Source organism: Streptomyces rubradiris (genome assembly GCF_016860525.1).
Taxonomy (GTDB): domain Bacteria; phylum Actinomycetota; class Actinomycetes; order Streptomycetales; family Streptomycetaceae; genus Streptomyces; species Streptomyces rubradiris.
The window spans coordinates 4671942-4728340 of record NZ_BNEA01000015.1 but is presented as its reverse complement, the minus strand read 5'-3'; the positions used below and the strand labels follow the sequence as shown (position 1 = coordinate 4728340).

General features: G+C 72.5%; 50 protein-coding genes, 1 tRNA gene and 3 pseudogenes (2 of these 54 cut by a window edge). 24 read left to right on the top strand and 30 right to left on the bottom strand.

Annotated elements, in window-relative coordinates; all coding sequences use genetic code 11:
• From Srubr_RS34305 to mscL, 4 genes are all read left to right on the top strand, one after another.
• A protein-coding gene (locus Srubr_RS34305; protein ID WP_189992168.1) for an FmdB family zinc ribbon protein crosses the window boundary here: on the top strand, positions 1 to 232 show its 3' portion. It extends 74 nt beyond the left edge of the window; 232 of the gene's 306 nt are visible here — the last part of the coding sequence; its start codon lies off the left edge, out of view; the stop codon is at positions 230 to 232.
• Positions 233 to 350: 118 nt separating this feature from the next.
• The gene (locus Srubr_RS34300; RefSeq protein WP_189992170.1) at positions 351 to 1184 is read left to right on the top strand and encodes an S-methyl-5'-thioadenosine phosphorylase; all 834 of its coding nucleotides are present in this window, start codon (positions 351 to 353) and stop codon (positions 1182 to 1184) included.
• Positions 1185 to 1459: 275 nt separating this feature from the next.
• A complete protein-coding gene (locus Srubr_RS34295) occupies positions 1460 to 2086 on the top strand; it encodes a CpaB family protein (RefSeq protein ID WP_229926555.1) in 627 nt (208 codons plus the stop codon).
• A gap of 138 nt (positions 2087 to 2224) precedes the next feature.
• Positions 2225 to 2704 (top strand): large conductance mechanosensitive channel protein MscL, encoded by a 480-nt coding sequence (gene mscL, locus Srubr_RS34290; protein WP_189992172.1) that lies wholly within the window; start codon positions 2225 to 2227, stop codon positions 2702 to 2704.
• 127 nt (positions 2705 to 2831) lie between these two features.
• Here the strand turns inward: mscL and Srubr_RS34285 are convergent, their stop codons facing one another.
• Positions 2832 to 3014, bottom strand: a complete 183-nt coding sequence (locus Srubr_RS34285; protein WP_189992174.1) for a hypothetical protein — start codon at positions 3012 to 3014, stop codon at positions 2832 to 2834.
• Between the two features lie 133 nt (positions 3015 to 3147).
• Here Srubr_RS34285 and Srubr_RS34280 point away from each other — a divergent pair, with 133 nt between their 5' ends.
• From Srubr_RS34280 to Srubr_RS34265, 4 genes are all read left to right on the top strand, one after another.
• Positions 3148 to 4386, top strand: coding sequence for a low temperature requirement protein A (locus Srubr_RS34280; RefSeq protein WP_189992176.1), 1239 nt, complete (start codon positions 3148 to 3150; stop codon positions 4384 to 4386).
• A 36-nt stretch (positions 4387 to 4422) separates the two neighbouring features.
• On the top strand, positions 4423 to 5448 hold the full coding sequence (locus Srubr_RS34275; protein ID WP_189992178.1) for a P1 family peptidase: 1026 nt from the start codon (positions 4423 to 4425) through the stop codon (positions 5446 to 5448).
• Between the two features lie 136 nt (positions 5449 to 5584).
• The gene (locus tag Srubr_RS34270; RefSeq protein WP_189992180.1) at positions 5585 to 6799 is read left to right on the top strand and encodes a L,D-transpeptidase; all 1215 of its coding nucleotides are present in this window, start codon (positions 5585 to 5587) and stop codon (positions 6797 to 6799) included.
• A gap of 157 nt (positions 6800 to 6956) precedes the next feature.
• Positions 6957 to 7703 (top strand): DUF6227 family protein, encoded by a 747-nt coding sequence (locus Srubr_RS34265; RefSeq protein WP_189992182.1) that lies wholly within the window; start codon positions 6957 to 6959, stop codon positions 7701 to 7703.
• 54 nt (positions 7704 to 7757) lie between these two features.
• Here Srubr_RS34265 and Srubr_RS34260 read toward each other — a convergent pair whose 3' ends face one another.
• The 5 genes from Srubr_RS34260 to Srubr_RS34240 all read right to left on the bottom strand — a co-directional run bounded on the left by Srubr_RS34260 (position 7758) and on the right by Srubr_RS34240 (position 14193).
• On the bottom strand, positions 7758 to 8018 hold the full coding sequence (locus Srubr_RS34260; protein WP_189992184.1) for a hypothetical protein: 261 nt from the start codon (positions 8016 to 8018) through the stop codon (positions 7758 to 7760).
• Between the two features lie 129 nt (positions 8019 to 8147).
• Complete coding sequence (locus Srubr_RS34255) at positions 8148 to 10505, bottom strand: PTS fructose transporter subunit IIABC (protein WP_189992186.1); 2358 nt, start codon at positions 10503 to 10505, stop codon at positions 8148 to 8150.
• A 268-nt stretch (positions 10506 to 10773) separates the two neighbouring features.
• On the bottom strand, positions 10774 to 11721 hold the full coding sequence (gene pfkB / locus Srubr_RS34250) for a 1-phosphofructokinase (RefSeq protein WP_189992188.1): 948 nt from the start codon (positions 11719 to 11721) through the stop codon (positions 10774 to 10776).
• A complete protein-coding gene (locus Srubr_RS34245; RefSeq protein ID WP_189992190.1) occupies positions 11718 to 12479 on the bottom strand; it encodes a DeoR/GlpR family DNA-binding transcription regulator in 762 nt (253 codons plus the stop codon). Before Srubr_RS34245 ends, pfkB begins: the two co-directional genes overlap by 4 nt.
• A 187-nt stretch (positions 12480 to 12666) precedes the next feature.
• Positions 12667 to 14193 (bottom strand): MFS transporter, encoded by a 1527-nt coding sequence (locus tag Srubr_RS34240; protein ID WP_189992191.1) that lies wholly within the window; start codon positions 14191 to 14193, stop codon positions 12667 to 12669.
• 63 nt (positions 14194 to 14256) lie between these two features.
• Here Srubr_RS34240 and Srubr_RS34235 point away from each other — a divergent pair, with 63 nt between their 5' ends.
• Entirely contained in the window at positions 14257 to 15246 is a 990-nt protein-coding gene (locus Srubr_RS34235; protein ID WP_189992193.1) for a helix-turn-helix transcriptional regulator, read from the top strand.
• A 5-nt stretch (positions 15247 to 15251) separates the two neighbouring features.
• Here Srubr_RS34235 and Srubr_RS34230 read toward each other — a convergent pair whose 3' ends face one another.
• Together Srubr_RS34230 and Srubr_RS34225 are read right to left on the bottom strand one after the other, a co-directional pair.
• Positions 15252 to 15959 (bottom strand): TetR/AcrR family transcriptional regulator, encoded by a 708-nt coding sequence (locus Srubr_RS34230; RefSeq protein ID WP_189992751.1) that lies wholly within the window; start codon positions 15957 to 15959, stop codon positions 15252 to 15254.
• Between the two features lie 606 nt (positions 15960 to 16565).
• Positions 16566 to 17564 (bottom strand): sigma-70 family RNA polymerase sigma factor, encoded by a 999-nt coding sequence (locus Srubr_RS34225; RefSeq protein ID WP_189992195.1) that lies wholly within the window; start codon positions 17562 to 17564, stop codon positions 16566 to 16568.
• 191 nt (positions 17565 to 17755) lie between these two features.
• Between Srubr_RS34225 and Srubr_RS34220 the strand changes: the two genes are divergently transcribed.
• Positions 17756 to 18274 (top strand): GNAT family N-acetyltransferase, encoded by a 519-nt coding sequence (locus Srubr_RS34220; protein WP_189992197.1) that lies wholly within the window; start codon positions 17756 to 17758, stop codon positions 18272 to 18274.
• Between the two features lie 27 nt (positions 18275 to 18301).
• Here Srubr_RS34220 and Srubr_RS34215 read toward each other — a convergent pair whose 3' ends face one another.
• The gene (locus Srubr_RS34215; protein WP_189992199.1) at positions 18302 to 19093 is read right to left on the bottom strand and encodes a dioxygenase family protein; all 792 of its coding nucleotides are present in this window, start codon (positions 19091 to 19093) and stop codon (positions 18302 to 18304) included.
• A gap of 108 nt (positions 19094 to 19201) precedes the next feature.
• Here Srubr_RS34215 and Srubr_RS34210 point away from each other — a divergent pair, with 108 nt between their 5' ends.
• The gene (locus tag Srubr_RS34210; RefSeq protein WP_189992201.1) at positions 19202 to 19711 is read left to right on the top strand and encodes a MarR family winged helix-turn-helix transcriptional regulator; all 510 of its coding nucleotides are present in this window, start codon (positions 19202 to 19204) and stop codon (positions 19709 to 19711) included.
• Positions 19712 to 19725: 14 nt separating this feature from the next.
• Here Srubr_RS34210 and Srubr_RS34205 read toward each other — a convergent pair whose 3' ends face one another.
• On the bottom strand, positions 19726 to 21264 hold the full coding sequence (locus Srubr_RS34205) for an MFS transporter (RefSeq protein ID WP_189992203.1): 1539 nt from the start codon (positions 21262 to 21264) through the stop codon (positions 19726 to 19728).
• Between the two features lie 185 nt (positions 21265 to 21449).
• Entirely contained in the window at positions 21450 to 22097 is a 648-nt protein-coding gene (locus tag Srubr_RS34200) for a TetR/AcrR family transcriptional regulator (protein WP_189992205.1), read from the bottom strand.
• A gap of 278 nt (positions 22098 to 22375) precedes the next feature.
• Between Srubr_RS34200 and Srubr_RS34195 the strand changes: the two genes are divergently transcribed.
• Both Srubr_RS34195 and Srubr_RS34190 read left to right on the top strand, forming a co-directional pair.
• Entirely contained in the window at positions 22376 to 23686 is a 1311-nt protein-coding gene (locus Srubr_RS34195; protein WP_189992207.1) for a M6 family metalloprotease domain-containing protein, read from the top strand.
• Between the two features lie 64 nt (positions 23687 to 23750).
• On the top strand, positions 23751 to 25406 hold the full coding sequence (locus Srubr_RS34190; RefSeq protein WP_189992209.1) for an IclR family transcriptional regulator domain-containing protein: 1656 nt from the start codon (positions 23751 to 23753) through the stop codon (positions 25404 to 25406).
• Positions 25407 to 25413: 7 nt separating this feature from the next.
• On the opposite strand, the gene Srubr_RS34185 is transcribed toward Srubr_RS34190, so the two are convergent.
• Complete coding sequence (locus Srubr_RS34185; RefSeq protein ID WP_189992211.1) at positions 25414 to 26337, bottom strand: phytoene/squalene synthase family protein; 924 nt, start codon at positions 26335 to 26337, stop codon at positions 25414 to 25416.
• A 126-nt stretch (positions 26338 to 26463) separates the two neighbouring features.
• Here Srubr_RS34185 and Srubr_RS34180 point away from each other — a divergent pair.
• Positions 26464 to 26536: transfer RNA gene (locus tag Srubr_RS34180), tRNA-Arg, on the top strand.
• Between the two features lie 157 nt (positions 26537 to 26693).
• On the opposite strand, the gene Srubr_RS34175 is transcribed toward Srubr_RS34180, so the two are convergent.
• The 3 genes and pseudogenes from Srubr_RS34175 to Srubr_RS42150 all read right to left on the bottom strand — a co-directional run.
• Entirely contained in the window at positions 26694 to 26888 is a 195-nt protein-coding gene (locus Srubr_RS34175; RefSeq protein ID WP_189992213.1) for a hypothetical protein, read from the bottom strand.
• A 98-nt stretch (positions 26889 to 26986) separates the two neighbouring features.
• Positions 26987 to 27627, bottom strand: a pseudogene (locus Srubr_RS34170) (tyrosine-type recombinase/integrase); the annotation flags it as partial.
• Between the two features lie 41 nt (positions 27628 to 27668).
• Positions 27669 to 27965: pseudogene (locus Srubr_RS42150) on the bottom strand (site-specific integrase); the annotation flags it as partial.
• A 107-nt stretch (positions 27966 to 28072) separates the two neighbouring features.
• On the opposite strand from Srubr_RS42150, the gene Srubr_RS42145 reads away from it, so the two are divergent.
• The 3 genes from Srubr_RS42145 to Srubr_RS34155 are packed head-to-tail and all read left to right on the top strand — an operon-like array spanning position 28073 to position 29807.
• Complete coding sequence (locus Srubr_RS42145) at positions 28073 to 28777, top strand: dual OB domain-containing protein (RefSeq protein ID WP_189992215.1); 705 nt, start codon at positions 28073 to 28075, stop codon at positions 28775 to 28777.
• A complete protein-coding gene (locus Srubr_RS34160) occupies positions 28777 to 29373 on the top strand; it encodes a DUF488 domain-containing protein (RefSeq protein WP_189992217.1) in 597 nt (198 codons plus the stop codon). The genes Srubr_RS42145 and Srubr_RS34160 overlap by 1 nt, the downstream gene beginning before the upstream one ends.
• Positions 29370 to 29807 (top strand): DUF488 domain-containing protein, encoded by a 438-nt coding sequence (locus Srubr_RS34155; RefSeq protein ID WP_189992219.1) that lies wholly within the window; start codon positions 29370 to 29372, stop codon positions 29805 to 29807. The genes Srubr_RS34160 and Srubr_RS34155 overlap by 4 nt, the downstream gene beginning before the upstream one ends.
• Before the next feature lie 34 nt (positions 29808 to 29841).
• On the opposite strand, the gene Srubr_RS34150 is transcribed toward Srubr_RS34155, so the two are convergent.
• Positions 29842 to 31035 (bottom strand): MFS transporter, encoded by a 1194-nt coding sequence (locus tag Srubr_RS34150; RefSeq protein WP_189992221.1) that lies wholly within the window; start codon positions 31033 to 31035, stop codon positions 29842 to 29844.
• A gap of 96 nt (positions 31036 to 31131) precedes the next feature.
• On the opposite strand from Srubr_RS34150, the pseudogene Srubr_RS34145 reads away from it, so the two are divergent.
• Positions 31132 to 32260 (top strand): annotated as a pseudogene (locus Srubr_RS34145) (ArsR/SmtB family transcription factor).
• Between the two features lie 98 nt (positions 32261 to 32358).
• Positions 32359 to 32865 (top strand): glutathione peroxidase, encoded by a 507-nt coding sequence (locus tag Srubr_RS34140; RefSeq protein WP_229926557.1) that lies wholly within the window; start codon positions 32359 to 32361, stop codon positions 32863 to 32865.
• A 175-nt stretch (positions 32866 to 33040) separates the two neighbouring features.
• Here Srubr_RS34140 and Srubr_RS34135 read toward each other — a convergent pair whose 3' ends face one another.
• The 3 genes from Srubr_RS34135 to Srubr_RS34125 form a co-directional block, all read right to left on the bottom strand.
• Positions 33041 to 33232: a DUF397 domain-containing protein gene (locus Srubr_RS34135; protein WP_030615831.1), complete on the bottom strand. Its 192-nt coding sequence runs from the start codon at positions 33230 to 33232 to the stop codon at positions 33041 to 33043.
• Positions 33233 to 33420: 188 nt separating this feature from the next.
• On the bottom strand, positions 33421 to 34278 hold the full coding sequence (locus Srubr_RS34130; RefSeq protein WP_189992223.1) for a helix-turn-helix domain-containing protein: 858 nt from the start codon (positions 34276 to 34278) through the stop codon (positions 33421 to 33423).
• A 276-nt stretch (positions 34279 to 34554) separates the two neighbouring features.
• Positions 34555 to 35310, bottom strand: a complete 756-nt coding sequence (locus tag Srubr_RS34125) for a GOLPH3/VPS74 family protein (protein WP_189992224.1) — start codon at positions 35308 to 35310, stop codon at positions 34555 to 34557.
• A 181-nt stretch (positions 35311 to 35491) separates the two neighbouring features.
• On the opposite strand from Srubr_RS34125, the gene Srubr_RS34120 reads away from it, so the two are divergent.
• The 3 genes from Srubr_RS34120 to Srubr_RS34110 all read left to right on the top strand — a co-directional run bounded on the left by Srubr_RS34120 (position 35492) and on the right by Srubr_RS34110 (position 41924).
• Entirely contained in the window at positions 35492 to 38122 is a 2631-nt protein-coding gene (locus Srubr_RS34120; RefSeq protein WP_189992226.1) for a D-alanyl-D-alanine carboxypeptidase, read from the top strand.
• A gap of 201 nt (positions 38123 to 38323) precedes the next feature.
• Entirely contained in the window at positions 38324 to 40159 is a 1836-nt protein-coding gene (locus tag Srubr_RS34115; RefSeq protein WP_189992228.1) for an MFS transporter, read from the top strand.
• A gap of 208 nt (positions 40160 to 40367) precedes the next feature.
• A complete protein-coding gene (locus Srubr_RS34110) occupies positions 40368 to 41924 on the top strand; it encodes a sodium:solute symporter family protein (protein WP_189992230.1) in 1557 nt (518 codons plus the stop codon).
• A 6-nt stretch (positions 41925 to 41930) separates the two neighbouring features.
• Here Srubr_RS34110 and Srubr_RS34105 read toward each other — a convergent pair whose 3' ends face one another.
• Positions 41931 to 43046 carry an ADP-ribosylglycohydrolase family protein gene (locus Srubr_RS34105; protein ID WP_189992232.1) on the bottom strand — a complete coding sequence of 372 codons (1116 nt, stop codon included), beginning with the start codon at positions 43044 to 43046 and terminating at the stop codon, positions 41931 to 41933.
• Positions 43047 to 43249: 203 nt separating this feature from the next.
• Between Srubr_RS34105 and Srubr_RS34100 the strand changes: the two genes are divergently transcribed.
• Positions 43250 to 43780 carry a DUF2165 domain-containing protein gene (locus tag Srubr_RS34100; RefSeq protein WP_189992234.1) on the top strand — a complete coding sequence of 177 codons (531 nt, stop codon included), beginning with the start codon at positions 43250 to 43252 and terminating at the stop codon, positions 43778 to 43780.
• Here the strand turns inward: Srubr_RS34100 and Srubr_RS34095 are convergent.
• Positions 43773 to 44339 carry a hypothetical protein gene (locus tag Srubr_RS34095; protein WP_373313417.1) on the bottom strand — a complete coding sequence of 189 codons (567 nt, stop codon included), beginning with the start codon at positions 44337 to 44339 and terminating at the stop codon, positions 43773 to 43775. The two genes, Srubr_RS34100 and Srubr_RS34095, sit on opposite strands and share 8 nt — an antisense overlap.
• Positions 44340 to 44397: 58 nt before the next feature.
• Positions 44398 to 46983, bottom strand: coding sequence for a bifunctional FO biosynthesis protein CofGH (locus Srubr_RS34090; RefSeq protein ID WP_189992238.1), 2586 nt, complete (start codon positions 46981 to 46983; stop codon positions 44398 to 44400).
• A gap of 39 nt (positions 46984 to 47022) precedes the next feature.
• On the opposite strand from Srubr_RS34090, the gene Srubr_RS34085 reads away from it, so the two are divergent.
• Entirely contained in the window at positions 47023 to 48564 is a 1542-nt protein-coding gene (locus Srubr_RS34085; protein WP_373313418.1) for a CehA/McbA family metallohydrolase, read from the top strand.
• Here the strand turns inward: Srubr_RS34085 and Srubr_RS34080 are convergent.
• The 8 genes from Srubr_RS34080 to Srubr_RS34045 all read right to left on the bottom strand — a co-directional run.
• Positions 48533 to 48919, bottom strand: coding sequence for a hypothetical protein (locus Srubr_RS34080; protein ID WP_189992242.1), 387 nt, complete (start codon positions 48917 to 48919; stop codon positions 48533 to 48535). The two genes, Srubr_RS34085 and Srubr_RS34080, sit on opposite strands and share 32 nt — an antisense overlap.
• A gap of 23 nt (positions 48920 to 48942) precedes the next feature.
• A complete protein-coding gene (locus Srubr_RS34075; RefSeq protein ID WP_189992244.1) occupies positions 48943 to 49551 on the bottom strand; it encodes a protease inhibitor I42 family protein in 609 nt (202 codons plus the stop codon).
• A 10-nt stretch (positions 49552 to 49561) separates the two neighbouring features.
• A complete protein-coding gene (locus tag Srubr_RS34070; RefSeq protein ID WP_189992246.1) occupies positions 49562 to 51175 on the bottom strand; it encodes a peptidoglycan-binding protein in 1614 nt (537 codons plus the stop codon).
• Positions 51176 to 51186: 11 nt separating this feature from the next.
• Positions 51187 to 51627, bottom strand: coding sequence for a hypothetical protein (locus tag Srubr_RS34065; RefSeq protein ID WP_189992248.1), 441 nt, complete (start codon positions 51625 to 51627; stop codon positions 51187 to 51189).
• A gap of 118 nt (positions 51628 to 51745) precedes the next feature.
• Positions 51746 to 53200 (bottom strand): aldehyde dehydrogenase family protein, encoded by a 1455-nt coding sequence (locus tag Srubr_RS34060; RefSeq protein ID WP_229926558.1) that lies wholly within the window; start codon positions 53198 to 53200, stop codon positions 51746 to 51748.
• Positions 53197 to 54927: an N-acyl-D-amino-acid deacylase family protein gene (locus Srubr_RS34055; protein ID WP_229926559.1), complete on the bottom strand. Its 1731-nt coding sequence runs from the start codon at positions 54925 to 54927 to the stop codon at positions 53197 to 53199. Before Srubr_RS34055 ends, Srubr_RS34060 begins: the two co-directional genes overlap by 4 nt.
• Before the next feature lie 118 nt (positions 54928 to 55045).
• The gene (locus tag Srubr_RS34050; protein WP_189992250.1) at positions 55046 to 56164 is read right to left on the bottom strand and encodes an LLM class flavin-dependent oxidoreductase; all 1119 of its coding nucleotides are present in this window, start codon (positions 56162 to 56164) and stop codon (positions 55046 to 55048) included.
• Positions 56165 to 56262: 98 nt separating this feature from the next.
• A protein-coding gene (locus tag Srubr_RS34045; protein ID WP_189992252.1) for an SDR family NAD(P)-dependent oxidoreductase crosses the window boundary here: on the bottom strand, positions 56263 to 56399 show its end. Its footprint extends 634 nt past the window's final position; the window shows 137 of its 771 coding nt (coding positions 635–771); the start codon falls outside the window, past its right edge; its stop codon occupies positions 56263 to 56265.

Genomic DNA, 56399 nt, shown 5'->3' with positions numbered 1-56399 from the left:
CCTGACCGAGTGCCCCAGCTGCAACGGGCGCCTGAAGAAGGTGTTCTCCGCGGTCGGCATCGTCTTCAAGGGCTCCGGGTTCTACCGCAACGACTCCCGCGGCTCCACGTCGAGCAGCAGCCCGGCCTCGAAGCCGGCCGCCTCGTCGTCGGACACGAAGTCGGCCTCGACGTCGTCGGCCTCGTCTTCGTCGTCTTCGTCGTCGAGCTCCACCAGCAGCTCCGCCGCCTGAGACCTCTCACCCGGGACCCTGCCGTCGCCCGACGGCGGGGTCTTCGGCGTCCCGGCACCGGACCGGCTGTCCGCGCACCGGCTCCCCCGCCCTTCCGCGGGCCGCTAGTGTGCTGGTCATGGCGAACGCAGAGATCGGCGTAATCGGCGGCTCGGGGTTCTACTCCTTCCTGGACGACGTGACCGAAGTCCAGGTGGACACCCCCTACGGAGCGCCCAGCGACTCCCTCTTCCTCGGCGAGGTCGCCGGGCGGCGGGTCGCCTTCCTGCCCCGCCACGGCCGCGGCCACCATCTGCCGCCGCACCGCATCAACTACCGCGCCAACCTCTGGGCACTGCGCTCGGTCGGCGTCCGGCAGGTGCTCGGCCCGTGCGCGGTGGGCGGGCTGCGCCCCGAGCACGGACCGGGCACCCTGCTGATCCCGGACCAGCTGGTGGACCGTACGAAGTCCAGGGCGCAGACCTACTTCGACGGGCTGCCGCTGCCCGACGGCACCGTGCCGAACGTGGTCCACGTGTCCATGGCCGACCCCTACTGCCCCACCGGCCGGGCCGTCGCGCTGAAGGCGGCGCGCGGCCGGGACTGGGAGCCGGTGGACGGCGGCACGCTGGTCGTGGTGGAGGGCCCGCGCTTCTCGACGCGCGCCGAGTCGCTGTGGCACCAGGCCCAGGGCTGGTCGGTGGTGGGCATGACCGGCCACCCGGAAGCGGCGCTCGCCCGGGAACTGGAGCTGTGCTACACGTCGCTGACCCTGGCCACCGACCTGGACGCGGGCGCCGAGACCGGCGAGGGCGTCTCGCACGATGAGGTCCTGCGGGTCTTCTCGGCCAACGTCGACCGCCTGCGCGGCGTCCTGTTCGACGCGGTGGCGGCCCTGCCGGCCCCCGACGCCCGGGACTGCCTGTGCGTGAACGCCCTCGGCGGGATGGAGCCGGGGTTCGCGCTGCCGTAGGGCGGACGGACCCAGGGTTCGCGCTGCCGTACGGGAGACGGACCCAGGGTTCGCGCTGCCGTAGGGCGGGGTGGGCAAGGGGTTGCTGACGGGGCTTGCTCGGGGGTGCCGGCACAGGCTTGGCTGCCGGGCCCAGCCGGGTAATGGGCGGAATCTCTCGTTCGGGTGAGCGAGTTATCCACAAGCCGTTCGTCGTCCACCGGTCCCGGCGCGATCCGGCGGGAGCCGTCATCGTGGCACCGCAAGCCGAAATCCTCGTCGCAGGCGGTGACCCCATGACCTCGCCCGTACCTCCCCTCTCCCTCCGCCCGGCCCCGTCCCCGTACCCGCCGTTCCCCCACCCGCGCTCACCCGCCCGCTCCTCCTTCCCAGCCCCCTTCCGGCCGCCGCGCCCGCTGGGTACGGACGCCCCGGCGATCCGCGAGGTACCCCCCTTCGATCCGGTACGGGTGCGCGGCGGGCGGTATCAGCTGCAACGGCTGGTGCGACACCGCAGGCGCGCCCTGGCCGTCGGTCTCGCGGTGACCGCGGCGGCGCTGGTGGCCGCGGGTCCGGGGACGGCGCCGGAGCCGCACGGACCGCAGCGGCCCCGCGGGCACCCCGTCGGCCCGGTACGGCCGCGCCCGGCGGCGGAGCTGGTGACGGCCCCGGTGCGGATCGCGGACGCCGCCACGGTGCGGCTGCTCCGGCCCGGCGATCGCGTCGACGTCATCGCGGCGCAGGAACCGCCCGCCGACGGCGCCCGGGTGCTCGCGCGCGGTGTCAGGGTGACGAAGGTGCCGGAACCGCCGGGCGGCACCGCCGAGAGCGGGGCCCTGATCGTGCTGTCGGTGCCCCGGGCCACGGCCGCCCGGCTGGTCGGCGCGAGTGCCACCGCGCGCCTGGCGGTGACGCTGTGCTGAACCAGCGTGCACACCCCGTCAACGGATTGCTGTCAAGTCGCTCGATCGAGTTACCGAAGTGGGCACCGGGGCCGCACCCTGCCGTAGGTTGCGGAGCGTTTCGTTCCACACCCTGTGCATACGAGGAGAGTCCCCGAGGTGAGCGCGAAGAAGGAACCGAGCGTCTGGCAGGGCTTCAAGGCCTTCCTGATGCGCGGCAACGTCGTCGATCTGGCAGTCGCGGTGGTCATCGGCGCGGCCTTCACCAACATCGTCAACTCGGTGGTGAAGGGAGTCATCAACCCGCTGGTCGGGGCGATCGGCACGCAGAACCTCGACCACTACAGCTCCTGCCTGAAGTCCCCGTGCAAGGTGGCCGCCGACGGCACGGTGCAGAGCGGTGTGCCGATCATGTGGGGCTCCGTCCTGGGCGCCACACTCTCCTTCGTGATCACCGCGGCGGTGGTCTACTTCCTGATGGTCCTGCCGATGTCCAAGTACCTGGCCCGGCAGGCGGACCGGAAGGCGGCGCGCGAGGGCACCAAGGAGATCGTGGAGGTGAGCGAGCTGGAGGTGCTCAAGGAGATCCGGGACGCCCTGGTCGCACAGCGCGGCCCGGGACGGACCGGCGAGCGCTAGCGACGCTCCGGGAGACCGTTCACCGGCGGTCGCCCGCGCACAAGAGGAGGCCCGCCCACAAGAGGACGCCAGCCCGCAGACGGCTGCCCGTGCGGAGGGAGCGGTCCGCTCAGCGGCGGTGGTCCGTTCAGAGGTGGTGCGGCGGCTTCTCGTCCAGGAAGCGCTTGAGGTCGGCGGCGCTGTCGCCGTCGGTCCGCTCGCCCCACCCGCGGTCGGTGTCGTCCGAGGATTGCTGGTCCAGCGGATCGTCGAAGACCAGCGCGGGCTTCGGGGCGCGCGGCTCGGGAGCGGATTCGGGAGCGGTGCTCATGCCACCAGGGTACGGCTCCCGTGCCGGCGGCCCGGCGGGCTGCCCGCCCCCGGCGCCGGACGGCCGGCCCGCCCTTCGCGCGCACGAGGGCGTGAACAGGATTTCGCGGCCGGTTTCTGCTGTCCTGGGAATCATGACGCCGAGTTCCGCGCCCCCGCCCGCCCCCTCCGGCGCACCGCGGCCCCCGGGCCCCCTGCGACGGCTCACCGCACGCGGCCGGGAGGAGGCGCACCGCGTCGCCTCCCCGCTGGAGCTGTTCTTCGACCTGTGCTTCGTCGTGGCGGTCGCGCAGGCGGGCGTGCAGCTGGTGCACGCCGTCGCGGAAGGACACGCGGGCACCGGAATCCTGGACTACGCGATGGTGTTCTACGCGATCTGGTGGGCCTGGATGAACTTCACCTGGTTCGCCTCCGCGTACGACAACGACGACGCGCTCTACCGGGTCGTCACCCTCGTGCAGATCGCCGGCGTGCTGGTCCTGGCGGCCGGTGTCTCCCGGGCCTTCACGGACCGCGACTTCCTGCTGGTCTGGCTCGGTTACGCGATCATGCGGCTGGCGATGGTCTGGCAGTGGCTGAGAGCCGCGAGATCGGCCGGCGGCACGGAGCGGACCACGGCACTGCGGTACGCGGGCGGGGTGCTGCTGTGCCAGGCGGGCTGGCTCGGCCTGGTGCTGCTGCCGGAGCCCGCGCGGCCCTGGGTGTTCCTGGTGATGGCGCTCGTGGAACTGTGCGTGCCGCTGTACGCCGAGCGGCAGCGGATGACCCCCTGGCACCCGCATCACATCGCCGAACGCTACGGACTGTTCACGATCATCGTGCTCGGCGAGACGATCGCCGCGGCCACGGTCGCGGTGAAGTCCGCCCTGGCCGAGCGCAGCACACCGGCCGAGCTGCTGCCCATCGCGGCGGGCGGGTTGCTGATCGTCTTCGCCGCGTGGTGGATCTACTTCGCGGTCCCCATCCACGGACATCTGCGCTCCAGCAGGCGGGCGTTCGTCTGGGGTTACGGCCACTACGTGGTGTTCGCCTCGGCGGCGGCCGTCGGCGCGGGGCTGGAGGTGGCCGTGGAGCAGGCGACCGGCAAAGCGCACATCTCCACCCTCGCCGCGTCGGCCGCCGTCACCCTGCCGACGGCGCTGTATCTGCTGACGGTGTGGGCGCTGCACTCCCGGCACTTCAAGGTGGGCCTCGCCCAGCAGCTGGTGCTTCCGGTCACGGCCCTGCTGGTGATCTGCTGCACGTTCCTCGGCGACTGGGCGGTGTTCGCGGCGGGACTGGTGTCCGCGGCCTCGGTGGTGACCGGGGTGGCGCTGACGGCACGCACGGCCGCCGGGGAGGGCCGTCCGGGCACCGCCGCCCCGGCCGGCTGAGCCCTCCGGGGAGGGCACTCGGTCACACTGGCGTCCATGACAGCTGACGCTTTGACGGATGTCGCCGGGCTGCGGGTGGGTCACGCCACCCGGGTCGGTGACGGCTGGCTCACCGGGACCACGGTGGTCCTCGCGCCGGAGGGCGGCGCCGTCGCCGCCGTGGACGTGCGCGGCGGCGGCCCCGGCACCAAGGAGACCGACGCGCTCGACCCGCGCGACGTGGTCCAGAGGGTCGACGCGGTGGTGCTGACCGGCGGGAGCGCCTACGGGCTCGACGCGGCGTCCGGGGTGATGGCCTGGCTGGAGGAACGGGGCCGCGGGGTGCCCGTGGGGCCGGACCCGGCGCATGTGGTGCCGGTGGTGCCCGCGGCGTGCGTCTTCGACCTGGGGCGCGGCGGGGATTTCCGGGCCCGGCCGGACGCGGCGACGGGCCGGGCGGCGGTGGAGGCCGCGGCGGCGAGCGCGCCGGGGGCGCCGGTGCCCGAGGGGTGCGTGGGCGCCGGCACGGGCGCGGTCGCCGGGCAGCTGAAGGGCGGAGTGGGCACCGCGAGCACGGTGCTCGGCCCGGGGATCACGGTGGCCGCGCTGGTGGTCGTCAACGCGGCGGGAGCGGTGCTGGATCCGGAGACGGGGGTGCTGTACGGGGAGTTGTTCCAGGGCCGGGTGGCCTACCCGGAGGAGCGGGTGCACGAGGCCGCGCGGGAGCGGCTGGCGAAGGCCGCCGCCGGCAACGCGCCGCCGCCGCTCAACACGACGCTGGCGGTGGTCGCGACGGACGCAGCCCTGACCAAGGCGCAGGCACAGAAGCTGGCGGGCACCGCGCACGACGGGATCGCCCGGGCGGTGCGGCCGGTACACCTCCTGCACGACGGGGACACGGTGTTCGCGCTGGCGACCGGCGACCGCCCGCTCGACGCGCACCCGTTGGCGCTGAACGACATCCTGGCGGCCGGCGCGGACCTGGTGACGCGGGCGATCGTACGGGCGGTGCGGGCCGCCGGGCCGGTCGACGGGCCGGGCGGAGTCTGGCCGTCGTACGCGCAGTTGTACGGGGAGGGGTAGCGCCGGGGGCCGGATTGTCGCGGTTCTGTCACGTGATGGCGTCAACGGGGACCGCCGGGAACCTTCCCCGGCGCCCGCGCCCTCTTCCCTCACGACGGAACGGATTCCCGCACATCACACGAACCTGGAGCAGCCCGTGACAACGCCGGACATTGCAGCGCGGCGCGCACTGGTGGCCTGTGCCGCCCTGATGGTCGGCGCCCTCACCCTGACCGCCTGCGGCGGCGACGCCGGCGCCGGGAACGACGGCAAGGGCGGCGATTCCCCCAAGACGTCGACGGCGAAGATCGCGATATCGGCCAAGGACGGTTCGACGGGGGCGTCCATCAACGCCACCGGGGTGAAGGTCAGCGACGGCAAGCTGACCGAGGTGAAGATGACCGTGGCGGGCTCGGGGCAGGCCGTGCCCGGGGCGATATCGGCGGACGGTCACACCTGGAAGCCCGAGCGGCAGCTGGAGCGCGGGACGAAGTACGAGATAAACGCGACCGCGAAGGACCCCGAGGGGCGCACGGCGGCGGCGAACTCCATCTTCACCACCGTCAGCTCGGCGAACAGCTTCATCGGCACCTACACGCCGGACAACGGCGCGACGGTCGGGGTGGGCATGCCCGTGTCGTTCACCTTCGACAAGTCGATCACGGACAAGAAGGCCGTGCAGTCGCACATCACGGTCAACACCAGCAGCGGCCAGCAGGTGGTCGGGCACTGGTTCGGCGACCGGCGGCTGGACTTCCGGCCGCAGGAGTACTGGAAGGCCGGCTCCAAGGTCACGATGAACATCGACCTGGACGGCGTGCAGGGCGCGCAGGGCGTCTACGGCGTGCAGAAGAAGACCGTCTCCTTCACCGTCGGGCGGTCGCAGGTCTCCACGGTCGACGCCAACACGCAGACGATGACGGTCGTGCGGGACGGGCAGACCATCAAGTCGGTGCCGATCTCGGCGGGCAGCCCGGAGCACACCACGTACAACGGGCAGATGGTGATCTCCGAGAAGTTCACGCAGACCCGCATGAACGGCTCGACGGTCGGCTTCGGCGGGGAGTACGACATACCGGACGTGCCGCACGCGATGCGGCTGACGACGTCGGGGACGTTCATCCACGGCAACTACTGGTACAACAAGGGCAACCCGCCGTTCGGCCGATCGGGTACCAGCCACGGCTGCGTCGGCCTCGCGGACGTCCAGGGGGCGCAGGGCGCCACGTCGGCCAAGTGGTTCTACGACAACACGCTCATCGGGGACGTCGTGATCGTGAAGAACTCCCCGGACACCACGGTCGCTCCCGACAACGGCCTCAACGGCTGGAACATGCAGTGGAGCGCCTGGACTGCGGGAAGTGCCGTCTGACCGGCGGTTTTTGACTCAGTGACGGGCCGCGCGGGAACTCTTCGCGCGGCCCGCGCGTTTTCCCGGCGTACGTTTTCTCGGTTCCCGGGCACGATGTCCGGCCGAGGGGCTACGGTATGCACCCACAAGGTGACATGCAGCGACGCCGGGAGAAACCTTGAGCGTTCCGTACGAGACCGAAGCGTACGAACCAGCCGAGTCGCCCGAGTCTCCGGAGGAGCATCTCGCGCGACTCCTCGGCCGTGCCCTGAACTCCTTCGAGCTGCCGGACGAGGTGATACGGCAGCTGGACTGCGCGCTGGCGCACGACAGTTCGCTGCACTCGGCCTACCACAGCTCGGGGCTGCGCCGGGAGACGTACCGGCACACCTGGCTGCTCGCCGACGGCTCGGCGGTCACGCTGTGGGAGCTGGTGCACAACTCCGCTCCGGGCAGCGCGCCGGAGCACGAGGTGTATCTGGACGAGGAGGAGCTGCGGACCGCCGCGGACCGGCTCGGGATGCCGACGGACACCCCGGAGGCGGAACTGCCCGCGCTGATGCGGCTGTGGGCGATCCCCGAGCCCCGGCACGTGTTCGCCTCGGACGACTCGGCGGACCACGCGCGCCGGCTGCTGCGCCGCGCGGAGAACCCCGACCGCCCCGGCGCCGAGACGGCGGCGCTGCTGGCGACGGCGACCGCGCACGAGATCACCCAGGCGTTCGGCAGGCCGGGACGGGCCGGCCGGGCGGGGCTGAGCTACGCGCTGTACGAGCACGCCTTCCTGCTGCCGGACGGCTCCGAGATCTCCCTGTGGGAGGTGGAGCACACCGCCACGCCCGACGGGCGGCACATGTGCGAGGTGTACATGTCGGAGGAGGCGGCCCGGGAGGCGATGGAGCGGCGCGCGGCGCGGCAGGGGTGACGCGGGCGGCCCCGGAGTCCGCCGGGCGCGGGGCCGGCCGGGTGGTGCCGCGGGTCAGCCGTTGGCGAGGTGGCGTACCAGGCCCGCGAAGGCGTCCTGTTCGGCGGGGGTCAGCTCGACGGACTCCCGGGGCGGGCCGACCGGGGACTGGCGCGGCACGGCCGGGAGCGGCACGGTGCGGCGCCGGGCGCCGGCCGCCCCGGCGGCGAGACCCGCGCGGCGCAGCAGGCGCAGCAGGACGCCGGCCCACACGACGGCCGCCACCGCGAGGACGGTCACACCGATCAGCTGGAGAGTCGGGGCGTGCTCAGGCATGCACCCCAGTACACACCACGGTCCGGGACTTCCGCCCCGGACCGTGACGTATCTCGCAGGTGCCGTGAACAACTCACAGCGGTGCAAAGGGACAAGACGCCGTGAAGGGTCGCGGCCGGCGCCGCGCGGTCAGGCGGCCACCGGCTGCCCGGTGTCCTTCCGGGCACCGGCCTGCTCCGCGGCCGGGCCGGTGGTCCCGGACTCGGGGGCCTGCCCGCGCATTCCCTTGAGGAGGACCACCAAGGCCGCAGTGACGCACACCCCGGCCGCGATGGCCACCAGGTACAGCAGCGGGCTGCCGATCAGCGGGACCACGAAGACACCGCCGTGCGGGGCGCGCAGGGTGGCGCCGAAGGCCATCGACAGGGCGCCGGTGAGCGCGCCGCCCGCCATGGCGGACGGGATGACCCGCAGCGGGTCGGCCGCCGCGAACGGGATCGCGCCCTCGGAGATGAAGGACGCGCCCAGCACCCAGGCGGCCTTGCCGTTCTCGCGCTCGGCCGGGGTGAACAGCCGGCCGCGCACGGTGGTGGCCAGGGCCATCGCCAGCGGCGGGACCATGCCGGCCGCCATCACCGCCGCCATGATCCGCATCGCCGAGTCGCTGGGGTCGGTGACGGCGATGCCGGCGGTGGCGAAGGCGTAGGCGACCTTGTTGACCGGGCCGCCCAGGTCGAAGCACATCATCAGGCCGAGCAGGGCGCCGAGCAGGACGGCGTTGCTGCCGGTGAGCCCGCTCAGCCAGTCGGTGAGGCCCTTCTGCGCGGAGGCGATCGGCTTGCCGATGACGACGAGCATCAGGAAGCCGGTGACCGCCGAGGAGAGCAGCGGGATCACCACCACCGGCATGATGCCGCGCAGCACCGCCGGGATACGCACCCGCTGGATCGCCAGCACCACGCCACCGGCGATCAGACCGGCCGCCAGGCCGCCGAGGAAGCCCGCGTCCGCGTCCAGCGCTATCGCGCCGCCCACGAAGCCGGGGACGAGGCCGGGCCGGTCGGCCATGCCGTAGGCGATGTAGCCGGCCAGGACCGGGACGAGGAACTTGAAAGCGACGCCCCCGATCTGGAAGAGCAGCGCGCCCCAGCTGTCGGTCTGCGTCCACACGAAGTGGTCCATGACCGAGGGTGCCTTGTCGACCTGCCAGCCGCCGATCGCGAAGCCGAGGGCGATGAGGAGACCGCCTGCGGCGACGAACGGGACCATGTAGCTGACGCCGGACATCAGCCAGGTGCGGAGCTTGGTGCCGTAGCCCTCCGTGGCGTCGCCCGCGCGTTCGACCGGCGTGCCCGCCGGTGCGTGCGCCGGAGCGCTCGCCTCGCCGCGCGCCGCCTTCTCGCGGACCTCCGCGATGAGTTCGGCGGGGCGGTTGATGCCGGCCTTCACGCCCACGTCGACGGTCGGCTTGCCCGCGAAACGGTCCTTGTCGCGTACGGGGACGTCGTGCGCGAGGATCACGCCGTCCGCCGCCGCGATCACCGCCGGGTCCAGCCGGGCGAAACCGGCCGAGCCCTGCGTCTCGACGACCAGCTCGACCCCCGCCTCCCGGCCCGCGTTCTCCAGGGACTCGGCCGCCATGTAGGTGTGGGCGATGCCGGTGGGGCAGGAGGTGACGGCCACGATCCGGAAGGGCCGGGGCTGGTCCGTGCCGGGGGCGGGGACGGCACCCCCGGCGGCTCCGGCGGCTCCGGCGGCTCCGGCGGCTCCGGCGGCGGGAACACCGGGGGCGCCGGGTGCACCCGGCTCACCGCTCGTACCGGGCTCGTCGGGCGCACCGGGCCCAGCAGACGTACCGGTCCTGGTGGACGTACCCGCCGCGCTCGCCGCGGCCGTCTCCGCCGTGCTGCCCGCTGTGGCTCCGGCGGAGGCCGCCGCCGGAGCCACAGCGGTGTCTTCAGGGGCGTCCGGGACGACACCCGGAGCTTCCTCAGGGGCGCCCGGGACGCCCGCGGCCCGCGCTCCCTCCCCCGCCGGCGGCTCACCGTCCCGGACCAGGGCCCCCGTCGGCGGCTCACCGTCCCGGACCAGGGCCCCCGTCGGCGGCTCGTCGCCCCGGATCAGGGCCGCCGCCGTCTGCGCGGAGTCCGCCGCCCGCAGCGCGGCCGTGAACTCGGCGTTCATCAGCTTGCGGGCGAGGGAGGAGAGGATCGTGAGGTGGGCGTCGTCGGCGCCGGCGGGTGCCGCGATCAGGAAGACGAGGTCGGCCGGGCCGTCCGGGGCGCCGAAGTCGATACCGGCGGCGCTGCGGCCGAAGGCGAGGGTCGGCTCGGTGACATGGGCGCTGCGGCAGTGCGGGATGCCGATGCCGCCGTCGAGCCCGGTCGGCATCTGGGCCTCGCGGGCGGCCACGTCGGCGAGGAAACCCTCCAGGTCGGTCACCCGGCCCCGGGCCACCATGCGTTCGGCGAGGGCGCGGGCCGCCGCCTCCTTGGTGCCGGCGGACAGGTCGAGGTCGACCAGGTCCGCGCCGATCATGTCGCTCATCGCGGGCTCCTTCGCGCGCGTGCCGCCCAGGGGCAGGGGTCGGCGGGTGTGGGGACGGGGGTGCGGTGAGGGGGCGGGGTGGTACGGGGGACGGGACCGGCCCGTCCGCCCGGCGGGCGGGCGCCCGGGCGGGTGCCGTGGCGGCCGAGCGGGATCATCCGACCGGCTCCCTCAGTTCACGGCCGAGCGGGATCATCCGACCGGCTCCCTCAGTTCACGGCCGAGCGGGATCATCCGACCGGCTCCCTCAGTTCACGGCCGAGCGCGGTCATCCGACCGGCTCCGTCAGTTCGCGGCCGAGCGGTATGTCCGCCGTGACGGTCACCGCCGCCGGGTCCAGGTCGGCGGGCGCCGGCATCAGGCTGCCGGGGAGCCGGACCGCGGCGGCGCCGTGGGCGACGGCGGAGGCCAGGGCCTCGGGACCGGTGCCGCCGGCGATGAGGAAGCCGGCCAGGGAGGCGTCCCCGGCGCCGACGTTGCTGCGGACGGCGAACACCCGGGCGCTGCCGAACCAGGCACCGGCGTCCGCCACCAGGAGCTGTCCGTCGGCGCCCAGGCTCGCCAGGACGGCGCGGGCGCCCAGCGCGCGCAGTTCCTCGGCCGCCTTGAGCGCGTCGCCCACGGTGGCCAGTGGGCTGCCGACGGCTTCCGCCAGTTCCCCGGCGTTCGGCTTCACCACGTCGGGCCGGGCGCGCAGCGCCTCCAGGAGGGCGCGCCCCGAGGTGTCCAGCGCGATCCGCGCGCCGGCGGCGTGCGCCCGGGTGACTAGGTCGGCGTACCAGGACGGCGCGAGCCCCCGGGGCAGGCTGCCGCAGCAGGCGATCCAGTCGGCGGCACGGGAGTGCGACCGTACGGTGTCCAGCAGGAGTTCCTGCTCGGCCGCCGACAGTTCCGGTCCGGGCGCGTTGATCTTCGTGAGCACCCCGTCGGCTTCCGCGAGCGCGATGTTGGAGCGGGTGGCGCCGGCGACCGGGACCGGCGCGACCTCGATGCCCTGCGCGTCCAGCAGGCCGGCGACGAGCGCGCCCGGCGCACCGCCCAGGGGCAGTACGGCGAGGGTGCGCCGGCCGGCGGCGGCGACGGCCCGGGAGACGTTCACGCCCTTGCCGCCGGGGTCCACGCGCTCACCGGCGGCGCGGATGACCTCGCCGCGCTCCAGTGCGGGCACCTCGTAGGTGCGGTCGAGGGACGGGTTGGGGGTGACGGTGAGGATCATGCGCGCACTACTTCCGTGCCGCCGCGCTCGATGGCGGCGGCGTCGTCCGGGCTCAGCCCGCTGTCGGTGATCAGCAGGTCCACATCGCCCAGGCCGCCGAAGCGGGCGAAGTGCTCCTGGCCGTGCTTGCCGGAGTCGGCCAGCAGCACCACCCGCCGCGCGGCGCCGACCGCGGCCCGTTTGACCGCCGCCTCGGCGAGGTCGGGGGTGGTCAGCCCGTGCTCGGCGGAGAAGCCGTTGGCGGCGACGAACAGCACGTCGGCGCGGATCTCGCCGTACGCGCGCAGCGCCCAGGCGTCCACGGCGGCGCGCGTGCGGTGCCGTACCCGGCCGCCGACCAGGTGGAGCTGGATGCCCGGGTGGTCGGCGAGCCGGGCGGCGATGGGCAGGCTGTGCGTGACGACGGTGAGGGACGCCTCCAGCGGGACGGTGGCGGCGAGGCGGGCCACCGTCGTACCGGCGTCGAGGATCACCGTGCCCTCGGCGGGCAGTTCGGCGAGGGCCGCCCTGGCGATGCGGTCCTTCTCGTCGGCGGCGGTGGACTCGCGCTCGGCGAGGTCCGGCTCGAAGTCGAAGCGGCCGGCCGGGATGGCACCGCCGTGCACCCGGCGGACCAGACCGGCGCGGTCGAGGGCCTTCAGGTCGCGGCGGATCGTCTCCGCGGTGACCTGGAACGCCTCGGCCAGCGACAGCACGTCCACCCGGCCGCCGTCCCGGGCGAGCCGGAGGATCTCCTGCTGCCGCTCCGGTGCGTACATGTCCGTTCGCCTCCGCCTCGTGCCCGAACGTGTGGTTTCTCAGGGAGGCTACGTCTGGATATCCGGAAAGTAAACAGGCTCGGACTTCAATCGGGCATGAACGGACTTCCGGCCGGACCCGGTCGCGTGCGGGCGTACGACGAGGGGCCCGGCACCTCTCCGGTGCCGGGCCCCTCGTCGTACGCGGTCAGCCCGCCGGCTGCGGCTCGGGCTCCCGTTCCGGCGCCGGCGTCTCCTCCGCCGGCGTCTCCTCCCCCGCGCCCTCCACGTGCTGGGCCGGGCGCTTCGGCAGGGCGCACATCAGCAGGAAGATCGCGCCCATGATCCCGGCGACGTACCACAGCGCGTGCTGGAAGGCGTGCACGAAGGCCGGGCCGACCTGGGCGGCGGCGAGCCGGTCGCCGATCTGCCCGTAGAAGACCACCGACACCAGCCCCAGCCCGAGCGCGTTGCCCATCTGCTGCACGGTGTTGATCAGCCCGGACGCGGAACCGGCGTGCTCGCGCGGCACCTCGGAGAGCACCGCGTCGGTCAGCGGGGCGACGATCAGGCCCATGCCGAGACCCATCACGACCAGCGGCAGGGCCATCTGCCAGGAGGCGATGGCGAGGCCGTAGTGGTCGGCCTCCCACAGGTAGAGCAGCACGCCCGCGCCCATCACCAGCGCGCCCGTCTGGAGCACCTTGCGGCCGAACCGCGGAACCAGTCGCTGCACCGACAGCCCGGCCGCCGTGGACACCGCGAGCGAGAACGGCACCCCGGTCAGCCCGGCCCGCAGCGGGCTCCAGCCCAGGCCGATCTGCATGTACAGCGTCCAGACCAGGAAGAAGATGCCGAGCGCGACCCCGAACACGGTCTGTACGGCGATACCGGCGGCGAAGCTCTTCACCCGGAACAGCGACAGCTCGACCAGCGGGGAGCCGTCCCGCGCCGCCTTGCGCCGCTCGTACGCCACCAGGGCCGCGAAGACGAGGAGGGCGCCGGCCATCGAGAGGTACCCCCACAGCGGCCAGCCCAGCTCGCGCCCGCGGGTCAGCGGGTAGAGCAGCATGAGCAGGCCCAGCGTGACCAGGGCGACCCCGACGAGGTCCAGCTTCAGCGCCTTCGGGGCACGGGACTCGGTGATGAACCGGCGGCCCAGCAGCCAGGCGAGCACGCCGACGGGCAGGTTGATGAGGAAGATGGGCCGCCATTCGAGGCCGAACAGGTTCCACTCCGTCAGCAGCGCGCCGAGCAGCGGGCCGGACACCGCACCGAGGCCGACGATCGCGCCGAACAGGCCGAAGACCTTGCCGCGTTCGTGGGCGGGGAAGGTGGCGTGCACGATCGACAGCACCTGCGGCACCATCAGCGCGGCCATGCCGCCCTGGAGGAAGCGGGAGGCGACGAGCATCTCCGGGTTCGCCGCGAAGCCGCACAGGGCGGAGGCGAGGGTGAAGCCGCCGATGCCGGCGAGGAACACCCGCTTGCGGCCGTGGATGTCGCCGAGCCGGCCGCCGGTGATCAGGCCGGCGGCGAAGGCGAGGGCGTAGCCGGCGGTTATCCACTGGATCTGGCCCACCGAGGCGTGTTCGTTCCGCTGGATGGACGGGATGGCGATGTTGACGATCGTCACGTCCACGAGGTCCATGAAGGCCGCGGTCATGACGATGGCCAGGGCCAGCCAGCGGGTTCGGTCGTGAGGTGGGGCGGAGAGCGCCGTCGGAGTGGTCATGAGGGGAAACCTAGGGCACCTATAGGTCAGCTCTTGACCTATAGGTGCGGCATGCTCACAGCCATGACGACCGACACGCCCGCCCGGCTGCTTCAGCTGCTGTCCCTGCTCCAGACGCCCCGGGAGTGGCCCGGGGGTGAGCTGGCCGACCGGCTGGGGGTGTCCCGGCGGACCGTGCGGCGGGATGTGGACCGGCTGCGGGAGCTCGGGTATCCGGTGCAGGCGACGCGGGGCGCGGACGGCGGGTACCGGCTGGTCGCGGGCAAGGCGATGCCACCGCTGGTGCTGGACGACGAGGAGGCCGTGGCGATCGCGGTGGGGCTGCGGGCCGGTGCCGGGCACGCCATCGAGGGGGTGGACGAGGCGGCCGTACGGGCGCTGGCCAAGCTGGAGCAGGTGCTGCCGTCCCGGCTGCGCCACCGGGTGTCCACGCTCCAGGCCGCGACGACACCGCTGACCCTCGGCGACGGGCCGGGCATCGCGCCGGAGACGCTGACCGTGATGGCGTCCACGGTGGCGGGGCACGAACGGCTGCGGTTCGCCTACCGCGACAAGGACGGCAGCGCCTCCCGCCGGCTGACCGAGCCGCACCGGCTGGTGTCGACGGGACGGCGCTGGTACCTGGTGGCCTACGACGTCGACCGGGCGGACTGGCGCACCTTCCGGGTGGACCGGGTGAGCGAACCGCTCGCGACCGGCGTCCGGTTCGCGCCGCGGGAACCGCCGACGGGGAGCGCCGCCGAGTACCTGCGGCAGTCCATCCACGGGCGCCAGGAGACGTACGCCTTCGAGGTGCGGTTCGCCGCGCCCGCGGAACAGGTCTCCGCGCGCCTTCCCGCCTGGCTCGGGGTGCCCGAGGACGACGGCACGGGCGGCTGCGTCCTGCGGGGCACCACGGGCGACCCCATGGAGTGGCTGGCGGTCCGGCTGGCGATGACGGAGGTGGAGTTCGCGGTGCGCGGGCCGGGCGGACTGGCGGAGTGCGTACGACGGTTGGGCGACCGCCTGACCAGGGCGGCGAACGCCGGGCCGGAAGGGCCGTACGGAACCTAGGAGACCTAGGGGATCTCAGGGGCGCAAGGCGGGTTCCCGAGCCACTCGAAGTCCCGTAGCGCGCGCAGGTTGCGTACGGCCAGGCTCGCCGGGCCCTCGGGGCCGGTGGGGCGGGCCGCCGTTCCGGCCCAGGACTCCACGGCGACGCGTACGGCGGCCCCGGCCACGGCCGCCGCGAACCGGAGCCGCGGGGTGAGCGCCGGGCCCTGGGTGCCGCGCTCCGCGCCGGACCCTGCCGGTTCCGGGCTGCCGCACTCCACGCCGCCGGGCCGCGCCGGAGCCGGGGCGCCCTGGGGCGCCGGTGCCGTCGGGCCGCTCTCCCGGGCCGCGAGGATCTCCGCCAGCGCGCCCTCCGACGACAGGCACACCTCCGCCCAGACCTTGCGCAGGGCCGGACTGGTGTCGGCCAGGCGGACCAGGGTGCGCAGCCACTCCCAGGACGCGGCGGAGACGCCGAGGCCGGGGGTGAGGGTGTGGCGGACGGCGTGTTCCAGGGCCTGCGGGACGGGCAGGCCGGCCGGGGCCGTGCGGACCGCCTCGATCCAGCGCCGGGCTCCGGCGGCGTAGAGGGGGGCGACCGCCTCCTCCTTGGTGGCGAAATAGCGGTAGAACGTGCGCGGGGCGATGCCCGCGGCCTGGGCGATGTCCTCGGCGCGGGTCGCCCGCAGGCCCTGCCGGACGAAGAGGGCCGCCGCCGCCCGGGCGATCTCCATCCGTGTCTCGGCCTTCCGGCGTTCGGTGAGGGACACCGGCGCGGAGACGGAAAACGGCTGGTGGGCGGGGGTTTGGGTGGTGCTCATGCCCGGCAGGCTATGCCCGTGTGGCAGAATCTGCCATCCGGCGGTCCACCCCGGGGTTCAGGTACGGGGTGGGCCGCCGTTCCAGTACCCGGGGCCCTCGCGGGACGCGGAAGCTCCCAGGCACGGACAGCACCTCGTCGGACGAACCGGAAAACGGACAGACCCGGAAAACAGACCCCGGAAAAGAGGGAGGCCGGGCTCCGACGCCCGGGGGGGGATAGGCGCCGAAGCCCGGCTCGGGAGGTCCCGGCGCCGGGGGGGTTCGCGTCGGGACGTGGCTTCTCGTGGGGCGGCCGGCGTCGTCGTCGGCCAGGGATCGCGATGTGGGGGTGTGGGGAGTGCGGCCCCGGACCCGCTTGCGGGCCCGGAAGGGTTGTTCCCTCGGGCCCGGCCGTTGAAGCGACGGGACCGCGCCATGTTTGCGCCGTCTTTCGCCACCCGCACCACCCGGCGCGCGCACCGCGTCACGCGGTGCGCCCCGGAACGCTTCCCCTACGGGGCGGGCCCCGGGGCCCGCCGTCACGCCGCCGCGTCGAACCCCGTGTCGCGGGCCAGCTTCTTCAGCTCCAGCAGCGCGTGCTTCTCGATCTGCCGGATCCGCTCACGGGTCAGTCCGTGCTCCTTGCCGACCTCGGTCAGGGTGCGCTCGCGGCCGTCCTCGATGCCGTACCGCATCTTGATGATGGAGGCCGTGCGCTGGTCCAGGCGGCCGATCAGGTCGTCCAGTTCCTCACTGCGCAGCAGGGTGAGGACCGACTGCTCCGGGGAGACCGCCGAGGTGTCCTCCAGCAGGTCGCCGAACTGGGTCTCGCCCTCGTCGTCCACCGACATGTTCAGCGAGACCGGGTCGCGGGCCCAGTCCAGGACATCGACGACGCGCTCCGGCGTCGAGCCCAGCTCGGCGGCGACCTCCGCGGGCTCCGGGTCACGGCCGTGCTCGCGGTTGAACTCGCGCTGGACCCGGCGGATGCGGCCCAGCTCCTCCACCAGGTGGACGGGGAGCCGGATCGTGCGGGACTGGTCGGCGATGGAGCGGGTGATGGCCTGACGGATCCACCAGGTGGCGTACGTCGAGAACTTGAAGCCCTTGCGGTAGTCGAACTTCTCCACGGCGCGCACCAGGCCGGCGTTGCCCTCCTGGATCAGGTCCAGCAGGGGCAGGCCGCTGCGCGGGTAGCGCCGGGCGACCGCGACGACCAGGCGGAGGTTGGAGCGGATGAAGACATCCTTGGCGCGCTCACCGGCGGCCACCAGGGCCTCAAGCTCCTCGCGGGTGGCGTCCGTGCGGGACTCCTCCTCGCCGTCGAGCACCTGCTGCGCGAAGACACCCGCCTCGATGGTCTGGGACAGCTCGACTTCCTTGGCGGCGTCGAGCAGCGGCGTACGCGCGATCTCGTCCAGGTACATGCCGACCAGGTCGCGGTCTGCGATCTCGCCGCCATGAGCGCGAACACTGCTTGCCGAGTCGGCCGTCTCGCCGGTGGCGGACTGACGACGGGCGACGGCACGGGTTGCCATGCGTGCTCCCTTGCGATGGTGGTCGGGCGGGTGGTCCTGCGAACGCGCGGCACTGAAGGGGCTGTCTCTGGGACTCTCTCCGAGTGCCCTGCATCCGAGGGAAACAACGACTGGAATCAGGACAGAATTCCCAACCCGGCCCGCGATTTTTCTGATCATGCAGTACCCTGTCCGCCACACGGGGAGGCGAGATGCCGCCGGAAGATGCCGAAGTCCAGGTCAGGCCGGGAATCGAGGGGGACCTCGACGCCCTGACGGCGATCTACAACCACTACGTCCGTGAGACGGCCATCACATTCGACACCGCGGTGTTCACTCCCGCGGAGCGCCGCCCCTGGCTGCTCTCCCACCCTGAAGACGGCCCGCACCGGCTGATGGTTGCCGAGGACGCCCGCTCACGGCGGATCCTGGGCTACGCCACCTCCAGCCCCTACCGGCCGAAGCCGGCGTACGGCACGTCCGTGGAGACCTCGGTGTACGTCGCCCCCGAAGCGGGCCGGCGCGGCATCGGCACGCTGCTCTACGACGCCCTGTTCAAGGCCCTGGCCGGACAGGACGTCCACCGCGCCTACGCGGGGATCGCCCAGCCCAACGAGCCCTCCGAGCGGCTGCACGCCCGCTTCGGCTTCCGGCACGTGGGCACGTTCCACGAGGTCGGCCGCAAGTTCGGCCGCTACTGGGACGTGGCCTGGTACGAGAAGGAACTCTGAGCGGGGCGCTCCACCCGGGGCCGCTTCTCATCCGAACTGCACGGACCGCTTCGCCATTCCCATCCAGAACCCGTCGATCACCGACTTCTGTTCATCCAGTTCGCCGCCGGCCTCCGCCGCGCCCATGGTGACGAAGAGCGGGGCGAAGTGTTCGGTGCGCGGATGGGCGTAGCGGCCGGCCGGGGCCTTGTCCTGGAAGTCGAGCAGGGCGTCCCAGTCGCGGGCTTCCAGGGCGCGCCGGCCCCAGTCGTCGAACTCCGCCGACCAGCTCGGCACGCCCGGTCCGGTGTGCCGCAGGGCGGCGAGGTTGTGGGTGAAGAAGCCGGAGCCGACGATCAGCACGCCCTCGTCGCGCAGCGTGGCGAGCCTGCGGCCGAGGTCCATCAGGCGGACCGGGTCGAGGGTGGGCAGGGAGATCTGCAGGACGGGGATGTCGGCGTCCGGGTACATCTCGACGAGCGGGACGTAGGCGCCGTGGTCGAGGCCCCGGTCGGGGATGTCCTGTACGGGGAGCCCGGGGGCGCGCAACAGCTTGCGGACGGAGTCGGCGAGCGCGGGGGCGCCCGGAGCGGCGTAGCGGACCGTGTAGTAACGCTCGGGGAAGCCCCAGAAGTCGTAGACGAGCGGGACGGTCTCGACCGCACCGAGGGCGAGCGGGGCCTCCTCCCAGTGGGCGGAGACCATGAGGACGGCGCGGGGACGGGGCAGGGCGGCGGCCCAGGCGGCGAGCTGGCCGGGCCAGACCGGGTCGTCGGCGAGCGGCGGGGCGCCGTGGCTGAGGTACAGGGCGGGCATGCGCTCGTGGGCGGTGGCGGACATCGAGGCGGCTCCCGGGGATCTGAACCCTGCTTGAACTCTAAAGTTTCAGCCCGGAACCCTACCCGTCGCTTGTTCAAGTTTCAAGAAGCCGCCTCGTAGAGTGGATACATGAACAAGGCACCGGACTCCGCCGCAGGGCCCCGCTGGCTGACCGCCGAGGAACAGTACGTCTGGCGCGCCTACCTGCACGCCACCACCCTCCTGGAGGACCACCTCGACCGGCAGCTCCAGCGCGACGCGGGGATGCCGCACGTCTACTACGGCCTGCTCGTCGTCCTCGCCGAGGCACCGCGCCGCCGGCTGCGGATGACCGAGCTGGCGATGCACGCGAAGATCACCCGGTCCCGGCTCTCGCACGCCATCGCCCGGCTGGAGAAGAACGGCTGGGTCCGCCGGGAGGACTGCCCCGCCGACAAGCGCGGCCAGTTCGCCGTGCTCACCGACGAGGGCGCCGAGGTGCTGCGGCGCACCGCGCCCGGCCATGTGGCCGCCGTGCGCCAGGCGCTGTTCGACCGGCTGAGCCCGGAACAGCAGAAGGCCCTCGGCGAGATCATGGAGATCGTCGCCGAGGGCCTCCAGCCCAAGGAAGCGGGTGCGGACCTGCCCTGGCTCCGCTAGCTAGCTCCGGGCGGTCAGTGGGCCACCACCGGCACCGGGACCTCGTCCTCCGCGCCCTCGCCGGTCATCACGGCGGTCGCGTTCGGACGGCCGGCGTTGACGAAGGTGAAGGCGATCAGCGAGGCCAGCGCGAGGATGCCGACGGCGACCCAGATCGCGGCCGTGTAGCCGTGGACCATGCCCTGGAGCCCCACCAGCTGCTGCTGGGGCTTGCCGGTGGCGCCGGCGAGGTGGTCCTTGACGTACGAGGTGGTCGCCGAGGAGGCGATCGTGTTCAGCAGGGCGGTGCCGATCGCGCCGCCCACCTGCTGCGAGGTGTTGACCATCGCGGAGGCGACACCGGCGTCCCGGGGCTGGACGCCCTGCGTGGCCAGGGACATCGCCGGCATGAACGCCGTACCCATGCCGAGGCCGAGCAGCAGCATGGCGGGCAGCAGCAGCGCCGGGTACGAGGAGTCGATCTCCAGCTGGGTCAGCAGCAGCATGCCGACGCCGGCGACCAGGAAGCCCGGGCCCATCAGCAGCCGGGCCGGCAGCCGGGTCATCAGCCGGGTGCCGATCTGGGTGGAGCCGGTGATCATGCCGACCACCATCGGCAGGAAGGCGAAACCGGTCTTGACCGGCGAGTAGCCCTTCACGATCTGCAGGTAGTAGGTCAGGAAGAGGAACAGGCCGAACATGCCGATGATCGCGAGACCCAGCGAGAGGTAGATACCGCCGCGGTTGCGGTCGGTCACCACGCGCAGCGGCAGCAGCGGGGCCTTGACCTTGGCCTCGACCAGCACGAACGCGAGCAGCAGCACGACGGACGCGACGAACATCGCCACGGTCACCGTGTCGCTCCAGCCGTCGGACTCGGCGCGGGTGAAGCCGTAGACGAGCGCCACCAGGCCGAGGGTGGAGAGCAGGACGCCCGGGATGTCGAGCGGGTTGCGGTTGCGGCCGCCCTCCGGCTCACGGACGACGAAGTAGGCGCCGGCCGCGGCGACCACGGCGAACGGGACGTTCACGAAGAAGGTCCAGCGCCAGTTCAGGTACTCGGTGAGGAAGCCGCCGAGGATCAGGCCGACGGCACCGCCGCCGCCCGCGATGGCGCCGTAGATGCCGAACGCCTTGGCGCGCTCCCTGGCGTCGGTGAACATCACGGCGAGCAGGGACAGCGCGGCCGGGGCGAGCAGCGCGCCGAAGACACCCTGCAGGGCGCGGGCGCCGAACATCAGCGGGCCGGTGGTGGCGGCGCCGCCGAGCGCGGAGGCGACGGCGAAGCCGGCCAGGCCGAGCACGAAGGTGCGCTTGCGGCCCCACAGGTCGGCGACCCGGCCGCCGAACAGCAGCAGACCGCCGAAGGCGAGCGCGTAGGCCGTGATCACCCACTGCTTGTTGCCGTCGGATATGCCCAGGTCCTCCTGGGCGGCGGGCAGGGCGATGTTCACGATGGTGGCGTCCAGGACGACCATCAGCTGGGCGAGCGCGATGAAGACGAGCGCCTTCCAGCGGTTGGCGTCACCGCTCGGGGCGGCGCGGCCGGCAGCCTTGCGGGCTGTTTCGGACATGGAGATACCCACTTCAGGACTTCGAAGCCGTGGAACTCAGGGCTTGGTGACGGACGGCGTGGAGAGGGTCGGCGTGGCGAAAAATGCTGAGAAAACGGAGTAAGACGGAACAGTGAACAGGAAGGGAACGGCCGTACGAACCGCCGTACTGTCGGTAGACCGGGCGCGGGAGCTGAACTGATCGGTCAGACGGCGCGCAGCTCCTTGATGCTGAGGGACCGACCCGGCAGGACGGAACGGGCGGGGGCCCGCAGGCCGTCGAGGAACAACTGCAGCAGGCGGTGGACGAAGCGGTCGCCGCGCGGGCAGTCCGTGCCGGCCGGGGGCCGGCTCAGCTGGCCCGCGGCGATCATCAGATCTCCCACGCCGACGTCCGGCCGGAGCTGCCCGGCCGCCTTGGCCCGGCCCATGAGCTCCTCGATGAGCCGCTCGACGCGCTCACGGGAGGCCACCAGGTCGGGGTGGTGCTGGTCGAAGGTGCCGGACACCATGGGGCACAGCGCACCGATCCGCTCGTCGACGGCGGCGTGCACGAAGTGCTCCAGGGCGGTGAAGGCGTCCCCACTCTCCGCGAGGGCCAGCTCGGCCGCCGCGGCCGTGCGGTCCATGACGGAGCAGACGACCTCGCGCACGAGGGCGTCCCGGTCGGGGAAGTTGCGGTACACCGTGGCGTTGCCGACGCCGGCCCGGCGGGCGATCTCGTCGATCGGCACCTCCGGGCCGTGCTCGACGAGCATCTCCCGGGCGGCGCCGACGATCCGCTCCCGGTTGCGCAGGGCGTCGGCGCGCGGCCGGGTCGCCTTGCGCTCGGCGGGGGCGGTGGCGGCGGACACGGCGTACTCCTTGGTTCGAGGGGGCGATCCGGGGAAGGACTCCCCATTTCGCTCGGACACAGGGCTAAACGGGGAAAGCGTCCCCGGTTATTTCCCACCCAGCCCGAGAATGGCTGTGACCTGGGACACAATCACCGTCCGCCGGGTTTCACCCGCTCGCGGACCCGGTTTCCCCCCATCGGTCTCCCCCAGCGCGCGCCCGCCGCCCCGCCGCCCCAGGGTGAGCGCAAGGGTGCAGCCGACACACCGGTGGCTGCCGTGGCGCGAAAGGTCCCTGCATGCAGCCGCAGCCGCAGCCCCGCCGCCGCATACGCCCGCGCCGGGTGGCCGCCCTGACCCTGGTGAGCGCGCTGACCCTCGCGGTCGGCACCTCGGCCGGGAGCGGACACCTGACGGCGCCCACCGCCGCCGGACCCCTCGGACCGGCCCGCTCCTCCGCGCTCCTGCCCTGCATGATCCGTGGCGGTCTGGACGTGCAGATGACCGAGGGCCTGCCCACCCCGCCCGGCTACTCCCGCTCCACCGGCACCGTCCACGCCCTGACCCTGATGGTCGACTTCCCCGACGCGCCCGGCGAGGGCGACGCGATGGACCGCTTCCACGAGTTCTTCCCGCGCACCCAGGACTGGTTCCACACCGCGTCGTACGGCCGCCTCGACTACCGTCCCGAGACCCCCGTCACCACCTGGCTGCGCATGCCGAAGCCCTTCCAGGAGTACGGCATAGAGCGCGGCGCGCCCTTCGACCCCGGCTACCGCAGCCTGGTGCAGGACCTCGTGGCCGCCGCCGACCCGGCCGTGGACTTCCGCGACTACGACCTGCTGAACGTGCTCGTCACCCCGAACGCCGGCCCCTCCGCCCTGGACACCGTGCTGTCCGTGACCTTCGCCGGCAACGACGACGCCCCGGTGGCCGACGGCGTGCGCATCTCCAACGCCTCCTTCGTCTACTCCCGCCAGGACGACGGCTCCGGGTCCTACGACCGCACCGGCTACCGGGTGCTGCCGCACGAGAACGGCCACACCTTCGGCCTGCCCGACCTGTACACGCAGGACGGCGGGGGCGCGGTCGGGCACTGGGACATCATGAGCGAGGACTGGGGGGCCAACAACGACCTGCTCGGCTGGCACAAGTGGAAACTGGGCTGGCTGGACGGCGGGCAGGTGGGCTGCGCGGCGGCACCGGGCAGCGTCGAGTTCACCCTCTCCCCGCTGTACCAGCAGGGCGGCGGCAAGCTGGTCCTCATCCCCGTCACCGCGCGCACCACCTACGCGCTGGAGGTCCGCGCCCAGGGCGGCAACGACGAGGCGGTGTGCCGCCCCGGGGTGCTCGTCTACCGGATCGACGCGGCGGTGGACACCGGCCGCGGCCCGGTCACCGTCTTCGACAGCCACCGCGGCAGCGGCGGCTGCACCCGCAGCCCCAACGTCCACGCGGAACTCTCCGACGCCCCGTTCGCCCCCGGCGAGACCTTCGAGGACCCGCGGCACGGCATCAGCGTGCGGGTGGTCTCGACCGACGCGGAGGGCAATCACCGGGTCCGGGTGAGCCGGGGCGGCGGGGTGGTGCGGGTGGCGGACGAGTCCTGAGGGGGCGCGGGCGGTGCCCGCCCGGTTTACCGTAGGCGTGCCCCGACGCCGTACCGGAGAGACGATGCCCGCGATGACCGCAGTGGACGCCGACGCCCCCACCGGGGCCGGGATGCCGGCGGAGGCGGTCGGGCCGCTGGTGCGCGGGGTCGGGGTGCTGCGCCGGCTGGCCGAGGCGGGCGGCACACTCAGCCCGAGCGCGCTGGAACGGGCCACCGGACTCGCCCGCTCCACGGTGGACCGGATCACCGCGACCCTGGCCCGCATGGACTACGTACGCCTCGACGGCCGGGACGTCGTCCTCACCCCCGGCGTGCTGGAGCTGGGCAACGCCTACCTGGCCGCGCTGCGGCTGCCCGCCCTGCTCGGCGCGCGCGCCGACGCCCTCGCCGACGAGCTGGACGAGTCGGTGTCGCTGGCGGTCGCCGACCGCGACGGCATCCGCTTCATCCACCAGGCCACCCGCCGCCGGGCGCTGTCCGTCAGCTTCCGCATCGGCGACCTGCTGCCGGCCGAACGGACCGCGCCCGGCGCGCTGTTCGCCACCGAGTGGACGGAGCGGGACTGGGCCCGCTGGCGGACCCGCCGGGCCGAGGACCCGCGGGACACGGCGTTCCCGGCCGTCCCCCCGCGCCCGGAACCCGCCCACGGCACCGCCCATGCCACCGCCGACGCCGTGGCCGCGGCCTTCGCGGACCGGGTACGGGCGGCCCGCCGGGACGGCTGGGCCCTGGACGACCAGCTGATCGAGCCGGGCCTGGTCGCGGTGTCCGCCCCGGTGCGCGACCCCTGCACCGGCCGCGTGGCCTGCGTGGCGAGCGTGGTCAGCCACACCAGCAGGCACCCGGCGGCGGAGCTGCCCGCCACCCTGCTGCCCCGGCTGCGTACGGCGGTGGAGGCGATGGAGGCCGACCTGCGCACCGCGCCCCCACCCGAGCCGGGACCCGCGCCCGCCGGCCTCGCGACCTGGACCACGGCCTCCAAGCAGGAACTCGGCCGGGACTTCGTGGAGTCGCTGGCCCGGGGCCTGACGGTGCTGACCGCGTTCGGCGAGGGACGCCCGGCGCTGTCCCTGACCGACGTGGCCCGGGCGACCGGCCTGTCCCGGGCGACCGCCCGCCGGGCGCTGCTCACCCACGAGCACCTGGGCCTGGTGACCGCCGCCGCGCACGACGACCGCGCCTTCACCCTCACCCCGCGCGTCCTGGACCTGGGCTTCCCGCCGCTGGCCCGGACGACGCTGCCCCGCCTGGCTCAACCGCATCTGCGGGCGCTGGCGGACCGGGTGCGCGAGCCGGCGGCACTGGCGGTGCTGACCGCCGACGGCACGGAGGTCCAGTACACGGCGGGCGCGGACACGAGCGGTGTCCTGACCGTACGCATACCGGTGGGCGCGCGCCTGCCCGCCGCCGCGACCTCACTGGGCCGCGTCCTCCTGGCGGACACGGACGGTCCCCTGCCCCCGGAACTGGCCGAGGTCAAAGCCCAGGGGTACGCCCTGGCCGACGAAGAACTGGAGTCGGGCCTGCGCTCGGTCGCCGTACCGGTCCGGGACCGCACGGGCCGCGCGGTCGCCGCCGTGAACGTGGCCACGCACGCCGCCCGCCGCACCCTGGAGGACTGCGTCCACCACCTCCTGCCCGCGCTCCGCGCGACGGCGGACGACATCCAGCGGGACCTCCGCCGGGCGTCCCGCTTCACCAAGGTCCCTACGACCTGACGTTCGCCTACGCCCCGACTCCCACTCCGCGCGTCTTCCGCCGGGCACGGGCTCGCAGAAGCACCCCGAGGGCGGCCACCGGTGACGGACCCACCGAACCGCGCAGCACCCGCGGGCCACGGGCCCGTACGGCCGTGGCGGTCAGCAGCTCCACCTCGACCAGCGCCTCCAGCAACGGCCGGCTGGACGCCGGGACGAGACCGGACACCGCCCGGGCCTGCCGCAGGGCGGCCTCCGCCAGCCCGGTCTGGTGCCGGACCAGCTCCCGCACCCCGGGCACCGCCCGCCCGGCCACCAGGTCCTCCCTCCGCACCGAGAACCGCTCCAGCGTCTCGTCCGGAATCCCCAGCCGACCCTCGGCCAGGTCCTCGGCGATGTCGTTGACGAAGTCGAGCCGCTGACTGCCGTCGATGAACGTCCGGCAGGCGGCGCGATAGGGGCCGTCCCCGGCGTCCGGGCCCAGCAGACAGGCGACCAGCATGAAGGCGGGCAGGGAGTAGGCGTCCACGTAGGCCTGGTAGTCGTCCTCATCGGCGAACCCGGCGAACTCCAGCTCGGCCGGCGCGGAGACCAGGTACTCGTCCAGTACCGCGCGCAGCCGCGGATGGACGGCAACGGTATGGACGAGCGCCCGCAGCAGCGGATCATCCCCGCGCCCCGTCTCCAACGCCGTCCGCACCCGCCGCTCCCAGGCCGCCCACCGCTCCGCCCGGTGCGCTCGCGATCCGGTGTCCAGGAGGTTGTCCCCGTGGTGCATGACGGCGGTCGCCACGACGACGTGGGGCAGCAGCGCCCCCGGCAACAGCGTCCGGGCCGCGAGATGGGAGGTCCGCCGGCCCCGCGCGACCAGCTCCCGCTGCACCCCGTAGTCCCGCCGCAACCCCGGCTCCAGCACACCGGCGGCATCCAGCCCACGCTTCCACCCACTCACGGGCCCCCACCCTAACGACGCCCCGACAAGACCCGCCCCTCGCCCGACCGGACCCCCGGTACACCGAGCACACCACCCGCTACACTGACGACGGCGACCCGACCCTCACCGGTCGATCACCACCCGGCCTTCGTAGCTCAGGGGATAGAGCACCGCTCTCCTAAAGCGGGTGTCGCAGGTTCGAATCCTGCCGGGGGCACAGAGAGAAGGGCCGGCTCAGGAGGGGTTTCCTCCCAGGCCGGCCCTTCGTCGTGTCCGGGGTTGTGCCGCACGCGTGCCACTGATGCCACGCGGATGCCACATCTCCCAAGGAGCGCCCCGGACAATCAGTGACCGCACCCGTGCTTGGTGGCTACTCAGTAATCGCTCGCCACTACGACGTAGAGGCACGCGACGACCGCGACCACACAGAGAACGGCGATGGCGATCAGCACACAACCGAGCGCTCCTGTAGTCCAGGCGATCGCTGACCAGCCGGACCGTGTCGCCCGTTCGGCCCGCTGAACTGCTTCGTGGTAATCACTGTCGTCGTACCAGCCGCGATCAGCCATGATTCCCCCTCTGCTGGACCCTACAGTCCGGCTGTCTCGCCGTAGACCGGCGGTGCCCGGCCCATAGGGAAGGCGGTGGCACGATCACCCCCTTTCATCTAGGCGGGAGCGTTTCCTCCACTCTTGCGGATCATGGCCCCGAGCCGGTCCGCGATGGCCCGGTCACGGTCACTGGTCATGTGCTGATAGATCAGCGCGGCCCGGGAGCTGCTGTGCCCCATCCTCGTCATCAACTCCGCGTGCTGGCCCCGGCCGTCGAGGCCAGCGTGTTGCTCGTGTGCCGCAGATCGTGGAAGTGCAGCTCGTCCGTGACGCCCGCGGCCTTCCGTGCCTTCACCCAGTCGTCGCGGAAGTTGCTCCGCCGTAGTTGCCCACCCTGCGGCCCGACGAAGACGTGCCCGTCGCGTCCGGGAGCGGCGAAGTGCTCCAAGTGCTGCGTGACCGCGTCGAGCAGTTCGGCCGGGAAGGAGACGGAGCGCACCCCGGCCGCGGATCTCGGCGCCTTGTCGAAGAGCCGGCCGTCCTGCAGCTCGGCTTGCGCGCGGCGCACGGGGACGGTCAGCCCTTCCAGGTCGACATCCCGTGGCCGCAGGGCCGCCAGCTCCCCGAACCGCAGGGTGGTGAAGGCCGCCAGGAGCACGAGCAGCCGGTAGAGCGGCGCGATGGAGTCGGCGACGGCGAAGACCTCCGCCACCGTGAGGACTGGCCGTTCGGGCACGTCGTAGCGGTCCGCGCCCTCCGGAAGTTGCGGGCCCGCAGCGGCCCGCCCTGTGGCGCGGTGAAGAGGAGTCCGTCCTCGTCCCGTCCCTCGACATGGGGCTTCAACTCCCCGGCCAGGAACCGCGGGATCGGCACCGACCGGCGCTCGTGGTTCTTGGGAGTGCCTAGGTAGAGCCTGCCGTTGTCCTCGACGTACGCCTCGACGATGTGGGTACGGCAGGCGTCCAGGTCGACGCGTCCCACCTTCAACGCCGACGCCTCGCCCCAGCGCAGCCCCGTATAGGCCAGCAGCAGGATGAAGACCCGGTAGACGCCGGCCGCGTCGGCGAGTGCGTCGACCTCATGGCATTTCGCCACCGGTCCCGCTCGTCGAGAAGACAGCGATGCGAAGTCAGCGTTGTCACACGCCGACCCGTACGCTACCGTGCCATGCGTAGGAGTGTCACAATTCCCGGGGGGGGCAAGTGGCGACGACTAAGCAGTTGATCTGTTTAGCAAATTCCCGGAAGCATCGCGGACGCTGTATCGCGGGTATCGACATCAAGTCGAACACATGGATCCGGCCCATAAGCAGCCGACCAGGCCACGAAGTCTCGGAATCAGAGCGGACATACCGAAACGGCGCGGAGCCACGCGTTCTTGATGTCATATCAATGCGGCTTCTCCGGCAACGACAGTTCGGATACCAAAGCGAGAACTGGATCCTTGATTCCAGCGTCCGGTGGACGAAGCTGACACGGATTGAATGGGACGATCTGTATCGCATAGAACAGCGCCCCATGCAGTTATGGATCAACAGCGGAGACAGCACAGCAAGAGGCTTGAACGATCGAATTCCAGTAGAGCGCGAGGGGGAAATAACCGACTCCCTCAAGCTCATACGAGTCGACTCCTTAAAAATAACGGTGGGTCGACCTTATGACGCCAATAGAGACCTCGATGTGCGGGCCGAATTCCACCATGCGGGATCGGATTACATTTTGAAAGTAACCGACTCCGTCTACGAAGAAAAGTTCAGAAAGCGGGGCATAGGCACGTACAGGCTGGCCGAATCCTTCCTGACGGTGAGCTTGGGCGAGGAATTCAAGGGGTATCTCTACAAGATGGTGGCAGGTATAATTGAACGCCGCCAGGCGAACGTAGGTAGCAGGTGGATATCAGCACGATAATGACCATCGGTCATTCCACGCACGATTTTGCGGCGTTCATCGAATTGCTGCAAAAGAACCAGGTCACGGCTGTCGCTGACGTCCGATCGGCTCCCGCCAGCCAGTTCGCACCACAGTTCAACAGGAGATCGCTCGATCCCGGCTTGCACGCGTCGGGCCTGAAGTACGTTTTCTTGGGTAAGGAACTCGGTGCGCGCACAGAGGACACCACTTGCTATGTGGACGGACGAGTACAATACAGTCGCCTCGCACAGACGCATGCGTTCGCCAGCGGCATTGAGCGCCTGATCAAGGGGGCGCGGCGCGAGCGAATTGCCATCATGTGCACCGAAGGTGAACCATTGAACTGCCATCGCACGGTACTCATTTCACGGGTTCTCACGCAGCGCGGCGTCACGATTCACCATATTCATGGCGACGGGCGGGTCGAAAGTCACGATGCGGCGATGGAGCGCCTCATGGCAAAGTTCGGACTGGCAGACCCGGAACTATTCCGCACCCCTGCCGAGCGCCTCGAAGAAGCACTGAGCCGCCAGGAAGAACGCATCGCCTACGTCAACCAGGAACTCCATTCCGAACGGGCGGCAGATGCATGAAGATCTACACTATCGGCTTCACGAAAAAACCTGCCGAGAAGTTCTTCAACCTCCTGCGACATTCGGGTGCCTCGACACTTGTCGATGTCCGGCTCAATAATGTGTCACAACTTGCGGGTTTCGCGAAACGCGACGATCTCAAGTACTTCCTCGGCGAACTTTGCTCCATGGCGTACGTTCACCGCCCCGACCTGGCGCCGACGCAATCGATTCTGGATGACTTCAAAAAACAGGGCTCCGGTTGGGCAACCTACGAGGAAAGGTTTCTGACGCTCATAAGGCAGCGAAGGATCGAAGAATCCGTCCCTAAGGAACTTCTCGCAAACGCAGTGCTGCTCTGCAGCGAGGACAAACCGCATCACTGCCACCGCCGTCTGGTCGCGGAGTACTTCGCAGAACGCTGGGGCGGCGTCACGATTGAGCACCTGGTGTGACGTATTTTTTGGCGTATGAGCGGCTGTCCGGTGCTCAGCTTGCGGGCACGGGGCTCTTCTCCCGGCCGGCTCCCAGTCGGCGGGACGCCATGGCCAACGACAAGGTGACGCCCACCGAGCCCGCCGCCATCGCCGTCATCGCCGTTGCGGGCGAGGCGAGTTGGGCCAAGGTGCCCGCCGCTGTCGCGCCGAGGCCCTGGAGGGTCAGCATGCCCGCCGAGTGCAGGCCGAGGGCCTGGCCGGACATGGTGTCGGGGGTCAGGCGCATCAGGCGCTCCTGCTGTACCAGGCTCGCCCCGTAGCCGGCCGATGCCACGGTCACGCAGACCGCCGCCACCGGTAGCGGCGGGTGGGCGCAGAAGACCAGGTACGGCGTCGCCAGCAGGAGCAGCAGCGGGGTGGCCAGGCGGGCGCGGACCGCTGCCGGGAGCAGCCTCCCCACCGTCAGGTCCCCGGCGAACATGCCGAGCGCCCCGCACGCGAACAGGGTGCCGGCCGCGTGCGGGGCGTACGACACGTACAGCGACTCGCAGCCGACGACCATGCCGCCCGGCAGCCACAGGCCCAGGTACATCAGGCGGCGCGGCCGGGACGACCACAGCGTGGCGTTGACGCGCCAGGTCGCCGATACCGAGAGCCGGCCGGCCGCGCGGGGCGGGCGGGCGGTCAGGCCGCGCCGCAGGGTCAGCGCGGCCGTCAGGTACAGGGCCGCCGCCAGCAGCAGGCAGGCCCGTGGGGAGAATACGGCGAGCAGGGCGCCGCCGGTGGCGAAACCGGCGACCTGTGAGAGGCCGCTCACCATGTTGAACAGTGAACGCCCGGCCAGATAGCCGTCCTTGGTGAGGATCTCGTTCAGCAGGCCCCAGCGGACCCCGCCGCCGAGCGACGCGGCCAGGCCCAGCAGTACCAGGACGGCGAGGAGCGCGCCGGCCGGGAGGCCGGGCAGTGCCTGGACCGCCGTACCGGCCGCGAAGGCCAGCGCGATCGCCGACAGCGCCGTACGCGGGGGCAGCCGGTCGGCGCCGGAGAGCAGGACGGTGGCGCCCAGCGCCTGGGCGAGCGACTGGCCGAACATGCTCACCGCCGACAGCAGCGGGGACCCCGTAGCCCGGTACACCAGCGTGCCCAGCGCGAGGCCGCCGATGGTCTGGGCGGCGGTCTGCGCGGCCGTGCCGAGGAGGAGCGGGGTGAACTCCGGGGTACGGAACAGGGATCGGTAGCCGGTCATGGTCCCGGAGTCTCGGCCGGGCCGCCGAGCGCCCGTTATCGTTTCGCCCGCACGCGAAAGGTCGTACGGCGAGGGGTCCTGGGGGAGGTACGGCTCGTGGGGTGGTGGCAGCTCGACGCCGACACGCTCGCCCGGAGCCGGTTCGTCGTCTCTCCGCTCGCCGAGACCTTCGGGTGCCTGAAGCTGCTGCACTCCGGGCAGGGCGCGCATCCCGGGGAGCACGCGTGGCTGGGCGCCCATCTGCCCGCCTACCGGGCCCGGCTCGCGGCCGACCCCGTGACCGCGCGGCTGGTGCGGGCGGGGCTGGGCCGGGAGTGGAACGCCGACTTCCTGACTCCCGCCCCGCGCCCCGGGGAGGACTTCGCCGCGGAGGTCGGCCGGGGTGCGCGCGGTCGATCCCGGTGCCGCCCGCGCCCATCTGCGGCTCTCGCTCGCCGGGCCGCTGCCCGCCGTACTCGACCGGGACGACCTGGCGGAGCGGGCGGCCACGCTGTTGGAGTGGGTGTGGGAGGAGACCGTACTGCCCTCCTGGGAGCGGCGCCGGCGGGTGCTGGAGGCGGATGTGCTGGCGCGGACCGCGCAGGTGAGCCGGGGCGGCTGGGCGAGCGCGCTGGGCGGGCTGCGGGGCGGGACGCGCTGGCTCGGGGACAACCGGTTCCAGGTCAACCTGCACGAGTATCCGCCGCGCGACATCTCCGGCACCGAACTGCTCTTCGTGCCGGTGACCCCGCAGCGGCAGGGCTGGGTGTCCTGGGCGGAGCGGGAGCGGTACGCCGTGGTCTACCCCTGCTCCGGTGTGCTGGCCGGGGACGGCGGGCGTGCGGTGCCGGCGGGGCTGAGCGCCCTGCTGGGGCCGGCCCGGGCCGGGGTGCTCGTCCTGCTCGGCTCGCCCATGAGCACGACCCAGCTGACCGCCGTGACCGGGCAGGGCCTCGGCTCCGTCGGGCGGCATCTGAAGGTGCTGCGCGAGGCGGGCCTGGTGGAGCGGCGGCGGGCCGGACGGGCGGTCCTGTACGTGCGGACGACGGCGGGGGACGTACTGGTCGAGGCGAGCGGCGGGCCCGGGGCGAGCGGCGGGCCCGGGGCGAGCGGCGGGCCCGGGGCGAGCGGGCCCAGGCAAGCGGACCCCAGGGCGAACGAGCCGCGGACGAGCAGCCCCGAGGCGAACAAGCCCCAGACGAGCAGCCCCGAGGCAGCAAACCCGAGGCGAACAAGCCCCGGATGAGCAAACCCGACGCACACGAGCCCCAGCCAAGCGGGCCGGACGCGTAAGGCCGGGAGTACCAGGGGTGGGGAGGGCCGGGGGGACTAGCATCCGATGGCATGACGACTACTGAGCACAGCGGCTCCCCGCTGGACGTCGAGATCGGTGCCCTCCAGGGCGGTTCCGCGGATCTGCCGCGGTTCGCGGGCAACGCCGTCCTCGTCGTGAACGTGGCCTCCAAGTGCGGCCTGACCCCGCAGTACTCGGCGCTGGAGGAGCTGCAGAAGCGGTACGCGGCACGCGGCTTCACCGTGCTGGGCGTGCCCTGCAACCAGTTCCTCGGGCAGGAGCCGGGAAGCGCCGAGGAGATCGCCCAGTTCTGCTCGGCGACCTACGGCGTCACCTTCCCGCTGACCGAGAAGGTGGAGGTGAACGGCCCGGGCCGGCACCCGCTGTACGAGCGGCTCGTCGGGTTCGCCGACGCCGAGGGGCACAGCGGGGACATCCGCTGGAACTTCGAGAAGTTCCTGATCGGCCGGGACGGCCACGTCGTCGCCCGGTTCTCGCCGCAGACCGAGCCGGACTCGGCCGAGGTCGTCGCCGCGATCGAGTCCCAGCTGGGCTGACCCCGGCTGCCCGTGCCGCGTACCGGCCGGCCGGGACAAGGAGAGAGCCCTCTCGGCAAGGACGGCGACTGGTCGAGAGGGCTCTTCGGTGGTGCGTGTGCAGTTGTCGTGCCGGGCAGGGCCGGGAAGGACCCTTGGCGCCGTGCAGGCGGCCCTTACACCTTGACGAAGGCCCTTACGCCTTGACGGAGGCGACGAAGGCGTTCCAGGCGTCGGCGGGGAAGGCCAGCACCGGGCCCTCGATGTCCTTGGAGTCACGGACGGCGAGCTCGGCGGCGGTCGGCGCCTTGACCTCGACGCAGGCGCCGTTGCCCCCGGAGTACGACGACTTCATCCACGTCTCCGAAGCGCCCTGAATCAGTGCCATGTCCACTCCTGTTGCGGTTGCGGTGGTCCGGTACGCGCCAACCGTGTCGTCCGATTGGCGTGATCGACGCTAGCGGGCAACTTCCTTCGGCGGAGGAGCCGTTCACTCGACCGGATGGCATATTCCAGGCGAGCCTTCCACTGAAGCGGACCGGCGGTGTACGATCCCGCGCCCGTGCCCCTCTCGTCTCAGTCGGCGTACCTTTTCGCCGCTTCCGCGATGAACTGCCGGGACACCTCCACATTGTGCGACTGCGCCCGCAGGTGCTCGTACATCACGGCGTACTTCTGCACGTCCTGCGCCTTCTCCAGGTACAGGTCGCTGGTGACGCCCTCCAGGTACACCACGCTGGAGTCGGCCGCGTCGGCGAACTCCAGGATCGCGTACTGGCCGTTGATGCCCGGGTGCGCGCCCACCTCGAACGGCAGCACCTGCACGGTGACGTGCGGCAGCTCGGACAGCTCGATGAGGTGCTCCAACTGCTCGCGCATCACCAGTCTGCTGCCCACCACCCGGTGCAGCGCGGCCTCGTCCAGCACCACCCACAGCCGCAGCGGGTTGCGCTCGGTGGTGATGCGCTCCTGCCGCCGCATCCGCACCTCGACGCGTTTGTCGATCTCGTCCGCCGAGGTCTCCGGCAACGCGCCGCGCACCAGCGCCTCGGCGTAGGGGCGGGTCTGCAACAGGCCCGTGACGATCTGCGGTTCGTACACCCGCAGCGACTCGGCGTCGGTCTCCAGGCCGATGTACACGCTGTACGGGATGTCCCCGAAGGTGTGCCACCAGCCCTGCTGCCGCGAGTCCCGGGCCATCTCCATCAGGGAGTCGACGATCCGCTTGTCCTCGACCTCGTACACCCCGCACAGGTCGCGCACATCGCGCTGACTGATGCTCCTCCGGCCGTTCTCCAGCCTGCTGATCTTCGACTGCGACACCAGCAGTCGCTCCGCCACCTCCTCGGCCGTCATGCCTTTGAGCTCGCGGAGTCTGCGCAGCTCCTGGCCCAGTCGGCGTCGCCTTACGGTGGGATTGACATTGGACGCCACGGGACGTGCACCTCCGGCTGCCTGCCTGTGACTCAACACTTTCCGTATCTGCTGTTCAGCAGACTGCCACCAAGGTGCTTGCCAGCGCTGGGAAACGGCGGATATGCAACGCCCCCGACGACGCCCTTCGAACGGGTGGACGCAGTCGAGCGGGACGGTGGGACCACGACAGCGGTCTCACCGTCCCGCTCCGACCAGCGGCTCCCGAACCGGGTCTGTGCGTACCGGGTCCGTGCGCGGCGAGGCCACGGCCCGGTACGCGGTCGTGCGTGCGGCTCAGTGGGCCACGGCACGGGCCATGGGCCCGCGGTGCGGCTGCATCGGAACCCCGCGTGCGGGTTCCGCCGCGGCCCTGGCTCCGGACGCGGCCTGCCGGCCGCCCGAGGCCGAGCCCCGGCGCGGCTGGGCCGCCGCGCCGTTCTGTACGTCCATGACGGCGTGCGCGACGAGCCCGCCCATGGGGTCGTGCCGGATCAGGTCCCGCAGCCGGGAGCGGGACGAGCGCCCCTCGTTCCCCGGATACAGGTGCTTACCGAGCCCGACGGCGTGCGCCAGGGCGGCGAGCGCCGCGGTCCGCGGGTCCGGTGGTACGCCGGTGCGGATCGCGGAATCCAGCCGGGCTCGGATCTCCCGGCTGATGGCGGTGTCGGTCGCCTGGTACCGCGTGGTCGGCAGCACCCCGCACATCTGGCCGGGTACGGCGGCGACCATGCCGCACCGCTCCAGATGCGAGAGATAGGTCTGCCTGAGCCCCAGCCGGGGCCCGCCGATCCAGTGGACGGCACGTACCGGAGCGCCACGCCTGCGCAGCAACTCCAACGCGCTGTCCAGAGTCGGATCTCCTGTCGGCCGTGGCACCACCACGGCGATACGATCCCCGTCTGGGGCTATCCGTCCGGCCAGCGCCAGCTCCACTAGCTGTGCACCGGCCAGACCGAGGTCGAGCGACTGCGGCTGCGCAGTGGTACCCGTGGCCGGGTCCAGTGCCAGCAACAGAAGCTCCTCCGGAAGTGTTCTGCGGCTCCTGCCCATCCATGCCTCCCCGCGTGGATGAATGACAGGGTGACCCCTCTCACATTGGTCTGTCGAGGGTGCGTGACCGGTTCGTAAGGGAACCGGTAGGTATGTCGTTCTCGTCTACCGCAGGGGCCATGCCCTCACACAGGACACTGGTACATGGTTCGGACAGGGCGCGCGCGCAAGCGTGCGGCGCATGGAGGAGGCATCGGTGGCGGGCGAGTCCCCCGACAGGTCGAAGCAGCCGGAGTCGTCGGCGGAACCGACGTCACAGAGCGCGGGTTCGGTTCCCGAGGCGCGCGACCCGCGGCTGACGGTGGCCCGCGAAAAGGGTTCCCCGGCCGGCGGCAGGGACACGGCGACGCAGGTCCTGACGGTACGACCCGAGACCCCGGCCGGGCCCGCGACGCCGGCCGGGTCCGACGAGCCGTCCGGCGCGGAGGACTCCGTCCCGGCCGACGGGGACAAGGAGTTGCGCGCGGCCGTCTCGGCGTGGATCCGTAAGCCGGGGACCGACGCGACTGCAAAGGGAAGCGGTGCCGCGGGGGCCGAGGACGAGGGGTCGCCCAAGGAGGCCGCGGCGACCGGGGGTTCGTCCGACGGGGAGGCCGAGGGCTCGTCCCGCCCCGCGGCCGGCGCCGATGCCGACACGGACGCCGACGACTCGCCGAGCGGGGAGGCCGAGGGCGCGGATGACAAGTCGTCCGGCTCCCCTGCCGACTCCCGTTCTGAGGGTTCGTCCGGCACCGGTGCCGGGGACGGCGACGGCGACGGGGCGGATGCCGGGACGAAGGCCGACGCCGGCGGCCAGGTCGGCGCCAAGGACGACACCGACGGCAAGGACGACACCGACGGCAAGGACGAAGTCGCCGGCAAGGATGACGTCCAGGACGGCGCTGACGACGACTCCGGTGCCGACGCGAAGGACGAGCCGGAGGCGGAAGCCGACGCCGACGCCGAGGAGAAGGGCACGGCGGACGCGAAGGAGGAGTCCGACGGCCAGCCCGGCACCGCCGTCAAGCCCGAGGCGGACACGGACGCCGAAGCGACCCCGGACGCCAAGGCCGACATAGACGAGGCCGCGGACGCAGACGCAGACGCAGACGCAGACGCAGACGCAGACGCAGACGCAGACGCAAAGAACGACACCGGCGCCAAGGACGACGCGGACGCCGGCACCGACGCGAAGGAAGACGCCGCCCCCGGCACCGAGCCCGCTGCCGCCGCCGCGGGCGTCGATCAGCCGACCACTGTCTTCAAGGCCGTACAGCCCAAGAAGCCCGCCGTCGACCAGCCCACCACCATGCTCAAGGTCGGCGACACCGGCAAGCCCAAGGCCGCCGGCCCCGGGTCCGCCGAGTCCGAGTCCGAGCGCACCAGCAAGTTCGTCGCGCTGAAGGACGACATGCGCCCGGCCGGCAAGGCCCCCGCGCCGAAGGACGGCACGCCCAAGGAGGGCACGCCCCCGGAGGGCAAGGCGCCCGTGTCCGAGGCCACCACCGCCGTGCCCCGGATCGGCCCCGAGCGCACCACCCAGCAGCCGCTGCCGCCCAAGCCCCCGCTGGACCTGCTGGCGGAGCTGACCAACACGCCGCCGCCCCCGGAGACCCCGGTCCGCACGCTCGTGCGCCGGATCAAGATCTGGACCCCGCTGGTCCTGCTCCTGGCGATCATCTTCGCGGTCGTGCAGACGTTCCGTCCGCTGCCGGCGCCCGCGCTCGCGCTCACCGCCGAGGACACCTACACGTTCGACGGCGGTACGACCCGGCTGCCCTGGCCGGACGAGGGCCAGGGCTGGGTGGACGGCGACGGCATCGGCACGATGGGGCGCTTCGGCGAGCAGAAGCCGGTGGCCATCGGCTCGGTCGCCAAGACCATGACCGCCTACATCATCCTCCGCGACCACCCGCTGAAGCCGGGGCAGGAGGGTCCGAAGATCGAGGTGGACCCGAAGGCGGAGAAGGAGGGCGGCTACGACAAGGACGGCGAGTCCACGCTGAACACCGTCAAGGCCGGCGATCACCTCACCGAGAAGCAGGCCCTGTCCGCCGTCATGATCCCGTCCGCCAACAACATCGCGCGGCTGCTCGCGCGCTGGGACGCGGGCTCGGAGGCGGCGTTCGTGAAGAAGATGAACGCCACCGCCAAGGAGCTGGGGATGACCGGCACCACGTACACCGACCCCTCGGGCCTGAAGGAGACCACCGTCTCCACGGCCGAGGACCAGGTGAAGCTCGGTCGCGCGGTCGTCAAGAACCCGGCCCTGGTCGCCATCACCAGCGCGGCGAGCTGGACGGACCCCTCTGGCCGCAACTGGCCCAACTACAACGAGCTGCCCTACCGCATCGGCGCGATCGGCATCAAGACCGGCAGCACCACCAAGGCCGGCGGCAACCTGCTCTTCGCCTCCCGCAAGAAGGTCGGCGGGCAGACGGTCACGATCGTCGGCGCCATCCTCGGCCAGAACAAGACGCCGATCCTCGGCACCGCCAACGCGGTCAGCAAGACCGCGCTGCTCGCCGCCGAGGAGGCGCTGACCTCGGCGAAGGTCCTGAAGAAGGGCGATGTGGTCGGCTATGTGGACGACCGGCTCGGCGGTCACACCCCGGTCGTGGTCACCGAGGACGTCACGGCGGCCGGCTGGGCGGGCCTGAAGGTCAGGCTGACCTTCGCCTCCGGGACGGTGCCGCACACCGCGAAGGCCGGCACCCGCGTCGGCACCCTCACCGTCGGTGACGGCACTGCCGCCGCGGTCAAGGTTCCGGTCGCCCTCCAGAAGGATCTGGCCGAGCCCGGGTTCGGCGCCAAGCTGACCCGCCTGGGCTGACCACCGGCCCGCCCCCGCCACCGCACCCCGTCGCCGGCGCCGAACCCAGGAGCCTTTGCGACGGGGTGCGTGCTAGCGTCACGAATCGGGGCAGGTCGCCGGTCACGCGAGACAGGGCCGCGAACTGGAAGAAATCGGAAAGCGGCCGGGTACACCGTGGAAGCGGCCGAGAACAGAAGACGGGACACGGGAGTGCCTTCAGTGGCCACAGCGGAGCCGACACGCGCCGACGACGCCGAACCGGGCCCGGGAGCCCGCGCGCGAATACGCCTGTCCGGGAGCGGCACGGACGGCGGCGCCCCCGGGGTGCCCCCCGACGAAGCCGCGGAACCGCGGACCCGGCTCGGGGTGCTGCGCCGCCGGCTGCTGCGGCATCCCGTGCTGTCGGTCACGGCCCTCGCGGGTGTGCTGCACATCATCTGGTTCTTCACCTTCGCGAACAGCGGTGGTGATCTCGCCGCCCAGGACGCGTGGGCGGAGTTCGTCGGCCGGCACCCCGACTCGGCGTACAACCTCGCCTGGTACGGGGGCATGCACCCGGTGTCGTACAGCGTGGTGTCGCCGTATCTGATGTCGGTGCTCGGCGTCCGTACGACGATGATGGTCGCCGGCACCGTGTCGGCGGGCCTGCTGACGCTGGTGCTGATCCGCAGCCGGGTGGTGAGGAACCCGCTGTGGGCCTCGCTCGCCGGGGTCTTCGCTTTCCTGTGCAACGCGATCTCCGGGCGGGTGACCTTCGGGCTCGGCATGATGTTCGCGCTCGGCGCGGTCGCGGCGGTGTTCTGCTGGCCGCACCGGTGGCGGACCAAGCGCTGGGCGAAGGCCCTGGTCACCGCCCCGCTGGCCGCGCTCGCCACGATGTCCTCGCCGGTCGCGGGGCTGTTCGTGGGGCTGGTCGCGGTCGCCCTGTTCCTCCAGAAGCGGCGGCCCGGCGCCTGGGCGCTGGGGCTCGCGCCGTCGGCGGTGGTCGCGGTGTCGGCCTGGCTGTTCCCGTTCTCCGGCACCCAGCCGATGGGGTTCGGCTCGGTGGTCATGCCGCTGCTGTACGGCCTGCTGTGCCTGTTCCTGGTGCCCAAGCGGTGGGTGACCGTCCGGCTGACGGCGGCCGTCTACAGCGTCGCCGTGGTGCTGGTGTGGCTGATCAGTTCGCAGATCGGGTCGAACATCTCGCGGCTGCCGATGCTGTTCGCGGGCGCCGCCCTGATCGCGGCGCTGCCGTACACGGTGCCGAAGTCGCGCAAGTGGTATCTGACCGTGCTGGCCTTCCTCGGCTTCGTCGGCTGGATCGGCTACAAGTCGGTGGACGACATCATCCACACCACCCCGGCCGCGTCTTGGGCGCGGGAGCTGGCCCCGCTGGTGCACGAGCTGCAGAAGGGCGGCGCCGAGAAGGGCCGCGTCGAGGTGGTCCCGGCCCGCTCGCACCGCGAGGCGTCCGCGCTCGCGCCGTACGTCAACCTGGCCCGCGGCTGGAACCGGCAGGCCGACATGGAGCGCAACCCGCTCTTCTACGACGACACGCTGAACTCGGCGAGCTATCACGAGTGGCTGAAGCGCTGGGCCGTGCACTACGTGGTGCTGCCCAAGGACGACCTGGACGGGTCCGGCGGCAAGCGGGAGCGGGAGCTGCTGCGCAGCGGGATGCCCTATCTGAAGCAGGTCTGGGGCGACGCCAACTGGCAGCTGTTCAAGGTGACCGACCCGGCGCCGCTCGCCGAGCCGAACGCGGTGGTGGACCGCGCCGACCAGGTCGAGATGACCCTGCGGGTGCGCAAGCCCGGCCGGGTGCTGGTGCGGATCCCGTACTCGCCGTGGCTGAGCATCGTCGACGAGCACGGCAAGAGCCTGAAGCCGCCGCAGGAGTCCTCCGGTACGCCCAAGACATACCGGAACGTCAACGGATGTCTTACGCACACACCGGAGGACGCGAACGGGGACCGGTGGACGGTGCTGATGGCGCCGAAGGCCGGGACGTACCGGCTGGCCGCGCCGTACCAGCTGCCGCGCGGTACGCCGTGCCCGGACGAGCTGAAGTGACGACTGAGGCCGGTCGCGCGGGGCGCGGCCGGCCTCGGCCGTGGGGATGATCCGGCGGGTGGACGGGCGGGAGCCCGTGACGACCGGGCCGCCACATCACCTGCCTGTTCACATATCTGATTAACGGTCACCGCAACGAACGATTTTACCTTGACTTGACCTTCCTGTTGCTTGTCGCGTTCATGTGGGCGGAACCACGATCGGGCACATGAACAGTCTCGACTGGGCCGTGCTCATCGGCTACTTCGGTGTGATGGTCGCGATCGGTGTCTGGTCGCACAAGCGCGTCGACGACGTCTCCGACTTCTTCACGGCCGGCGGCAAGATGCCCTGGTGGCTGTCCGGCATCTCGCACCACATGTCGGGCTACAGCGCCGTGATGTTCACCGGGTACGCGGGCATCGCCTACACCTACGGCGTCACCTCCTTCATCACCTGGTCCTTTCCCATCGCGCTCGGCATAGCCATCGGGTCGAAGCTGTTCGCGCCGCGCATCAACCGGCTGCGCTCCCGGCTCCACGTGGCCTCCCCGCTGGAGTACCTGAAGAACCGCTACAACCTGCCGACCCAGCAGGCGCTCGCCTGGTCCGGCCTGCTGCTGAAGATCGTGGACGTGGGCGCCAAGTGGGCGGCGATCGCCACGCTGTTGTCGGTGTTCACCGGGGTCTCGCTGAACCAGGGCATCCTCATCACCGGCGTGATCACCGCCATCTACTGCACGATCGGCGGCCTGTGGGCGGACGCTCTGACCGAACTCGGCCAGTTCGTCATCCAGTTGCTGGCCGGGCTGTCCATGTTCGTCGCGGTCGTGGTGAAGCTGAACGAGAAGAACATCGGCTTCCTCGGGGCCTGGGACGAGCCCGCGCTGCACGGGCACGAGAAACCGCTGGTCGGCCCGTACGGCACGGTGTTCCTGCTGGCGTTCCTGTTCATCAAGCTGTTCGAGTACAACGGCGGCATGCTGAACCAGGCCCAGCGCTACATGGCCACCGGCAGCGCCCGCCAGGCGGAGCGCTCGGCCCGGCTGTCGGCGATCCTGTGGCTGGTCTGGCCGGTCGTGCTGTTCTTCCCCATGTGGATGTCCCCGCTGCTCGTACAGGCGCAGAAGCCGGACGGCTCCGACTCCTACGCGCTGATGACCGAACAGCTGCTGCCGCACGGGCTGCTGGGCCTGGTCATCGTCGGGTTCTTCTCCCACACCATGGCCATGTGCTCCTCCGACGCCAACGCGATCGCGGCGGTCTTCACCCGCGACCTCGCGCCGGTGCTGTCGGCCAGGGCGCGGGGCTGGGGCGCGCGTTCGGGGCTGATCGCGGCCCGGGTCACCACGGTCGTCTTCCTCGGCCTGTCCATGGCGGTGGCGACCCAGGTCAACTCCCCCGCGTTCAAGGACATCATCACGGTCGTCATCACGTGGGTGGCGGGGCTGATGGGGCCGATCGCGATCCCGATGATGCTCGGGCTGCTGCGCGCCTTCCGCCGCTCGGGGCCGACGGCGGCGCTCACCAGCTGGGCGGCGGGCCTGCTGGCCTTCTGGCTGGTCAACTACCCCATCAGCTGGAACGTGGACGGCGGTGTGCCGCTCCAGTACCAGGTCTCGGTGCCGCTCGCGGTCTCCCTGGTCCTGTACGTCCTGATCGGCTACCTGAAGCCGGAGGACACCCCGGAGCGGTTGGCGATCATCGAGAAGGTGAACACCGACAGCGACGGGGCGGCGGTCCCGGTGCCGGCCAAGGCGGGGGACGACGTGGTGGGGGCGCCGTAGCGGGCCTCACGCCCGGGGGTAGCGCGCCAGCCACCCCGGTGACGCCCCGGCGGGTCCGTGCAGGGCCGGGCCCTGGGTCATCTCCATCGCGAAGTCGTCGGCGAGTTCGAGGAGCGTGGGGCGGCCCTCCAGTTCGGCCAGCCAGGCCGGGGGGAGGGCCGTCTCGCCGTGCAGGGCGCCGAGGAGGCCCCCGGTGAGGGCGCCGGCCGCCGCCGACGGGCCGCTCTGGTTGACCGCGAGGCACAGCCCGTGCCGTACGTCCTCCCCCACCAGCGCGCAGTACACGGACGCGGCCAGCAGCCCGTCCGCCGTGCCGTCGCCGGCCAGCTCCTCCACCCGGGCCGGGGTCGGGATGCCCTGCCGTACCGCGTCGAGGGCGTGCTGGAGGGCGTCGCACACCGGCCGGTGGCCGGGGCGGGCGGTGAGCAGGGCGAGCGCCCGCCGCACGGCGCCGTCCAGGCTGTCGCCCCGGGCCAGCGCGTGCACGATCACGGCGTACGCGCCCGCCGACAGGTAGGCGACGGGATGGCCGTGGGTCTGGGCCGCGCACTCCACGGCCAGTTGGACGACGAGCTGCGGCTCCCAGCCGACGAGCAGCCCGAAGGGTGCCGAGCGGGCGACCGCCTCGGGGCCCCGCTCGTCCGGGTTCTTCGGGGACTCCAGCGTGCCCATGGTCCGGTCGCCGAACCCGATGAGCAGCGCGCGGGTGGGGCCGCGGCGGGCGTACAGCCACTCCTCGCGGGCCAGCCAGCCGTCCTCCGCGCGGCGCTCGTCGGGGCCCCAGTCCCGCTGGGTGGCCGCCCAGCGCAGGTACGCCCGGTGCAGGTCGGTCGGCGGGTGCCAGGCGCCGGTGTCCCGCCGTACCTGGGCGCGTATCAGCCCGTCCACGGTGAACAGGGTCAGCTGGGTGTGGTGGGTGACGCTGCCGCGCCGGCCGTGCCCGGGGGCCAGGTCGAGCAGCCCCTCACCGCCGTACGCGGCCCGGATCTCACCCAGGGACAGGGCGTCGGCGGGCCCGCCGAGCGCGTCGCCCACCGCCACCCCGAGCAGGGTCCCGCGCACCCTGCTGCGATAGTCCTGCTGTTCGGCACGGCCCCAGACGGCACCGGTCGTGACCTCCACCAGACCTCCCCTGGCACCGCCCGCCTGTACGACGCGCAGCACTGTAATCGACCGGGAACGGCCCGTTCAGCGGGACAAATCCGCCCCCACGGGTCGTTGTCCGGCGGACCGGCCGCGTTCGTCCCGGCGATCCCCCCGGTTCACCGGCCCTCTGGCTCAATACCCGTGGGCGAGGCCGGTGTTGGACGGGAGAGAATCCAGCCATGACCACCACTCCCACCCGCCCCACCGGCCTCCGGCTCGCCGCCGGGGTGCTCACCGGCATACTCGCCCTCTACATCACCCTGGTCGCGTTCGGGAACATCACCGACTTCGGGACCAACCAGAGTTACGTCCGGCACGTGCTGTCGATGGACACGACGTTCAAGGACGGCAACCTGAAGTGGCGGGCCGTGACGAGCACGGCCCTGGAGGACACCGCCTACGTACTGATCATCGTGTGGGAGAGCGTGGCGGCCCTGCTGCTGATCTGGGGGACGTCGCTGTGGGCGCGCGGCAGGGACGATTCCGCGCGGCGCTGGTCGACCTACGGGCTGCTGATGCTGATGCTGCTGTTCGGCGGCGGGTTCATCGCGATCGGCGGCGAGTGGTTCGCCATGTGGCAGTCGGAGGCGTGGAACGGACTGGACGCGGCGACCCGGATCTTCCTGATCAGCGGGGTCGCGCTGATCGTCAACCAGCTCCCCGCCCGGCAGCCGCAGTCACGGGCGGGGACGGAGACGGACGCTAGTTGACGACCGCGACCCGCGTGCCCTGGTCGCCGAAGGACCACAGGGCGGCCCCGTCCTCCTTGTGCAGGCGGATGCCGCCCAGCTTCTGGCCGTTCGCGGGGGGCGGGGAGGCGCCGTCCAGGGCGTTGGAGAAGGCGATGTTCACGCCGTCCGCCTTGGTGAAGTACATGACGTGCTCGATCTCCACGCCGTCCGAGCCCTTGAGGGACTGGGTCCGCAGGGTGATCGAGTAGCGGCCGGGCCGCGGGTCGACCGTGCCCGGCCACACCGGGAACGTGCGGATCGGCTTGCCGGTCGCGTCGACCAGCCACACCCGCTCGGCGCCCAGCGAGTAGACGATCCGGCGGCCGTCACCGGAGTCGTCCGGCAGCTCGGGCGCCTGCGGGGCGGACGCCGGCCCGGACGGGTGCGGGCTCGCCGACGCCGACGGGCCGGGCCGGGCCGCGGCGGCGGCCGTGGGATGCGGCCCGGCGTCCGCCTGTACGGCGAGGGCGACGACGACCGCGGTCGCCCCCGCCGTCAGACCGGTGACCCAGGCCCACGAGGGCAGTCGGGCAGCCACGGGACGCATCTCCTCCGCTACGGGGCCCCGTCCAGCATCGGGGGTCGGACAATCGTACTCAGTCCAGGACCGGCAGCAGCTCCGGCAGGTGCCCGTCGGACGCCTCGGCGACCCGCTGCCGCTCCTCGGGGACCTCGCCGTAGAGGGTGGTGCGCGGCCTGGCCGGGCGGCCTGCCGCCTCGGCCACCGCGATCAGGTCGCGGATCGACTTGTACGAGCCGTAGGAGGAGCCCGCCATGCGGGAGATCGTCTCCTCCATCAGGGTGCCGCCGAGGTCGTTCGCGCCGGAGCGGAGCATCTCCGCCGCCCCCTCGGCGCCCAGTTTGACCCAGCTCGTCTGGATGTTGGGAATCCAGGGGTGGAGCAGGAGCCGGGCCATCGCCGTCACCGCCCGGTTGTCCCGCAGGGTCGGGCCCGGTCGGGCGATCCCCGCCAGGTACACCGGCGCGTTGGTGTGGATGAACGGCAGGGTCACGAACTCGGTGAAGCCGCCGGTCTCCCGCTGGATGCCGGCCAGCGTGCGCAGGTGGCCGAGCCAGTGCCGGGGCTGGTCCACGTGCCCGTACATCATCGTGGACGAGGAGCGGATGCCCAGTTCGTGCGCGGTCCTGATCACCTCGATCCAGGTGGCCGTGGGCAGCTTGCCCTTGGTGAGCACCCAGCGGACCTCGTCGTCCAGGATCTCCGCGGCCGTTCCGGGGATGGAGTCCAGCCCGGCCTCCTTGGCGGCCGTCAGCCACTCGCGGATCGACAGGCCGGTGCGGGTCGCGCCGTTGACCACCTCCATCGGCGAGAAGGCGTGCACGTGCATGCCCGGCACCCGCTCCTTCACCGCCCTGGCGATGTCGAAGTACGCCGTCCCGGGCAGGTCGGGGTGGATGCCGCCCTGCATGCACACCTCGACCGCGCCGACCTCCCACGCCTGCTGGGCGCGGTCCGCGACCTGCTCCAGCGACAGCGTGTAGGCGTCGGCGTCCGTGCGGCGCTGGGCGAAGGCGCAGAACCGGCAGCCGGTGTAGCAGACGTTGGTGAAGTTGATGTTGCGGGTGACGATGTAGGTGACGTCGTCGCCGACCGCCGACCTGCGCACGTCGTCGGCCACCCGGCACAGCGCGTCCAGCGCCGGGCCGTCCGCGTGCAGCAGGGCCAGGGCCTCGGCGTCGGTCAGCCGGGTCGGGTCGTCGGCGGCCGTGCGCAGCGCCTCGCGCACGTCGGCGTCGATCCGCTCCGGGGCCATGCCGGGGGCCGCCGCCTCGCGCAGCGCCTCCCAGTCGCCGTAGACCTCGTCGAAGTCGGCGCGCCGGTCGCCGGTGCGGCCCTCGGAGTCGATGGCCGTGTGCAGGTCGGTGCGGCCGGTGGCGGTGAACACCTCGTCCGGCTCCTGCCAGGGCCGGCCCGTCACGACCGCGTCCGGCAGGGCCAGGCCCGTCTCCGGGTCGGCCAGGGCGGACACGTGCGGGCGCAGCCGCGGGTCCAGCCAGGGCTCGCCCCGGCGGACGAACTCCGGGTACACGCACAGGCGTTCGCGCAGTTCGAAGCCGGCCGCCCGGGACCGCTCGGTGAGTTCCTCGATCTGCGGCCAGGGGCGCTCGGGGTTGACGTGGTCGATGGTCAGCGGGGAGACCCCGCCCCAGTCGTCGATGCCGGCGCCGATCAGCCGCTCGTACTCGGCGTCGACCAGGTTCGGCGGGGCCTGGAGGCAGGCGCTCGGGCCCATGATGTGCCGGGCGACGGCCACCGTGGCGACCAGGTCGTCCAGTTCGGCGTCCGGCATGCCGCGCATCGCCGTGTCCGGCTTGGCGCGGAAGTTCTGGATGATCAGTTCCTGGATGCCGTGGTAGGCGCGGGCGACCTTCCGCAGCGCGAACAGCGACTCGGCGCGCTCCTCGTACGTCTCCCCGATGCCGATCAGCAGGCCGGAGGTGAACGGTACGGAGGAGCGCCCGGCGTCCTCCAGGACGCGCAGCCGGACGGCCGGTTCCTTGTCCGGGGAGCCGTGGTGCGGGCCGCCGGGCTCGGACCACAGCCGGGTGGCGGTCGTCTCCAGCATCATGCCCATGCTCGGCGCGACCGGCTTCAGCCGCTGGAAGTCCGTCCACGTCATGACGCCCGGGTTCAGGTGCGGCAGCAGGCCGGTCTCCTCCAGGATCCGGATGGAGATGGCGCGCACGTAGGCGATGGTGTCGTCGTAGCCGTGCGCGTCCAGCCACTCGCGCGCCTCGGGCCAGCGGTCCTCCGGCTTGTCGCCGAGGGTGATCAGGGCTTCCTTGCAGCCGAGGGCGGCACCCTTGCGGGCGATGTCCAGCACCTCGTCGGGGGACATGAACATCCCGTGGCCGGCGCGGCGCAGCTTGCCGGGGACGGTGGCGAAGGTGCAGTAGTGGCACTTGTCCCGGCACAGCCGGGTGAGGGGGACGAAGACGCTCTTGGAGTACGTGATGACGCCGGGCCGGCCCGCCGCCTCCAGGCCCGCGTCCCGCACCCGGGCGGCGGAGGCGGCGAGGTCCGTCAGGTCCGTGCCGCGTGCCTGGAGCAGCACCGCGGCCTCGGCGACGTCGAGGGCGACGCCTTCCCGGGCACGTTTGAGGGCGCGACGCATGGAGTTCTCGGTGGGGCCGGTTCCGGAGGGCACGGAAGTCGTCATCCCTTGAGCATACGGTCGCGCTGATCGTCGCCGACTGGGGTGGCGCCAGGTTGGGTTGCCCGCCGTGGGTGCGTCCGGGTCGTTCGCGGCCGGGCGCGCCCGCTCGGTGACGCCGCGCACAGGTATTGTCCCGGGCCCCTTGGGTCGGCTTACGTTGACAGGGTGACGACGTTGCGCGGCACCTTCGCACCCGGCTCCCCCGACTTCGCGTACCTCCCCTTCGAAGTCCCGGCGGGCACGGCAGAGTTGAAAGTCACCTACACCTACGACAAACCGCCCGTCCCGCCCGGCACCCCCGGCAACGCGCTCGACATCGGGCTGTTCGACCCGCGGGGGACCGAGGTCGGCGGGCGGGGGTTCCGGGGCTGGTCGGGCGGGGCGCGCAGCGAGTTCTTCGTGCGGGCCGACGCGGCGACCCCCGGGTACCTGCCCGGGCCGCTCACCCCCGGCACCTGGCACATCGCCCTCGGCCCCTACACCGTGGCCCCGCAGGGGCTGGCCTACGAGGTGAGCGTCACCCTGACCGAGGGAGCGGCCGGTGCGACCCCCGAGCCGGTGTACCCGCCCGGCCGGGCCCGGGGGCGGGGGCGGGACTGGTACCGGGGCGACTGCCATCTGCACTCCTGGCACTCCGACGGCCGCCGCACCCCCGCCGAGATCGCGGCGCTGGCCCGCGCCGCCGGGCTGGACTTCGTCAACAGCTCCGACCACAACACCAACGCCTCGCACCCCCACTGGGCCGACGCGGCCGGCGACGACCTGCTGGTGCTGCTCGGCGAGGAGGTCACCACCCGCAACGGGCACGTGCTCGCGCTCGGCACCGACCCGGGCACCTTCGTCGACTGGCGCTACCGGGCCCGCGACGGCCGCTGGGCGCACTTCGCGCGGGCGATCCGGCGGGCCGGCGGCCTGGTCGTACCGGCCCATCCGCACGGCGACTGCGTGGGCTGCTCCTGGCGGTTCGGGTTCGCGGAGGCGGACGCCGTGGAGGTGTGGAACGGGATGTGGACGCCCGACGACGAACTGGCGCTCGCGGGCTGGGACGCGCGGCTGGTGGCGGCGGCGCGGGGCGAGCGGGCGTGGCTGCCCGCGCTGGGCAACAGCGACGCCCACCGCGATCCGGACGTGGTCGGGCTGCCCCAGACGGTCGTCCTCGCCGACGGCCTGACCCGGGAGGCGATCCAGGAGGGACTGCGGGCCGGGCGGTCCTACGTGGCCGAGTCGCGCCATGTCTCGCTGGACTTCTCCGTCACGGCGGAGGGAGGTGAGCGGGCCGGGATCGGGGAGCGGCTGGCGGTGGCCCCGGACACCCCGGTGACCGTGCGGCTCCAGGTGTCCGGCGCGCCGCGCTGCGCGGTGCGGTTCCTGACCGACCAGGGCCTGGTGTTCACCGGCCAGCCGCTGCCGGTGTCCGGCACGGGGGCCGTGGAGTGGCGCACCTCCCCGGCCCGCGCGGCCTACGTCCGGGCCGAGGTGCGGCACGAGACGGCGCTGGGCCCGGTGCCGGGGGCGATGGCCGCGTTCACCAACCCGGTCTTCCTCGGACCGGTCAGCGGCGGGTGGCCCGGCGCAGCGCGATGATCTCGGCGACCGCCTCCAGCCAGCGGGCGGCGCACTCCTCGGCCTGAGGGGTGCCGGCGGTGGGCGCGGCGCCGCCCAGCCACTCCCGCAGCAGGGCGGCCGGTTCGGGGGACGGCAGCGGCTCGGGCAGCTCGGCGGCGTACCCGAGCCCGCCCGCCCGGACGATCCCGGCGAGGAACACCAGGGAGCGGGGCAGCACGCCGAGCCGGTCCAGGGTGACCGCGGCGGCCACCGCGCCGTCGCCGAACAGGGCGGTGCGGAAGGCGTCCTGGGTCAGGCCGTGGCGCAGCAGGACGGCGACGTCGGTGGCGGCCAGGACCTCGTCGTCGGTGCGGGAGTCGGGCGAAGGGGGCATGCGGGCCTCGGTTCCGGTCCGGGTCAGCGGACGGTGATCGTGAAGACGTAGAAGCCGGCGCCGGCGCCGCGGGCGCGCGGGTCGGCGGTCAGCGTGGGGTACGGGGACGGGGACCCGCTGGGGCTGGGGCCCAGGGTGGAGCGGTCGTCGGGGCCGGGGCCGGTGCACGTGTGCAGCGGGCAGTGCAGCAGCCGTACCGTCGTACGGCCCCTGGCCAGCGCGGTGAAGTCGAAGGAGCGGGTGGAGCCGGTGGAGCCGGTGGTGCCGTCGGCCGCGCCGCGGTCGCCGGTGGTGTGTTCGCCCCGGGACGCCAGTACCGCCTGGTCGGGCCGGGGGTCGGCGAGGTACCAGTGCTCGCCGAGGGTGGGGGCCGACGGGACGGTGAGGGAGAAGCGCTCGCCCGGCCGTACGGTGATGTCGCGCCGCTCGATGCCGTACTCGGTGCCGTCGCCGCCCGGTGCGGCCCGCACGGTGCCGGTGTCGGTGGGGGCGGGTGCGCCGGTGGTGGCGCCGTCCGTGCCGCCGGTGGTGGGGGCGGGTGCGCCGGTGGCGGCGCTTTCCGTGCCGCAGCCGGTGAGGGCGAGCAGGGCGAGGAGCGCGGCCGGGGCGAGCCGGGTGGTGCGGGAAGTCATGGTGGGTCTCTCAGTCCTGGGGCAGGTGCACCGCGTAGGCGTCGGGCAGTTGGCTGTTGCTGGCCTTCGCCATGCCGCCGTTGACGAAGTCGTCCTCGCTGACCCAGGTGGTCTGGCCCCACGGGTTGTAGATCTCCAGCTTGTCACCCTCCTGGCCGATGATCATCATGGCGTGTCCGTGCCGGGTGCCGTCCGCCTCGTAGCCCTCGACGCCGATCGGCACCGGCCTGCCCTCGGCCACCGCCTTCTCTATCTCCGGCAGGACGTTGCGCCGGGCGTCCGCGTCGCGGACCTCGTGGAGTTCGTAGGCGCTTCCGGTTTCGGGGCTGACCTCCTTGTTGAGGACCTCGGTCTTGCCCTCCAGGACCATGCCGTTCCAGTTGGCGCCGCCGTCGCCCTCGGTGTGCACCCGGTGCTGTTCGTCCACCAGGCGGCGGCGGAAGGCGGCGGGGTCGTTCTCCTGGCCGCTGGGGCCGCCGGTGAGGGAGAGGGCGTAGACGGGGTCGACCATGGCGCGGGCGGTGACGGTGGAGGAGGCCACGCAGGTGCCCTCGCGGCCGTCGCCGCCCTGCGCCCACTGCTGGCCGCGGAAGCTCTGCAGGTCGGTGTTGACGTTGGCGCCGCTGCCCGCGTCGACGCCCTCGTCCTTGAGGCTGTCGCCCTCGGTGACGATCGGGGACAGGTGCTGCTGGAGCCAGGCCGGGTCCTTGCCGTGGATCTTCCCGCCGAACGTCTCGATGTCGTCCACGCTGTGGCCCGCGGCGAGGGCCTTCATCAGGTAGGCCTTCTCCTGCGGGGACCCGGCGCCGGCCAGGAGGCGGTCCATCCGGGCCCGGTCGGCCGCCGGCAGCCGGTCCATGGCCCGGCCGGAGCGCTCCAGGTCGCCGGCGGTGAGGATCTCGTTGTACTCGGCGGCGCCGGCCTTGCCGCTGGTGTCGGCGAGCATCAGCCGGTCCACCGCGGACAGTCCGCCGGTGCGCAGCTTCCCGGCGCGGGCCTCGGCCGCCCACTTGTTCAGGTCCCGGGTGGCGGCGCGTACGGCGTCGTCGGCGGCGACGGCGGCCTTGTGCATGAGGTCGACGCCCTCGGTGGCGACCGACCGGGCCGCGGCGAGGGCCTGCTTCTCCTCGTCGGTCTCGATCATGCGGTCGATGGCGTCGAAGATGCCGTCCTTGGGGCCGAGTTGCCGTCTGGCCTGGTCCAGGCGGGTGCGGCCGTCGGCGTCCTGCCGCTTGGCGTGGACGAGGGCGTCGGCGAGGGCGTAGAGCGCCTTGGCTCCGCCGTCGAACGCCTCGGCCATCTCGGTCGCGGCCCGCGCGGCGGCGGCCACCCCGTCGGAGGCGAGGACGCTCGTCTTGCCGGTCCACACCTCGGGCAGGCCCTTGCGGGCCACCTTGTTCACCCGGTCGTGCAGATCGCCGGCCTTGTCGACCTGGTCGCGGTAGCGCTTGCCCAGCGCGTCCAGGGTCGCGGGGTCGCCCTGCGGCGCGGAGACGAACAGGGCGCCGTCGATCTGGTCCAGCAGGTCGTTCTTGGTGGCGGCCTTGGGGATGCTGTCGCGCAGGCCGGCCAGCCAGGAGCGGCGGGCCGCCGGAGAGTCCAGCGGGCTGAGGAAGCCGGTCATCGTCCGCCTCTTCAGTAGCGCGAGAGGGCCGACGGCCGCTCGGCGTGCACGGGCATGGTGGTCACGGCGCCGGCACCGGCGGGGGTGGGCATCGTGGTGACGGCCCCGGCACCGGCCGGGGTGGGCATCGTGGTGAGGCCGCCGCCGGGTACGGCCGCGGCTCGGGTCGCCACGGTGTGGTCGGCGCCGCCGTACGCGCCCTTGGCCAGGCGGACCTTGCCCGCCAGTTCGCGCAGCGCCGACTCCAGCGTGGTCGCCTCCGCCTCCCAGGCGGCGGCGAACGCGTCGAACGCCGCGGCGGAGTCGCCGCCGCCCAGTGTGCCGGCGGACTGGTTGCCGGTGGGGCGGACCGCCTCGGCGATGTGCCCGGCGTCGTCGCCCGCGCCGTCCAGTTCCGTCGCCTGCCCGGCCATGCCGGACCTGACCGTGTAGCCGTCCGTGGACGCGCCCATGAAGCTCCCCCGTCGCGTTGATCCCTGGCTGCGGGAGGCTAACACGCACCGTCCGGGGGGCTGTCGGGATGTCACAGGCCCCGCACGGGCCCGCCACACCCTCCACCCGCCGGCCCGTTCAGCCCGGCCACACCAGTGCCTGGACCTCGCTGTAGGCGTGCAGCGCGTACACGCCGGTGTCCCGGCCGACACCGCTCATCTTGAACCCGCCGAAGGGGGCCTCCATGTTGCGGCCGACCGTGTTGACGCCCACCCCGCCGGCCCGCAGCCGGCGCGCCACCCGGAAGGCGCGGGCCACGTCACCGGACCACACGTAGTCGAGGAGGCCGTAGTCGGAGTCGTTGGCCAGGGCCACGCCCTCCTCCTCGTCGTCGAAGGGGATCACCGTCACCACCGGCCCGAAGATCTCCTCGCGGGCCACCCGCATGTCGTTGCGCCCGTCGGCGAGCAGGGTCGGGGCGACGTAGAAGCCCCGTTCGCACGGCGGGCGTTCACCGCCGGTGACCACCACCGCTCCCTCCCGGAGGCCGAGTTCGACGTACGACTCGACCCGCGCCCGGTGCTCCGCCGAGATGACCGGTCCCACCACCGTGCCGGGCTCCCGCGGGTCCCCGACCGTCAACCGGCCCGCGTATCCGGCCAGTTGCTCCACGAGCCGGTCGTACACCCCGCGCTGGGCCAGGACCCGGGTCGGCGCGGTGCAGATCTGGCCGCTGTAGAAGGAGAAGGTGGTGCCGATGCCGGTGACGGCCGAGGCGAGGTCGGCGTCGTCGAAGACGAGCGCGGCGCCCTTCCCGCCCAGCTCCATCAACTGCCGTCTCATGTCCCGCCCGCACACCTCGGCGATGCGCCGGCCGACCGCCGTGGACCCGGTGAAGCTGACCATGTCGACATCGGCGGACCCCACCACCGCCTCGCCCACCGCGACCGCGCGGCCGGAGACGACGTTCACCACGCCCGGCGGCACCCCGGCCTCGGCCAGCGCCTCGGCCATCCGGTACACCGACAGCGGGTCCTGCGGGGCGGGCTTGACCACCACCGTGTTGCCCATGGCCAGCGCCGGGGCGATCTTCCCGGCCGGGTTGGCCCACGGGTTGTTGTACGACGTGACGCACGCGACGACCCCGACGGGCTGGCGTACCGCGAGCGCCCCCATCACCCCGGCCTTCCCCATCGGCCCGGCCTCGTTGATCTGCGGGGCGATGGGCCACTCGGCGGGCTCCACCCGCGCGTACCGGGCGAAGCGGGCGGCGGCCACCCCGACCTGCATCGCCCGGGCGGTACCGGTGGTCGCGCCCGTCTCGGCGCGGGCCAGGTCGGCGTACGGCTCCAGCCGGTCCCGGATGATCCCGGCGGCCCGCCCGAGCAGCGCCGCCCGCTCCCCGGGCCGGGTCCGCGACCACGCGCCGAACGCCTCCCGGGCCGCCGCGCAGGCCGCCCGCGCCTGCTCCGGGGATGCCTCCGGCGCCCAGCCGACGGTCTCCTCGGTGGCCGGGTCGGTCACCGGGTAGTGCCCGCCGTCCGGGGCCACCCACTCCCCGCCGACGAACAGCGCCTGCCCCTCGACGCTCACCGCGTGCTCACCGTCCGGGTGTCCCGGCCCGAGCGCAGGACGCGGCCCGGCACGGCCCCCGTCACCCGGCCGTCGCGGACGGTCTCCACCCCGTTCACCCACACCGCCCGCACGCCGATCGCCTCCGAGTGCAGCCGGGGGCCGTCCCCGGGCAGGTCGTGCACCAGCCGGGCCCGGCCGGCGTCGACGCGCTCCGGGTCGAACAGCACCAGGTCGGCGTGGAAGCCCTCGGCCACCCGGCCCCGCTCCCGCAGCCCGAAGAGGCGGGCCGGGTCGTCGGTGAGCATCCGCACCGCCTGCTCCAGCCCGGCCAGTCCCCGGCCGCGCAGACAGTCCCCGAGGAACCGGGTGGTGTACGGCGCCCCGCACATCCGGTCCAGGTGGGCGCCCGCGTCCGAGCCGCCGAGCAGGACGTCCTCGTGCCGCCAGGTCTCGGCGCGCAGCGCCCAGGAGGCCGGGTCGTTGTCGCTCGGCATGGGCCACAGCACCGTGCGCAGCTCGTCGTGGGCGCAGATCTCGACCAGGCAGGCGAAGGGGTCCTGGCCGCGTTCGGCGGCGATGTCCCGCACCACCCGGCCGGTGAGCCCCTGGTTGGCCGCGCTGTAGGTGTCCCCGATGACGTACCGCCCGAAGTCGGCGAGCCGCCGGAACACCCCGGCCTCCTCGGACCGGGCCCGGCGCAGCAGTTCCTCGCGCACGGCGGGGTCGCGCAGCCGGGCGATGCGCTCGGGCACCGGCAGCGCGAGGACCGCGCCCCAGCCGGGGATGAGGTTGAGGGCGCAGAACGTGCCCAGGGACATGTTCATCGGGGTGAGGATCGGCATGGTGAGCGCCACCACCCGCCCGCCTGCCTTCCGGGCCCGTTCGCTCGCGCTCAGCTGGCGGGGCACGCGGTCCGGCACGGCGGCGTCGACGGTGAGGACGTTCCAGTTCAGGGGCCGGCCGGCCGCCGCGCTCAGCCGTGCCAGCAGCTCGATCTCGTCGTCGCTGAAGCGGTCCAGGCAGCCGGCGACGATCGCCTCGATCTGGGTGCCCTCGTGCTCGCCGACGGCGCGGGCGAGGGCACCCAGCTCCGCCGGGCGCGCGTACCGGGAGGCGACCGGGCGGCCGTCCCCGTCGGAGTGCGTCCCGGACTGCGTGGTGGACAGCCCCCAGGCGCCGGCGTCCATGGCCTCGTGCAGCAGCCGGAGCATCGCGCTCAGCTGCTCCCCGGTCGGCTGTCCGCCGACGGCCCGTGGGCCCATCGCGTGCCGGCGCAGCGCGCAGTGCCCCACCATGAACCCGGCGTTCACGGCGATCCGCCCCTCCAGGGCGTCCAGGTACTCCCCGAAGGAGTGCCAGCTCCAGGGCGCCCCCTGCTCCAGCGCGACCAGGGACATCCCTTCCACCCTGGACATCATCCGCCGGGTGTAGTCGGCGTCCGCCGGGCGCGCGGGGTGCAGGGGCGCGAGGGTGAACCCGCAGTTCCCGCCGATCACGGTGGTCACCCCGTGGCTCAGCGAGGGGGTGGCGTACGGGTCCCAGAACAGCTGGGCGTCGTAGTGGGTGTGGGGGTCCACGAAGCCCGGGGCTAGGACGAGTCCGCGGGCGTCCTCGGTGGTGCGGGAGGCCGCGTCCAGTTCCCCGATGGCGGCGATCCGGCCGTCCCGGAGTCCGACGTCGGCGGTGAAGGCGGGGGCGCCGGTGCCGTCGACGACGGTGGCGCCCTTGACGATGTGATCGAACACTGGGTGACTCCTTCGATACCGGAGGCGCTGACCTACCCAGGGGCGCGGGCCGTACCGATATGCGGCTCCGCCGCGTAAGCACGACCAGCGACAACGCACCCGCACCCGCCAACCGCGCTCACCCGGCAGCCCGGAACCGCGAAGTCCGGTGCACCGGATCCGTGTCGATCTTCGGGATCACGTGCTCCCCGATCAGCCGTATCGTCCGCAGCGTCTCCTCCTTCGGCACCCCCACCGGCAGCCCGAAGCTCAGCTGGTCCGCCCCGGCCTGCTCCCACCGCTTGCACTGGCGCAGCACCTCGTCGGGGTCGCCGCAGATCAGCAGCTCCTCCTCGATCAGCAGCTCCACGAACTCGGGCGTGTACTCCGGCAGCGTCTCGGGCCACACCGGGAACCCCTCCGGCCGGGGGAAGGTGTCGTGGTAGCGGAACACCAGCGAGGGCAGGTAGTGCAGTCCGCCGCTGACCGCGGTCTCGACGGCCTCGGCGTGCGTGGGCGCGCAGATCGCGGTCGTCGTGACCATGACGTTGTCGTTGACGAAGTCCCCCACCGGCTCGGCGTCCACGATCGCCGTCTTGTACTGCTCCAGCACCCACTCCATGTCGGAGACCTTCTGGACGCTGAAGCCGAGCACCCCGAGCCCCTTGCGCGCGGCCATGGCGTACGACGGCGGGGACCCGGCCGCGTACCACATCGCCGGGTGGGACTTCCCGTACGGCTTCGGCAGGACCTTGCGCGGCGGGAGCTGCCAGTGCTTGCCCTGGAAGCCGGCGTACTCGTCCTGGAGCCACATCTTGGGGAACTCGGCGATCGTCTCCTCCCAGATCTCCTTGGTGTGGTTCATGTCGGTGATGCCGGGCAGGAAGCCGAGGATCTCGTGCGATCCGGCGCCGCGCCCGCTGCCGAACTCGAAGCGTCCCTCGGTGAGGTGGTCCAGCATGGCGACCTTCTCGGCCACCTTCACCGGGTGGTTGACCTGGGCCAGCGGGTTGAAGATCCCGGAGCCCAGGTGGATGCGCTCGGTGGCGTGGGCGAGGTAGCCGAGGAAGACGTCGTTGGCGGACAGGTGCGAGTACTCCTCCAGGAAGTGGTGCTCGGAGGCCCAGGCGTACTTGAAGCCGGACTTGTCCGCCTGGATGACGTACTCGGTCTCCTCCATCAGCGCCTTGTGCTCGGCCAGCGGGTCGGTCTCGGCGCGCTTGCCCACGTATCCCTGTACAAAGATCCCGAATTCCACGGCGGTTCACCGTCCTCAAGTTTTCTGACGCTCCGTCAGATATGGCTGTCGGCCGACTCTCGCACCGGCCGCCGTGACCGTCAAGGGACGACGGCCGGTCAGATCACGCTGACCCCGGCCAGCCATCCCCCGTCGATCACGAACGGCTGCCCGGTGATGTACGAGGAGTCGTCCGAGGTGAGGAAGAGGGCGAGCCGGGCCACCTCCTCCGGCCGCCCGATCCGGCCGAGCGGAA

Excerpts from the sequence above, each read along its gene's own strand:
- Srubr_RS34075 (WP_189992244.1), bottom strand. The coding sequence starts at position 49,551 with ATGACTTCCCGCACCACCCGGCTCGCCCCGGCCGCGCTCCTCGCCCTG.
- Srubr_RS34260 (WP_189992184.1), bottom strand. The coding sequence starts at position 8,018 with ATGCCTGAGCACGCCCCGACTCTCCAGCTGATCGGTGTGACCGTCCTC.
- Srubr_RS34110 (WP_189992230.1), top strand. The coding sequence starts at position 40,368 with ATGAACAGTCTCGACTGGGCCGTGCTCATCGGCTACTTCGGTGTGATG.
- Srubr_RS34080 (WP_189992242.1), bottom strand. The coding sequence starts at position 48,919 with ATGCCCCCTTCGCCCGACTCCCGCACCGACGACGAGGTCCTGGCCGCC.
- Srubr_RS34090 (WP_189992238.1), bottom strand. The coding sequence starts at position 46,983 with ATGACGACTTCCGTGCCCTCCGGAACCGGCCCCACCGAGAACTCCATG.
- Srubr_RS34100 (WP_189992234.1), top strand. The coding sequence starts at position 43,250 with ATGACCACCACTCCCACCCGCCCCACCGGCCTCCGGCTCGCCGCCGGG.
- Srubr_RS34225 (WP_189992195.1), bottom strand. The coding sequence starts at position 17,564 with ATGGCAACCCGTGCCGTCGCCCGTCGTCAGTCCGCCACCGGCGAGACG.
- Srubr_RS34190 (WP_189992209.1), top strand. The coding sequence starts at position 23,751 with ATGCCCGCGATGACCGCAGTGGACGCCGACGCCCCCACCGGGGCCGGG.
- Srubr_RS34070 (WP_189992246.1), bottom strand. The coding sequence starts at position 51,175 with ATGACCGGCTTCCTCAGCCCGCTGGACTCTCCGGCGGCCCGCCGCTCC.
- Srubr_RS34135 (WP_030615831.1), bottom strand. The coding sequence starts at position 33,232 with ATGGCACTGATTCAGGGCGCTTCGGAGACGTGGATGAAGTCGTCGTAC.
- Srubr_RS34240 (WP_189992191.1), bottom strand. The coding sequence starts at position 14,193 with ATGACCACTCCGACGGCGCTCTCCGCCCCACCTCACGACCGAACCCGC.
- Srubr_RS34210 (WP_189992201.1), top strand. The coding sequence starts at position 19,202 with ATGAACAAGGCACCGGACTCCGCCGCAGGGCCCCGCTGGCTGACCGCC.
- Srubr_RS34155 (WP_189992219.1), top strand. The coding sequence starts at position 29,370 with ATGAAGATCTACACTATCGGCTTCACGAAAAAACCTGCCGAGAAGTTC.
- Srubr_RS34175 (WP_189992213.1), bottom strand. The coding sequence starts at position 26,888 with ATGGCTGATCGCGGCTGGTACGACGACAGTGATTACCACGAAGCAGTT.
- Srubr_RS34295 (WP_229926555.1), top strand. The coding sequence starts at position 1,460 with ATGACCTCGCCCGTACCTCCCCTCTCCCTCCGCCCGGCCCCGTCCCCG.
- Srubr_RS34125 (WP_189992224.1), bottom strand. The coding sequence starts at position 35,310 with ATGGGCAGGAGCCGCAGAACACTTCCGGAGGAGCTTCTGTTGCTGGCA.
- Srubr_RS34245 (WP_189992190.1), bottom strand. The coding sequence starts at position 12,479 with ATGTACGCACCGGAGCGGCAGCAGGAGATCCTCCGGCTCGCCCGGGAC.
- Srubr_RS34160 (WP_189992217.1), top strand. The coding sequence starts at position 28,777 with ATGACCATCGGTCATTCCACGCACGATTTTGCGGCGTTCATCGAATTG.
- Srubr_RS34215 (WP_189992199.1), bottom strand. The coding sequence starts at position 19,093 with ATGTCCGCCACCGCCCACGAGCGCATGCCCGCCCTGTACCTCAGCCAC.
- Srubr_RS34235 (WP_189992193.1), top strand. The coding sequence starts at position 14,257 with ATGACGACCGACACGCCCGCCCGGCTGCTTCAGCTGCTGTCCCTGCTC.
- Srubr_RS34230 (WP_189992751.1), bottom strand. The coding sequence starts at position 15,959 with ATGGAGATCGCCCGGGCGGCGGCGGCCCTCTTCGTCCGGCAGGGCCTG.
- Srubr_RS34140 (WP_229926557.1), top strand. The coding sequence starts at position 32,359 with ATGACGACTACTGAGCACAGCGGCTCCCCGCTGGACGTCGAGATCGGT.
- Srubr_RS34195 (WP_189992207.1), top strand. The coding sequence starts at position 22,376 with ATGCAGCCGCAGCCGCAGCCCCGCCGCCGCATACGCCCGCGCCGGGTG.
- Srubr_RS34255 (WP_189992186.1), bottom strand. The coding sequence starts at position 10,505 with ATGAGCGACATGATCGGCGCGGACCTGGTCGACCTCGACCTGTCCGCC.
- Srubr_RS34285 (WP_189992174.1), bottom strand. The coding sequence starts at position 3,014 with ATGAGCACCGCTCCCGAATCCGCTCCCGAGCCGCGCGCCCCGAAGCCC.
- Srubr_RS34205 (WP_189992203.1), bottom strand. The coding sequence starts at position 21,264 with ATGTCCGAAACAGCCCGCAAGGCTGCCGGCCGCGCCGCCCCGAGCGGT.
- Srubr_RS34150 (WP_189992221.1), bottom strand. The coding sequence starts at position 31,035 with ATGACCGGCTACCGATCCCTGTTCCGTACCCCGGAGTTCACCCCGCTC.
- Srubr_RS34120 (WP_189992226.1), top strand. The coding sequence starts at position 35,492 with ATGGAGGAGGCATCGGTGGCGGGCGAGTCCCCCGACAGGTCGAAGCAG.
- Srubr_RS34280 (WP_189992176.1), top strand. The coding sequence starts at position 3,148 with ATGACGCCGAGTTCCGCGCCCCCGCCCGCCCCCTCCGGCGCACCGCGG.
- Srubr_RS34275 (WP_189992178.1), top strand. The coding sequence starts at position 4,423 with ATGACAGCTGACGCTTTGACGGATGTCGCCGGGCTGCGGGTGGGTCAC.
- Srubr_RS34065 (WP_189992248.1), bottom strand. The coding sequence starts at position 51,627 with ATGGGCGCGTCCACGGACGGCTACACGGTCAGGTCCGGCATGGCCGGG.
- Srubr_RS34220 (WP_189992197.1), top strand. The coding sequence starts at position 17,756 with ATGCCGCCGGAAGATGCCGAAGTCCAGGTCAGGCCGGGAATCGAGGGG.
- Srubr_RS34300 (WP_189992170.1), top strand. The coding sequence starts at position 351 with ATGGCGAACGCAGAGATCGGCGTAATCGGCGGCTCGGGGTTCTACTCC.
- pfkB (WP_189992188.1), bottom strand. The coding sequence starts at position 11,721 with ATGATCCTCACCGTCACCCCCAACCCGTCCCTCGACCGCACCTACGAG.